Source organism: Oceanobacillus massiliensis str. N'diop, assembly GCF_000285495.1.
Classification (GTDB): domain Bacteria; phylum Bacillota; class Bacilli; order Bacillales; family Amphibacillaceae; genus Oceanobacillus; species Oceanobacillus massiliensis.
In genome coordinates this window covers 38,087-94,183 of record NZ_HE610981.1, presented here as the reverse complement: position 1 = coordinate 94,183, position 56,097 = coordinate 38,087, and the positions used below count along the sequence as shown (strand labels likewise).

Annotated in this window: 73 protein-coding genes and 3 pseudogenes; 72 read left to right on the top strand and 4 right to left on the bottom strand. The window is 38.7% G+C overall.

Going from position 1 to position 56,097, the window contains the following annotated elements:
* The first annotated feature begins 24 nt into the window (after positions 1–24).
* From fusA to OMHG_RS17585, 54 genes and pseudogenes are all read left to right on the top strand, one after another.
* On the top strand, positions 25–2,103 hold the full coding sequence (gene fusA / locus OMHG_RS16985) for an elongation factor G (protein WP_010652098.1): 2,079 nt from the start codon (positions 25–27) through the stop codon (positions 2,101–2,103).
* Positions 2,104–2,226: 123 nt separating this feature from the next.
* Positions 2,227–3,417, top strand: coding sequence for an elongation factor Tu (tuf, locus tag OMHG_RS16980; RefSeq protein WP_010652097.1), 1,191 nt, complete (start codon positions 2,227–2,229; stop codon positions 3,415–3,417).
* 643 nt (positions 3,418–4,060) lie between these two features.
* Positions 4,061–4,369 carry a 30S ribosomal protein S10 gene (gene rpsJ, locus OMHG_RS16975; RefSeq protein ID WP_010652096.1) on the top strand — a complete coding sequence of 103 codons (309 nt, stop codon included), beginning with the start codon at positions 4,061–4,063 and terminating at the stop codon, positions 4,367–4,369.
* 30 nt (positions 4,370–4,399) lie between these two features.
* The gene (gene rplC / locus OMHG_RS16970) at positions 4,400–5,029 is read left to right on the top strand and encodes a 50S ribosomal protein L3 (RefSeq protein WP_010652095.1); all 630 of its coding nucleotides are present in this window, start codon (positions 4,400–4,402) and stop codon (positions 5,027–5,029) included.
* Between the two features lie 26 nt (positions 5,030–5,055).
* Positions 5,056–5,679 (top strand): 50S ribosomal protein L4, encoded by a 624-nt coding sequence (rplD, locus tag OMHG_RS16965; RefSeq protein WP_010652094.1) that lies wholly within the window; start codon positions 5,056–5,058, stop codon positions 5,677–5,679.
* Positions 5,679–5,966: a 50S ribosomal protein L23 gene (gene rplW / locus OMHG_RS16960; RefSeq protein WP_010652093.1), complete on the top strand. Its 288-nt coding sequence runs from the start codon at positions 5,679–5,681 to the stop codon at positions 5,964–5,966. The genes rplD and rplW overlap by 1 nt, the downstream gene beginning before the upstream one ends.
* 29 nt (positions 5,967–5,995) lie before the next feature.
* Positions 5,996–6,826, top strand: a complete 831-nt coding sequence (gene rplB, locus OMHG_RS16955) for a 50S ribosomal protein L2 (protein ID WP_010652092.1) — start codon at positions 5,996–5,998, stop codon at positions 6,824–6,826.
* A 57-nt stretch (positions 6,827–6,883) separates the two neighbouring features.
* Positions 6,884–7,162 (top strand): 30S ribosomal protein S19, encoded by a 279-nt coding sequence (rpsS, locus tag OMHG_RS16950; protein ID WP_010652091.1) that lies wholly within the window; start codon positions 6,884–6,886, stop codon positions 7,160–7,162.
* An 18-nt stretch (positions 7,163–7,180) separates the two neighbouring features.
* On the top strand, positions 7,181–7,522 hold the full coding sequence (gene rplV, locus OMHG_RS16945; protein WP_010652090.1) for a 50S ribosomal protein L22: 342 nt from the start codon (positions 7,181–7,183) through the stop codon (positions 7,520–7,522).
* Between the two features lie 3 nt (positions 7,523–7,525).
* Positions 7,526–8,167, top strand: a complete 642-nt coding sequence (gene rpsC / locus OMHG_RS16940) for a 30S ribosomal protein S3 (protein WP_010652089.1) — start codon at positions 7,526–7,528, stop codon at positions 8,165–8,167.
* A gap of 18 nt (positions 8,168–8,185) precedes the next feature.
* A complete protein-coding gene (gene rplP, locus OMHG_RS16935; RefSeq protein ID WP_010652088.1) occupies positions 8,186–8,620 on the top strand; it encodes a 50S ribosomal protein L16 in 435 nt (144 codons plus the stop codon).
* The gene (rpmC, locus tag OMHG_RS16930; protein WP_010652087.1) at positions 8,610–8,810 is read left to right on the top strand and encodes a 50S ribosomal protein L29; all 201 of its coding nucleotides are present in this window, start codon (positions 8,610–8,612) and stop codon (positions 8,808–8,810) included. Before rplP ends, rpmC begins: the two co-directional genes overlap by 11 nt.
* Positions 8,811–8,833: 23 nt before the next feature.
* Positions 8,834–9,097 carry a 30S ribosomal protein S17 gene (gene rpsQ, locus OMHG_RS16925; protein WP_010652086.1) on the top strand — a complete coding sequence of 88 codons (264 nt, stop codon included), beginning with the start codon at positions 8,834–8,836 and terminating at the stop codon, positions 9,095–9,097.
* 43 nt (positions 9,098–9,140) lie between these two features.
* Positions 9,141–9,509 (top strand): 50S ribosomal protein L14, encoded by a 369-nt coding sequence (rplN, locus tag OMHG_RS16920; RefSeq protein WP_010652085.1) that lies wholly within the window; start codon positions 9,141–9,143, stop codon positions 9,507–9,509.
* A gap of 34 nt (positions 9,510–9,543) precedes the next feature.
* On the top strand, positions 9,544–9,855 hold the full coding sequence (gene rplX / locus OMHG_RS16915; protein ID WP_010652084.1) for a 50S ribosomal protein L24: 312 nt from the start codon (positions 9,544–9,546) through the stop codon (positions 9,853–9,855).
* A 26-nt stretch (positions 9,856–9,881) separates the two neighbouring features.
* Entirely contained in the window at positions 9,882–10,421 is a 540-nt protein-coding gene (rplE, locus tag OMHG_RS16910; RefSeq protein WP_010652083.1) for a 50S ribosomal protein L5, read from the top strand.
* 29 nt (positions 10,422–10,450) lie between these two features.
* Positions 10,451–10,636 (top strand): type Z 30S ribosomal protein S14, encoded by a 186-nt coding sequence (locus tag OMHG_RS16905; protein ID WP_010652082.1) that lies wholly within the window; start codon positions 10,451–10,453, stop codon positions 10,634–10,636.
* A 29-nt stretch (positions 10,637–10,665) separates the two neighbouring features.
* The gene (gene rpsH, locus OMHG_RS16900) at positions 10,666–11,064 is read left to right on the top strand and encodes a 30S ribosomal protein S8 (RefSeq protein WP_010652081.1); all 399 of its coding nucleotides are present in this window, start codon (positions 10,666–10,668) and stop codon (positions 11,062–11,064) included.
* Positions 11,065–11,094: 30 nt separating this feature from the next.
* The gene (rplF, locus tag OMHG_RS16895) at positions 11,095–11,631 is read left to right on the top strand and encodes a 50S ribosomal protein L6 (RefSeq protein ID WP_010652080.1); all 537 of its coding nucleotides are present in this window, start codon (positions 11,095–11,097) and stop codon (positions 11,629–11,631) included.
* Between the two features lie 32 nt (positions 11,632–11,663).
* A complete protein-coding gene (rplR, locus tag OMHG_RS16890) occupies positions 11,664–12,026 on the top strand; it encodes a 50S ribosomal protein L18 (RefSeq protein WP_010652079.1) in 363 nt (120 codons plus the stop codon).
* A gap of 22 nt (positions 12,027–12,048) precedes the next feature.
* The gene (gene rpsE, locus OMHG_RS16885; RefSeq protein WP_010652078.1) at positions 12,049–12,552 is read left to right on the top strand and encodes a 30S ribosomal protein S5; all 504 of its coding nucleotides are present in this window, start codon (positions 12,049–12,051) and stop codon (positions 12,550–12,552) included.
* 13 nt (positions 12,553–12,565) lie between these two features.
* Entirely contained in the window at positions 12,566–12,748 is a 183-nt protein-coding gene (rpmD, locus tag OMHG_RS16880) for a 50S ribosomal protein L30 (protein WP_010652077.1), read from the top strand.
* A 31-nt stretch (positions 12,749–12,779) separates the two neighbouring features.
* Positions 12,780–13,220 carry a 50S ribosomal protein L15 gene (rplO, locus tag OMHG_RS16875; RefSeq protein ID WP_010652076.1) on the top strand — a complete coding sequence of 147 codons (441 nt, stop codon included), beginning with the start codon at positions 12,780–12,782 and terminating at the stop codon, positions 13,218–13,220.
* Positions 13,220–14,512 (top strand): preprotein translocase subunit SecY, encoded by a 1,293-nt coding sequence (gene secY / locus OMHG_RS16870; RefSeq protein ID WP_010652075.1) that lies wholly within the window; start codon positions 13,220–13,222, stop codon positions 14,510–14,512. The genes rplO and secY overlap by 1 nt, the downstream gene beginning before the upstream one ends.
* A 33-nt stretch (positions 14,513–14,545) precedes the next feature.
* Positions 14,546–15,190 (top strand): adenylate kinase, encoded by a 645-nt coding sequence (locus tag OMHG_RS16865; RefSeq protein WP_010652074.1) that lies wholly within the window; start codon positions 14,546–14,548, stop codon positions 15,188–15,190.
* Between the two features lie 174 nt (positions 15,191–15,364).
* Positions 15,365–15,691, top strand: coding sequence for a KOW domain-containing RNA-binding protein (locus tag OMHG_RS16860; protein WP_010652073.1), 327 nt, complete (start codon positions 15,365–15,367; stop codon positions 15,689–15,691).
* Positions 15,678–15,896 carry a translation initiation factor IF-1 gene (infA, locus tag OMHG_RS16855; protein WP_010652072.1) on the top strand — a complete coding sequence of 73 codons (219 nt, stop codon included), beginning with the start codon at positions 15,678–15,680 and terminating at the stop codon, positions 15,894–15,896. Before OMHG_RS16860 ends, infA begins: the two co-directional genes overlap by 14 nt.
* A 31-nt stretch (positions 15,897–15,927) precedes the next feature.
* Complete coding sequence (gene rpmJ, locus OMHG_RS16850) at positions 15,928–16,041, top strand: 50S ribosomal protein L36 (RefSeq protein ID WP_010095733.1); 114 nt, start codon at positions 15,928–15,930, stop codon at positions 16,039–16,041.
* 23 nt (positions 16,042–16,064) lie between these two features.
* Positions 16,065–16,430 (top strand): 30S ribosomal protein S13, encoded by a 366-nt coding sequence (rpsM, locus tag OMHG_RS16845; protein ID WP_010652071.1) that lies wholly within the window; start codon positions 16,065–16,067, stop codon positions 16,428–16,430.
* Positions 16,431–16,451: 21 nt separating this feature from the next.
* Positions 16,452–16,841, top strand: a complete 390-nt coding sequence (rpsK, locus tag OMHG_RS16840; RefSeq protein ID WP_010652070.1) for a 30S ribosomal protein S11 — start codon at positions 16,452–16,454, stop codon at positions 16,839–16,841.
* Positions 16,842–17,041: 200 nt separating this feature from the next.
* A complete protein-coding gene (locus tag OMHG_RS16835) occupies positions 17,042–17,986 on the top strand; it encodes a DNA-directed RNA polymerase subunit alpha (protein WP_010652069.1) in 945 nt (314 codons plus the stop codon).
* Positions 17,987–18,031: 45 nt separating this feature from the next.
* Positions 18,032–18,385 carry a 50S ribosomal protein L17 gene (rplQ, locus tag OMHG_RS16830; protein WP_010652068.1) on the top strand — a complete coding sequence of 118 codons (354 nt, stop codon included), beginning with the start codon at positions 18,032–18,034 and terminating at the stop codon, positions 18,383–18,385.
* A gap of 1,119 nt (positions 18,386–19,504) precedes the next feature.
* Entirely contained in the window at positions 19,505–20,344 is an 840-nt protein-coding gene (locus tag OMHG_RS16825; RefSeq protein ID WP_010652067.1) for an energy-coupling factor ABC transporter ATP-binding protein, read from the top strand.
* Positions 20,320–21,189 (top strand): energy-coupling factor ABC transporter ATP-binding protein, encoded by an 870-nt coding sequence (locus tag OMHG_RS16820; protein WP_010652066.1) that lies wholly within the window; start codon positions 20,320–20,322, stop codon positions 21,187–21,189. Before OMHG_RS16825 ends, OMHG_RS16820 begins: the two co-directional genes overlap by 25 nt.
* Positions 21,186–21,989, top strand: a complete 804-nt coding sequence (locus OMHG_RS16815; RefSeq protein ID WP_010652065.1) for an energy-coupling factor transporter transmembrane component T family protein — start codon at positions 21,186–21,188, stop codon at positions 21,987–21,989. Before OMHG_RS16820 ends, OMHG_RS16815 begins: the two co-directional genes overlap by 4 nt.
* 17 nt (positions 21,990–22,006) lie before the next feature.
* Entirely contained in the window at positions 22,007–22,756 is a 750-nt protein-coding gene (gene truA / locus OMHG_RS16810; RefSeq protein ID WP_010652064.1) for a tRNA pseudouridine(38-40) synthase TruA, read from the top strand.
* Positions 22,757–22,940: 184 nt separating this feature from the next.
* Positions 22,941–23,378 carry a 50S ribosomal protein L13 gene (gene rplM, locus OMHG_RS16805; protein ID WP_010652063.1) on the top strand — a complete coding sequence of 146 codons (438 nt, stop codon included), beginning with the start codon at positions 22,941–22,943 and terminating at the stop codon, positions 23,376–23,378.
* Positions 23,379–23,397: 19 nt separating this feature from the next.
* Positions 23,398–23,790 carry a 30S ribosomal protein S9 gene (gene rpsI, locus OMHG_RS16800; protein WP_010652062.1) on the top strand — a complete coding sequence of 131 codons (393 nt, stop codon included), beginning with the start codon at positions 23,398–23,400 and terminating at the stop codon, positions 23,788–23,790.
* A gap of 653 nt (positions 23,791–24,443) precedes the next feature.
* Positions 24,444–26,132, top strand: a pseudogene (locus tag OMHG_RS19365) (MMPL family transporter); the annotation flags it as partial.
* A 189-nt stretch (positions 26,133–26,321) separates the two neighbouring features.
* Positions 26,322–27,344, top strand: coding sequence for an efflux RND transporter permease subunit (locus OMHG_RS19165; RefSeq protein ID WP_315969527.1), 1,023 nt, complete (start codon positions 26,322–26,324; stop codon positions 27,342–27,344).
* Positions 27,345–27,351: 7 nt separating this feature from the next.
* Entirely contained in the window at positions 27,352–27,927 is a 576-nt protein-coding gene (locus tag OMHG_RS16785; RefSeq protein ID WP_010652061.1) for a TetR/AcrR family transcriptional regulator, read from the top strand.
* Between the two features lie 129 nt (positions 27,928–28,056).
* Complete coding sequence (locus OMHG_RS16780; RefSeq protein ID WP_044477091.1) at positions 28,057–28,605, top strand: cupin domain-containing protein; 549 nt, start codon at positions 28,057–28,059, stop codon at positions 28,603–28,605.
* 371 nt (positions 28,606–28,976) lie between these two features.
* Positions 28,977–29,195 (top strand): annotated as a pseudogene (locus tag OMHG_RS19160) (TlpA disulfide reductase family protein); the annotation flags it as partial.
* 106 nt (positions 29,196–29,301) lie between these two features.
* Positions 29,302–29,780 (top strand): annotated as a pseudogene (locus OMHG_RS16775) (DsrE/DsrF/DrsH-like family protein).
* An 85-nt stretch (positions 29,781–29,865) separates the two neighbouring features.
* Positions 29,866–30,165, top strand: coding sequence for a rhodanese-like domain-containing protein (locus OMHG_RS16770; protein WP_010652058.1), 300 nt, complete (start codon positions 29,866–29,868; stop codon positions 30,163–30,165).
* Between the two features lie 20 nt (positions 30,166–30,185).
* Positions 30,186–30,761 carry a sulfurtransferase TusA family protein gene (locus OMHG_RS16765; RefSeq protein WP_010652057.1) on the top strand — a complete coding sequence of 192 codons (576 nt, stop codon included), beginning with the start codon at positions 30,186–30,188 and terminating at the stop codon, positions 30,759–30,761.
* An 18-nt stretch (positions 30,762–30,779) separates the two neighbouring features.
* On the top strand, positions 30,780–31,184 hold the full coding sequence (locus tag OMHG_RS16760) for a DsrE/DsrF/DrsH-like family protein (RefSeq protein WP_010652056.1): 405 nt from the start codon (positions 30,780–30,782) through the stop codon (positions 31,182–31,184).
* 19 nt (positions 31,185–31,203) lie between these two features.
* Entirely contained in the window at positions 31,204–32,334 is a 1,131-nt protein-coding gene (locus OMHG_RS16755; RefSeq protein WP_010652055.1) for an MBL fold metallo-hydrolase, read from the top strand.
* Between the two features lie 68 nt (positions 32,335–32,402).
* A complete protein-coding gene (locus tag OMHG_RS16750; protein WP_010652054.1) occupies positions 32,403–32,630 on the top strand; it encodes a sulfurtransferase TusA family protein in 228 nt (75 codons plus the stop codon).
* 51 nt (positions 32,631–32,681) lie between these two features.
* Positions 32,682–33,464 (top strand): sulfite exporter TauE/SafE family protein, encoded by a 783-nt coding sequence (locus tag OMHG_RS16745; RefSeq protein WP_010652053.1) that lies wholly within the window; start codon positions 32,682–32,684, stop codon positions 33,462–33,464.
* Positions 33,465–33,500: 36 nt separating this feature from the next.
* A complete protein-coding gene (locus OMHG_RS16740) occupies positions 33,501–33,860 on the top strand; it encodes a rhodanese-like domain-containing protein (RefSeq protein WP_010652052.1) in 360 nt (119 codons plus the stop codon).
* 129 nt (positions 33,861–33,989) lie between these two features.
* Complete coding sequence (locus OMHG_RS16735) at positions 33,990–34,379, top strand: DUF302 domain-containing protein (RefSeq protein WP_010652051.1); 390 nt, start codon at positions 33,990–33,992, stop codon at positions 34,377–34,379.
* 142 nt (positions 34,380–34,521) lie between these two features.
* Entirely contained in the window at positions 34,522–34,782 is a 261-nt protein-coding gene (locus OMHG_RS16730; protein WP_010652050.1) for a metal-sensitive transcriptional regulator, read from the top strand.
* Between the two features lie 146 nt (positions 34,783–34,928).
* Positions 34,929–35,285, top strand: coding sequence for a class I SAM-dependent methyltransferase (locus OMHG_RS17585; RefSeq protein ID WP_010652049.1), 357 nt, complete (start codon positions 34,929–34,931; stop codon positions 35,283–35,285).
* A 247-nt stretch (positions 35,286–35,532) separates the two neighbouring features.
* Here OMHG_RS17585 and OMHG_RS19155 read toward each other — a convergent pair whose 3' ends face one another.
* From OMHG_RS19155 to OMHG_RS16710, 4 genes are all read right to left on the bottom strand, one after another.
* Complete coding sequence (locus OMHG_RS19155) at positions 35,533–36,177, bottom strand: tyrosine-type recombinase/integrase (protein WP_237566220.1); 645 nt, start codon at positions 36,175–36,177, stop codon at positions 35,533–35,535.
* Entirely contained in the window at positions 36,156–36,554 is a 399-nt protein-coding gene (locus OMHG_RS19150) for a hypothetical protein (protein ID WP_237566219.1), read from the bottom strand. The genes OMHG_RS19155 and OMHG_RS19150 overlap by 22 nt, the downstream gene beginning before the upstream one ends.
* A 91-nt stretch (positions 36,555–36,645) precedes the next feature.
* Positions 36,646–37,095: an ImmA/IrrE family metallo-endopeptidase gene (locus tag OMHG_RS16715; RefSeq protein ID WP_010652048.1), complete on the bottom strand. Its 450-nt coding sequence runs from the start codon at positions 37,093–37,095 to the stop codon at positions 36,646–36,648.
* Between the two features lie 8 nt (positions 37,096–37,103).
* On the bottom strand, positions 37,104–37,544 hold the full coding sequence (locus OMHG_RS16710; RefSeq protein WP_081498554.1) for a helix-turn-helix domain-containing protein: 441 nt from the start codon (positions 37,542–37,544) through the stop codon (positions 37,104–37,106).
* 1 nt (position 37,545) lies between these two features.
* Here OMHG_RS16710 and OMHG_RS16705 point away from each other — a divergent pair, with 1 nt between their 5' ends.
* The 18 genes from OMHG_RS16705 (at position 37,546) to ltrA (ending at position 55,999) form a co-directional block, all read left to right on the top strand.
* Positions 37,546–38,136 (top strand): hypothetical protein, encoded by a 591-nt coding sequence (locus tag OMHG_RS16705; RefSeq protein WP_044477077.1) that lies wholly within the window; start codon positions 37,546–37,548, stop codon positions 38,134–38,136.
* Positions 38,137–38,152: 16 nt separating this feature from the next.
* Positions 38,153–40,114, top strand: coding sequence for a VirB4 family type IV secretion system protein (locus OMHG_RS16700; RefSeq protein WP_010652045.1), 1,962 nt, complete (start codon positions 38,153–38,155; stop codon positions 40,112–40,114).
* Between the two features lie 3 nt (positions 40,115–40,117).
* Positions 40,118–40,828, top strand: coding sequence for a hypothetical protein (locus tag OMHG_RS16695; protein WP_010652044.1), 711 nt, complete (start codon positions 40,118–40,120; stop codon positions 40,826–40,828).
* Positions 40,828–41,967, top strand: a complete 1,140-nt coding sequence (locus OMHG_RS16690) for a peptidoglycan DD-metalloendopeptidase family protein (RefSeq protein ID WP_010652043.1) — start codon at positions 40,828–40,830, stop codon at positions 41,965–41,967. The genes OMHG_RS16695 and OMHG_RS16690 overlap by 1 nt, the downstream gene beginning before the upstream one ends.
* Positions 41,968–41,990: 23 nt before the next feature.
* The gene (locus OMHG_RS19145) at positions 41,991–42,149 is read left to right on the top strand and encodes a hypothetical protein (RefSeq protein WP_237566217.1); all 159 of its coding nucleotides are present in this window, start codon (positions 41,991–41,993) and stop codon (positions 42,147–42,149) included.
* A gap of 53 nt (positions 42,150–42,202) precedes the next feature.
* Complete coding sequence (locus tag OMHG_RS16685; RefSeq protein WP_237566216.1) at positions 42,203–43,087, top strand: hypothetical protein; 885 nt, start codon at positions 42,203–42,205, stop codon at positions 43,085–43,087.
* Between the two features lie 219 nt (positions 43,088–43,306).
* On the top strand, positions 43,307–43,639 hold the full coding sequence (locus OMHG_RS16680; RefSeq protein WP_010652041.1) for a hypothetical protein: 333 nt from the start codon (positions 43,307–43,309) through the stop codon (positions 43,637–43,639).
* A 1-nt stretch (position 43,640) separates the two neighbouring features.
* Positions 43,641–44,111: a hypothetical protein gene (locus OMHG_RS16675; RefSeq protein WP_010652040.1), complete on the top strand. Its 471-nt coding sequence runs from the start codon at positions 43,641–43,643 to the stop codon at positions 44,109–44,111.
* Positions 44,112–44,114: 3 nt separating this feature from the next.
* Positions 44,115–45,368: a MobP2 family relaxase gene (gene mobP2 / locus OMHG_RS16670; RefSeq protein ID WP_010652039.1), complete on the top strand. Its 1,254-nt coding sequence runs from the start codon at positions 44,115–44,117 to the stop codon at positions 45,366–45,368.
* A gap of 192 nt (positions 45,369–45,560) precedes the next feature.
* Positions 45,561–46,358, top strand: coding sequence for a hypothetical protein (locus OMHG_RS16665; RefSeq protein ID WP_010652038.1), 798 nt, complete (start codon positions 45,561–45,563; stop codon positions 46,356–46,358).
* Between the two features lie 185 nt (positions 46,359–46,543).
* The gene (locus OMHG_RS18515; RefSeq protein WP_154648252.1) at positions 46,544–46,699 is read left to right on the top strand and encodes a hypothetical protein; all 156 of its coding nucleotides are present in this window, start codon (positions 46,544–46,546) and stop codon (positions 46,697–46,699) included.
* Positions 46,692–47,783 carry a JAB domain-containing protein gene (locus tag OMHG_RS16660; RefSeq protein WP_010652037.1) on the top strand — a complete coding sequence of 364 codons (1,092 nt, stop codon included), beginning with the start codon at positions 46,692–46,694 and terminating at the stop codon, positions 47,781–47,783. The genes OMHG_RS18515 and OMHG_RS16660 overlap by 8 nt, the downstream gene beginning before the upstream one ends.
* Before the next feature lie 26 nt (positions 47,784–47,809).
* Positions 47,810–48,430: a toprim domain-containing protein gene (locus OMHG_RS16655; protein WP_010652036.1), complete on the top strand. Its 621-nt coding sequence runs from the start codon at positions 47,810–47,812 to the stop codon at positions 48,428–48,430.
* 141 nt (positions 48,431–48,571) lie between these two features.
* Entirely contained in the window at positions 48,572–50,728 is a 2,157-nt protein-coding gene (locus tag OMHG_RS16650) for a type IA DNA topoisomerase (RefSeq protein ID WP_010652035.1), read from the top strand.
* Positions 50,729–51,457: 729 nt separating this feature from the next.
* The gene (locus OMHG_RS16645) at positions 51,458–52,003 is read left to right on the top strand and encodes a hypothetical protein (RefSeq protein ID WP_044477087.1); all 546 of its coding nucleotides are present in this window, start codon (positions 51,458–51,460) and stop codon (positions 52,001–52,003) included.
* Positions 52,004–52,273: 270 nt separating this feature from the next.
* Complete coding sequence (locus tag OMHG_RS19360) at positions 52,274–52,561, top strand: CBO0543 family protein (RefSeq protein WP_315969526.1); 288 nt, start codon at positions 52,274–52,276, stop codon at positions 52,559–52,561.
* 947 nt (positions 52,562–53,508) lie between these two features.
* Positions 53,509–54,066 carry a CBO0543 family protein gene (locus OMHG_RS16635; protein WP_010652032.1) on the top strand — a complete coding sequence of 186 codons (558 nt, stop codon included), beginning with the start codon at positions 53,509–53,511 and terminating at the stop codon, positions 54,064–54,066.
* Between the two features lie 607 nt (positions 54,067–54,673).
* Complete coding sequence (ltrA, locus tag OMHG_RS16630; RefSeq protein ID WP_010652031.1) at positions 54,674–55,999, top strand: group II intron reverse transcriptase/maturase; 1,326 nt, start codon at positions 54,674–54,676, stop codon at positions 55,997–55,999.
* Positions 56,000–56,097 lie beyond the last annotated feature (98 nt).

Below are 56,097 nucleotides of genomic sequence, written 5' to 3'. Positions count from 1 at the left end.
TTTTAAAAGGAAGGAGAGGAATACATGGCTAGAGAGTTCTCCTTGGAAAATACGCGTAATATTGGTATTATGGCGCACATTGATGCGGGTAAAACAACTACTACAGAGCGTATACTTTTCTATACAGGCCGTATTCATAAGATTGGTGAAACACATGAAGGTGCTTCACAAATGGACTGGATGGAGCAGGAACAAGAGCGTGGAATTACAATTACTTCCGCTGCAACAACTGCTGCATGGAAAGACCATCGTATTAACATTATCGATACACCTGGACACGTAGACTTCACTGTTGAGGTTGAACGTTCATTGCGTGTACTTGATGGTGCTGTAACAGTTTTGGATGCACAATCAGGTGTTGAACCACAAACCGAAACAGTATGGCGTCAAGCTACAACATATGGTGTGCCGCGTATTGTGTTCATTAATAAAATGGATAAAACCGGTGCAGACTTCCTTTATTCTACTGGTACATTGAAAGATCGTTTAGGTGCAAACGCGCATCCGATCCAAATGCCTATCGGTGCAGAGGACGATTTCAACGGAATCATTGACTTGATCACTATGGAAGCTTACTTCTATGAAGATGATCTTGGAACTCGTGCAGAAGCTCGTGAGATTCCTGCTGAACTGCAAGACCAGGCTGAAGAGCTTCGCGGCAACTTGATTGAAGCTGTTGCAGAAACTGACGAAGATTTGATGATGAAGTATCTTGAAGGAGAGGAAATCTCTAACGAGGAACTTAAAGAAGCAATCCGTCAAGCTACATTAAATGTTGATTTCTATCCTGTACTTTGCGGATCAGCATTTAAAAACAAAGGTGTTCAATTAATGCTGGATGCGGTTATCGATTATCTTCCTGCTCCAACTGATGTACCTCCAATCGAAGGTATCATTCCAGGGACAGAAGAAAAAGTAAACCGTCCATCATCTGATGAAGCGCCGTTCTCAGCGCTAGCGTTTAAAGTAATGACAGATCCATACGTAGGAAAATTAACATTCTTCCGCGTATATTCTGGAACTTTAGAATCTGGATCCTATGTAAGAAACTCTGTAAAGGATAAGCGTGAACGTGTAGGTCGTATCCTGCAAATGCATGCAAACTCCCGTCAAGAGATTTCAACTGCATTCTCTGGAGAAATCGCTGCAGCTGTTGGTCTGAAAGATACTTCTACTGGTGATACACTATGCGATGAAAAAGATCAGGTTATCTTAGAATCCATGGAATTCCCAGAACCGGTTATCTCGGTTGCTATTGAACCTAAAACAAAAGCCGACCAAGATAAAATGGGTGCTGCTTTAGCTAAATTGGCTGAAGAAGATCCTACTTTCAGAACAGAAACAAACGTCGAAACAGGCCAAACGATCATCTCTGGTATGGGTGAGCTTCACCTGGATATCATTGTTGACCGTATGAAACGTGAATTTAAAGTTGAAGCTAATGTTGGTGCACCTCAGGTTTCTTATCGTGAAACTTTCCGTGCTACAGCTGAAGTGGAAGGTAAATTCGTACGTCAGTCTGGTGGACGCGGACAGTTCGGACACGTTTGGATCAAATTTGAGCCTAATGAAGAAGGCGCTGGATTTGAATTCGAAAATAAAATCGTCGGTGGGGTTGTTCCTCGTGAATATATTCCTGCTGTTGAGCAAGGTGTTCGTGAATCAATGGAAAATGGTGTATTAGCCGGATTCCCATTGATCGATATCAAAGCTTCTCTATATGATGGAAGCTATCATGATGTCGACTCGAACGAAATGGCATTTAAAGTAGCTGCCTCAATGGCATTGAAAGCAGCGAAAAACAAATGTAATCCTGTACTTCTTGAACCAATGATGAGAGTTGAAATCGTTATTCCTGAAGAATACATGGGAGATATCATGGGTGATATTACTTCTCGTCGTGGTCGCATTGAAGGTATGGAAGCGCGCGGTAATGCACAGCTTGTAAAAGGGTTTGTGCCACTTGCTGAGATGTTTGGTTATGCAACTGCATTACGTTCAAACACACAAGGTCGCGGAACATACACAATGACGTTTGACCATTATGAAGAAACACCTAAGAGTATCACAGAAGAAATTATCAAGAAAAATTCTGGTGATTAATTGATTTTTTCTTTAAACTAACGTATAACATTTAGTAAAGGCCAGGAAATAACCTGCATGCATTATTTCTTGGCGGTAAATAAAATAATAAAAATTGTTATTTATCTAAAGGAGGAACTATAAATGGGTAAAGAAAAGTTTGATCGCTCAAAAAGTCACGTGAATATCGGTACAATCGGACACGTTGACCATGGTAAAACTACATTAACTGCTGCTATTACAACTGTTATGGCTAAAAGAAACGGTAACGGTACAGCAATGGCTTATGACCAAATCGATGGTGCACCTGAAGAAAAAGAACGTGGTATCACAATCGCTACTTCTCACGTAGAGTACGAAACTGAAACTCGTCACTATGCACACGTTGACTGCCCAGGTCACGCTGACTATGTTAAAAACATGATCACTGGTGCTGCACAAATGGACGGAGCTATCCTAGTAGTATCTGCTGCTGATGGCCCAATGCCACAAACTCGTGAGCACATCCTTCTTTCTAGAAACGTTGGGGTACCTACAATCGTAGTATTCCTTAACAAGACAGATATGGTTGATGATGAAGAGTTACTAGAATTAGTTGAAATGGAAGTTCGTGATCTGTTATCAGAATACGATTTCCCTGGTGATGATGTGCCAGTAATCAAAGGTTCTGCTCTTAAAGCACTTGAAGGCGATGCAGATTACGAAGAAAAAATCGTTGAATTAATGGCTGCAGTTGATGAGTATGTTCCAACTCCAGAACGTGATACTGACAAACCATTCATGATGCCAGTTGAGGATGTATTCTCTATCACTGGTCGTGGTACAGTAGCAACTGGACGTGTTGAGCGCGGTGAAGTTAAGGTTGGGGACGAAGTAGAATTAATCGGTCTTAACGAAGAGCCAAGCAAAACAACTGTAACTGGTGTTGAAATGTTCCGTAAGCTTCTTGACTATGCAGAAGCTGGTGACAACATTGGTGCATTGCTTCGTGGTGTTGCCCGTGAAGATATCAATCGCGGTCAAGTACTTGCTAAACCAGGTACAATCACTCCACATACTAACTTCAAAGCTGAAGTTTATGTATTATCAAAAGAAGAAGGCGGACGTCATACTCCTTTCTTCTCAAACTATCGTCCGCAGTTCTACTTCCGTACAACTGACGTGACTGGAGTTATCCAACTTCCAGAAGGCGTTGAAATGGTAATGCCTGGCGATAACATCGAAATGACAGTTGAACTTATTTCACCAATCGCTATTGAAGACGGTACTCGTTTTTCAATCCGTGAAGGTGGACGTACAGTAGGTTCTGGTGTTGTATCAAGCATCCAAAAATAATTGGATTGAATTCAAAGCAGACAGCGTGACGACGCTGTCTGTTTTTTTGTGTTGTTTTTGATACCTGACGGACCATCAAGCGTAATTATCATAGGCTATGCTAGTTTTATATCAACTGAAATGCTCAAATTGGAATTTTGCTTGGCTTAAATCTATCACTTTTGCTATCTAAGGAAAATATAAGATCACTATCGGTATGTTTTCACACCGATTGCTTTTTAAATTCGCAGTTAAGAAAAACCATGACGTCACTAAAAGCGGTAACTGGTGCTTTATTCACGGCTCCGGACATCTATTTCACCCTCTGCACCGAGGATCAAATGCATCATCCATTAAACCAAAATTTATATAGAACCTTGTAAAAATGAACCATTAGAAACTGCCTTTTAAATAGATACAGAATTAATTTCATATATGCTTGCATTCCCTGCTAAAACTATGTATAATACAGGAATGCGTAAACACCTGTTTAATAAATAGGGGTTGCATTGGCCATGCATTTTTAGTATACTATTAATGTTGGTCGTTTGAAGGCGATGATGTGGAAGGTTGTTGGCACACCCGGCCCCTTTGCCATGGCGGGGTGCTAAGAAATTTTCACGGAGAATGTCTATATGAATATGGGCGAAAAGGAGGGAAAATAATGGCAAAAGAAAAAATCAGAATCCGTTTAAAAGCATATGATCACCGTATTTTAGATCAGTCTGCTGAAAAAATCGTGGATACTGCGAAACGTTCCGGTGCTAAGGTATCTGGTCCGATTCCATTACCGACAGAGAAATCTATTTATACAATCTTGCGCGCGGTGCATAAGTATAAAGATTCTCGCGAGCAATTCGAAATGCGCACACATAAGCGTCTAATCGATATTGTTGATCCAACACCAAAGACTGTTGATTCGTTAATGCGTCTTGACTTACCATCTGGTGTGGACATTGAAATTAAATTATAAAATTCGTTTTAAATATAGGAGGTGTAACGGATGACGAAAGGAATCTTAGGTCGTAAAATCGGCATGACTCAGCTTTTTTCTGAAAACGGAGAGTTGGTCCCTGTAACAGTTATACAGGCTGAGCCCAATGTTGTATTGCAAAAGAAAACATTAGAAAATGATGGTTATGAAGCATTGCAAATCGGTTTTGCAGATAAAAAGGAATCACGTACAAACAAAGCGGAAAAAGGTCATGCTGAGAAAGCAAACACAGCCCCTAAGCGCTACGTTCGTGAAATCCGTGACGCAGAGCTTGACGGCTATGAAGCAGGTCAAGAAATCAGCGTTGAAGTTTTTCAGGCCGGAGACAAGGTTGATGTAACAGGAACTTCTAAAGGTAAAGGTTTCCAGGGTGTAATTAAGCGCCACGGACAACAACGCGGGCCAATGTCCCACGGTTCTCATTACCATAGAGCTCCAGGTTCAATGGGTGCAGTTGACCCAATGCGTGTTTTCAAAGGTAAAAACCTACCAGGACATATGGGTGCTGAACAAGTGACTATACAGAACCTTGAAATCGTAAGTGTAGATGCTGAAAAGAATCTATTGCTTGTAAAAGGTAATGTACCAGGCGCCAAAAAATCTTATGTTCAAGTATCAAGTGCAGTAAAAGGTAACTAATCACACATACGAAGGGAGGATATGTCATGCCTAAAGTAGCACTTTTAAAACAAGATGGAAGTAATGCAGGAGATATCGAGTTAAACGATTCCGTTTTCGGTATTGAACCAAATACACATGTGTTGCATGAAGCAGTAGTAATGCAGCGTGCATCTATGCGTCAAGGTACACATGCTGTTAAAAATCGTTCTGATGTACGCGGTGGTGGTCGTAAGCCGTGGCGTCAAAAAGGAACAGGCCGTGCGCGTCAAGGATCAATCCGTTCACCACAATGGGTTGGCGGTGGAGTTGTTTTCGGACCTACACCACGCAGCTACAGCTATAAATTACCGAAGAAAGTACGTCGTTTAGCGCTTAAATCTGCATTGTCTTCAAAAGTAAAAGAAGATAGCTTACTTGTTTTAGACAGCATCGCAATGGATGCTCCAAAAACAAAAGAAGTAATAAAAATGCTGGATGCTCTTAACGTTGATACAAAAGTATTGATCGTACTTGCTGATAAAGATGAAACTGTTATCCGTTCAGCAAACAACCTTCAATCTGTTAAAGTATTAACTGTTGAAGAAATGAATGTACTAGACTTGCTTACGCATGACAAGCTGATCATTTCTAAAGATGCAGCTGACAAAGCAGGGGAGGTGCTCGCATAATGCAAGACGTACGCGATGTAATCAAGCGCCCTGTCATCACGGAGAATTCCGCTGATTTAATGGCAGAGAAAAAATATACGTTCGAAGTATCTCCAAAAGCTAATAAAACAGAGATCAAAGATGCAGTAGAAACAATCTTTGGCGTTAAAGTTGAAAAAGTCAACACAATGAATGTCAAAGGTAAATTCAAGCGAATGGGCCGTTACGGTGGATATCGCTCGAATCGTAAAAAAGCTATCGTACAGCTTTCAGAAGACAGTAAAGAACTGGATTTCTTTGAAGCTTAATCTAATAATTTCGTGAAGGAGGGAAAAAGATGGCGATTAAAAAATTCAAACCAACCTCAAACGGTAGACGTAATATGTCTGTATCAGACTTTGCAGAGATAACTGCATCTACTCCAGAGAAATCCCTATTAAGCCCGTTGCACAAACGCGGTGGACGTAATAACCAAGGGAAATTAACGGTTCGTCATCAAGGTGGCGGTCATAAGCGTCAATACCGTATTATCGACTTTAAACGTGATAAAGATGGTATACCAGGACACGTTGCTACAATCGAATATGATCCAAACCGTACAGCAAACATTGCATTAATTCATTATGCTGATGGAGAAAAGCGTTACATTTTAGCTCCAAAGGGACTAAAAGTAGGGCAGGTAATCGAATCAGGTGAGAATGCTGATATCAAAGTTGGTAACGCACTTCCGCTTGCTAACATTCCTGTAGGTACTATCATTCACAATATCGAATTAAAACCAGGACGCGGTGGACAAATCGCTCGTTCAGCTGGTGCAGAAGCTCAAATTCTAGGTCGTGAGGAAAAATACACACTAGTACGTTTAGCTTCAGGCGAAGTTCGTTTAATCCTTACTACTTGCCGTGCTTCTATCGGTCAGGTTGGTAACATTGAACATGAACTAGTACGCATCGGTAAAGCTGGTCGTTCACGCTGGAAGGGTATCCGCCCAACTGTTCGTGGTTCTGTAATGAACCCTAACGATCACCCGCACGGTGGTGGTGAAGGACGCGCTCCAATCGGACGTAAATCACCAATGTCACCATGGGGTAAACCAACTCTTGGTTACAAAACGCGCAAACGCAACAAGCCGTCTGATAAATATATCGTTCGTAAACGTAAAAAATAAACGGAATAAAGGACGGGAACTAAGACCCGTCTCTCAATTGCGGAAGGAGGTTTATCCATGGGTCGTAGCTTGAAAAAAGGACCTTTTGCAGATGACCATCTAATGAAGAAAATTGATAGCTTAAATGAAGGTGACAAGAAGCAGGTTGTTAAAACTTGGTCCCGTCGCTCAACAATTTTCCCGACATTTATTGGTCATACAGTAGCTGTATATGATGGCCGCAAACATGTGCCAGTTTATATAACAGAAGATATGGTCGGACATAAATTAGGTGAATTCGCACCAACTCGTACTTACAGAGGACACGCTGGTGACGATAAGAAAACAAAACGATAATGAGAGGAGGTACCAGGCATGCAAGCTAAAGCCGTTGCGAAATCAGTTCGTATTGCTCCTCGTAAGGTTCGTTTAGTAGTTGATCTAATTCGAGGAAAAAATGTTGGCGAAGCAATTGCTATTTTACGCCACACACAACGCGGTGCTTCTCCAGTCGTAGAGAAAGTTTTGAAATCTGCTATCGCAAATGCAGAACATAACTACGAAATGGATACAGATAATCTAATGATTTCCGAAGCATTCGTAAATGAAGGTGCAACATTGAAACGTTTCCGTCCACGTGCACAAGGACGTGCAAGTAAAATCAACAAACGCACAAGCCACATTACAGTAGTGGTAACAGAAAAGAAGGAGGGATAGTCAGTGGGTCAAAAAGTGAATCCAACAGGTCTTCGCGTAGGTATCATTAAAGACTGGGAGTCAAAATGGTATGCTGGTAAAGACTATGCAGACTTACTGCATGAAGATATTAAAATCAGAGAATATCTTGAAAACCGCTTAAGTACAGCTGCTGTTTCTTCTATCGAAATTGAACGTGCAGCAAACCGTGTAAACATTACAATTCATACTGGTAAACCAGGAATGGTTATTGGTAAAGGCGGTTCTGAAGTAGAAGCTCTACGTAAATCATTAAATAGCTTGACAGGCAAGCGAGTTCACATCAATATCGTTGAAATCAAGAAAGTTGATCTTAACGCAAAATTGGTCGCTGATAACATTGCTCGTCAATTAGAAAACCGTATCTCATTCCGTCGTGCTCAGAAGCAAGCAATTCAACGTGCAATGCGCGGAGGAGCTAAAGGAATTAAAACACAAGTGTCCGGCCGTCTAGGTGGAGCGGATATCGCCCGTGCGGAACACTATAGTGAAGGAACAGTACCACTGCACACATTACGCGCTGATATTGACTATGGTACAGCTGAAGCTGATACTACTTATGGTAAATTAGGTGTAAAAGTGTGGATCTATCGTGGAGAAGTCCTTCCAACTAAAACCAACAAATAAGGGAGGGGGCTCATTACTATGTTAATGCCTAAACGTGTTAAATATCGTCGTCAACATCGTGGTAAAATGAGAGGCCAAGCAAAAGGCGGTACAACAATCGCTTTTGGAGAATATGGCTTACAGGCTTTAGAAGCTTCATGGATTACCAGCCGACAAATTGAGGCTGCTCGTATTGCAATGACTCGTTATATGAAACGTGGTGGTAAAGTCTGGATCAAAATCTTCCCAGATAAGCCATACACTGCAAAACCTCTAGAAGTTCGAATGGGTTCCGGTAAAGGTGCTCCCGAAGGATGGGTAGCAGTAGTTAAACCAGGTAAGATTATGTTTGAAATAGCAGGAGTTCCAGAAGAAGTTGCTCGCGAAGCGCTGCGTCTTGCTTCTCACAAACTGCCGATCAAAACTAAATTCGTAAAACGTGAAGAAATTGGTGGTGAAAGCAATGAAGGCTAATGAAATCAGAGATCTAACCACTGCCGAAATTGAACAAAAAGTAAAATCTTTAAAAGAAGAACTATTTAATTTACGCTTCCAGCTTGCTACTGGTCAGTTGGAAAACACTGCACGTATTCGTGAAGTTAGAAAAAACATTGCGCGTATGAAAACTGTCGTACGTCAACGTGAAATAAGCGTAAATAACTGATTCCAGAGAGGAGGTTAGCCTCAATGACTGAGCGTAATAATCGTAAAGTATATACAGGCCGTGTTGTTTCCGACAAAATGGATAAAACAATCACTGTTTTAGTTGAAACTTATAAATTCCATAAATTATATGGTAAACGTGTTAAGTACTCTAAGAAATTCAAGGCACATGATGAAGACAATCTTGCAAAAACAGGAGATATCGTTCGCATCATGGAAACTCGCCCGCTTTCTGCTACAAAACGTTTTCGTTTACTAGAAGTTACAGAAGAAGCGGTAATTATTTAATTAAAGTTCGCTCGGAATGTATCCGAAGGGAGGTCACAACGTTATGATTCAATCAGAAACTCGTTTAAAAGTTGCAGATAACTCTGGTGCTCGTGAAGTATTGACCATCAAAGTATTAGGTGGATCAGGACGTAAGACTGCTAATATTGGTGACGTAATTGTTTGTACCGTCAAACAAGCAACACCAGGCGGCGTTGTCAAAAAAGGCGAAGTTGTTAAAGCAGTAATCGTACGTACTAAATCTGGTGCACGTCGTAAAGATGGATCGTATATCCGTTTTGATGAAAATGCTGCCGTAATTATTCGTGACGATAAAAGTCCAAGAGGTACTCGTATCTTCGGACCGGTTGCACGTGAATTACGTGATGCTAAGTTCATGAAAATCGTATCTCTAGCTCCAGAAGTTTTATAAGAATGAATTACCTTGTCAAGGAGGTGCGTTAAGCATGCATGTAAAAAAAGGTGATAAAGTTAAAGTATTATCCGGTAAAGACCGCGGTAAGACAGGTACAATATTAGAAGCATTTCCGAAGAAAGAGCGTGTGCTTGTTGAAGGAATCAACATGATTCAAAAGCACGCGAAACCTTCTCAAGATAATCCGCAAGGCGGAATTCTTAACATAGAAGCTCCAATTCATGTTTCTAATGTAATGCCAATTGATCCAAAATCCGGTGAACCAACTCGTGTTGGATATGAAGTACGAGACGGAAAGAAAGTCCGCATCGCTAAAAAATCCGGTGAAGCATTAGATAAATAATTTAGCGACGAAAGGAGGGCGCCACTATGAACGAATTAAAACAAAAATACCAAGGTGAAATTGCACCATCATTAATGAATAAATTCAATTACGATTCTGTAATGCAAGTACCGAAAGTAGAAAAAATCGTTATCAACATGGGTGTTGGTGATGCTGTTCAAAATTCAAAAGCATTAGATAGTGCTGTTGAAGAACTTTCTTTAATTTCTGGTCAAAAACCATTGATCACTCGTGCGAAGAAATCAATCGCTGGTTTCCGCCTACGTGAAGGAATGCCAATCGGGGCAAAAGTTACACTTCGCGGTGAGCGTATGTACGAATTCCTTCAAAAGCTGATTGCAGTATCATTACCGCGTGTACGTGACTTCCGTGGTATTTCCAAGAAAGCATTTGATGGTCGTGGAAACTACACATTAGGTGTGAAAGAACAATTAATTTTCCCAGAAATTAATTATGATAAGGTAAGCAAAGTTCGTGGTATGGATATTGTTATTGTTACAACTTCCAATACAGACGAAGAAGCTCGTGAACTTTTAGCTCAGCTAGGCATGCCTTTCCAAAAATAAGCCAAGAGCTAATACAAGGAGGGAAAATTTTGGCTAAAAAATCTATGATTGCTAAGCAAAAACGTCCGCAAAAATACAAAGTGCAAGAATATACACGTTGTGAACGTTGTGGTCGTCCGCATTCTGTAATCCGTAAATTTAAACTTTGCCGTATTTGTTTCCGTGAACTTGCCTATAAAGGTCAAATTCCTGGTGTCAAAAAAGCAAGCTGGTAAACCCCGATTCGGGAAGGAGGTAATTAGTAATGGTTATGACAGATCCAATCGCAGATATGCTTACTCGCATTCGTAATGCAAACATGGTTAAACATGAAAAATTAGAGCTTCCAGCTTCTAAAATGAAAAAAGAGATCGCTGATATCCTGAAACGTGAAGGTTTCGTCAAAGACTATGAATTAGTTGAAGACAACAAACAAGGTGTTCTGCGTATTTTCCTTAAATATAGCGCAAGCGAAGATAGAGTTATTACAGGTATCAAACGTATCAGTAAACCAGGATTACGTGTATACGCTAAAGCTGATGAAGTACCGCGCGTACTTAACGGTTTAGGTATAGCTATCGTTTCAACATCTAAAGGTGTGTTATCTGACAAAGAAGCACGTTCACAAGCTGTTGGTGGCGAAGTTCTTGCGTATGTTTGGTAATTAACATTTTTTAAAGAGGAGGTGCATGGAATGTCTCGTATAGGACTAAAACCTGTTGAAATTCCAGAAGGTGTAGAGATCAAACTTAACGGCACTACGGTTACTGTTAAAGGACCAAAAGGTGAGTTATCCAGAGAACTGCATCCAGATATGAAAGTTAAAATAGAAGATAATGTTCTTACAGTTGAACGTCCAACTGACCATAAAGATCATCGTGCATTACACGGAACTACTCGCAGCTTAATCGGCAACATGGTTGAAGGTGTAAGCAAAGGTTTCGAAAAATCACTTGAAATTATTGGTGTTGGTTACCGTGCTCAAAAACAAGGAAACAAACTTGTGATTAACGCTGGTTATTCACATCCTGTAGAAATCGATCCTATTGATGGCATCGAAATCGATGTTCCTAAAAACACACAATTAACTGTAAAAGGTATCGATAAAGAATTAGTTGGCGCAATTGCTGCTAACATTAGAGCAATCAGACCACCAGAGCCTTATAAAGGTAAAGGTATTCGCTACACTGATGAATATGTACGCCGCAAAGAAGGTAAAACTGCTAAGTAAGATTAGTTAGGGAGCAGAAAGGAGTGACCTAGATGATCACAAAACCTGACAAAAATATTATTCGTAAAAAGAGACACGGCCGTGTGCGTAAGAACCTATCTGGTACAGAGCAGCGTCCACGTCTGAATGTATATCGTTCAAATAAAAACATTTATGCTCAATTAATTGATGATATTAATGGAGTAACTGTAGCAAGTGCTTCAACTGCTGACAAAGAACTTAACATTGGCACTGGTGCTAACGTTGAGAACGCTAAGAAAGTCGGAGAAGCTATCGCTAAACGTGCTCAGGATAAAGGTTACAAATCGGTTGTTTTCGATCGTGGAGGATATCTTTATCATGGACGTATTAAAGCATTAGCAGAGGCAGCCCGCGAGGCAGGTCTCGAATTTTAATCGATAAGGAGGGAACCTTAGTATGAAAACTAACATCGATGCCAACAAACTTGATCTTGAAGAACGCGTTGTAACAGTCAACCGTGTAGCTAAAGTAGTTAAAGGTGGACGTCGCTTCCGTTTTGCAGCATTAGTAGTTGTTGGAGACAAAAACGGTCATGTAGGTTTCGGTACTGGTAAAGCACAGGAAGTACCTGAAGCAATTAAAAAAGCAGTTGATGATGCGAAGAAAAACTTGATTACTGTACCAATCGTTGGAACTACAATTCCTCACCAGATCAATGGACGATTCGGTTCAGGTAATGTATTGATGAAGCCAGCTTCAGAAGGTACTGGAGTTATCTCCGGCGGCCCGGTTCGTGCTATTTTAGAACTTGCTGGTGTTGGTGATATCTTAACGAAATCACTTGGATCAAATACACCAATCAATATGATTCGCGCAACTTTAAATGGCTTAACAAACTTGAAAACAGTTGAAGACGTAGCAAAACTACGTGGAAAGTCTGTTGAAGAACTGTTAGGATAAGGAGGGAAACACTATGTCTAAAAAATTAGAAATAACCCTCACACGCAGTGTCATTGGTGGAACAGCAGTACAAAAAAATACTGTTGAAGCATTAGGGTTAAAGAAAATTCGTCAATCCGTTGTACGTGAAGATACTCCTGCCGTTCGTGGTATGGTAAATAGAGTGTCCCACTTATTGACAGTTAAAGAAGTTTAAATATAAATTAGCGTAAAGAGGAGGTGCTCGCATGAAACTTCATGAATTGAAGGCAGCAGAAGGAACTCGTAAAGAGAGAAATCGTGTTGGTCGTGGAACGTCTTCAGGTAACGGAAAAACTTCCGGCCGTGGACATAAGGGACAAAAAGCACGTTCAGGCGGTGGTGTTCGTCCGGGCTTTGAAGGTGGACAAATGCCTTTATTCCAACGTTTACCTAAACGCGGATTTACAAACATCAATCGCAAAGAATATTCAATCGTAAACTTAGATACGTTGAATCGCTTTGAAGAAGGCACTGAAATTACACCAGAGCTATTACTTGAAAAAGGTGTCGTAAGCAAACTTAATGCCGGTATTAAAATACTTGGCAAAGGTGCTATCGAGAAAAAAGTAACAGTAAAAGCTCACAAGTTCTCAAGCTCTGCTAAAGAAGCTATTGAGGCAGCGGGCGGTCAAACCGAGGTGATCTAATGTTTCGTACAATCTCCAATTTTATGCGCGTGGCTGATATTAGACGGAAAATCATTTTCACATTATTAATGCTGATTGTGTTCCGTCTTGGCACATTTATTCCTGTGCCATTTACTGACAAAGCAGCAATCGATTTTATGAACCAGCAGAATGTATTTGGGTTTCTTAACACCTTTGGTGGCGGAGCCCTTCAAAACTTTTCCATTTTTGCTATGGGGATTATGCCATACATTACAGCGTCCATAATCATGCAGTTATTGCAGATGGATGTTGTACCGAAATTCACCGAGTGGAAGAAGCAAGGTGAGATGGGTCGTAAAAAAATCGCGCAGGTTACTCGCTATGGAACGATTGTTCTTGCGTTTATTCAAGCAACAGCAATGTCAGTTGGTTTCAATGCGATGGCAGGTGGAATGTTAATTACGGATCCTGGTGTGATGAAATTTCTTATCATTGCCATTGTATTAACAGCTGGTACAGCTTTCTTGATGTGGGTTGGTGAACAGATTACTGCACATGGTGTCGGAAACGGGATTTCAATATTGATCTTTGCCGGTATCGTTGCGGCAGTACCGAATGGTGTTGGTCAGCTTTACAGCCAGTATTTTGTCAATCCTGGTGATGAGCTATTCATTAACATTATCATTGTTCTACTGATAGCATTGGTTGCTATAGCTGTAATCGTTGGAGTTATATTTGTAAACCAGGCATTACGGAAAATTCCAATCCAATATGCAAAAAAACTTGTTAATCGTTCTCCGGTAGGTGGTCAATCAACGCATTTACCTATTAAAGTGAATGCTTCAGGAGTTATTCCGGTAATCTTCGCGATTGCTTTTATGATTGCACCAACCACGATTGCTGGTTTCTTTGAAGGTAGTCAGATTGCGTCGACAATCTCGTATGCATTTGACTATACACAACCAGTTGGTATGGTAATTTATGTAGCTTTGATCATTGCATTCACGTATTTCTATACATTTGTTCAAGTTAATCCTGAGCAGATGGCTGAAAACTTACAAAAACAAGGTGGATATATCCCAGGTATTCGTCCTGGTCATAATACAGAGCAGTATCTGACTCGTGTTTTATATCGTCTGACATTTGTAGGTGCAATCTTTTTAGCTGCAGTTGCTGTCTTGCCTATGATCTTAGGTAGTCTTGCTAATCTGCCAACAGCAGTACAAATCGGTGGCACAAGTTTACTAATCGTTGTAGGGGTAGCATTACAAACAATGAAGCAACTCGAGAGTCAGTTAGTGAAGCGTCACTACAAAGGATTTATTAAGTAATTTCCTGCTGCCAGTGAGAGCGAGGGGAAAATATTGAATTTAATTTTAATGGGATTACCTGGTGCTGGAAAAGGTACTCAGGCAGAGAAAATAAATAACAAATATAATATCCCTCATATTTCAACTGGGGATATGTTCCGTTTAGCTATCAAAGAGGGTACTGACCTTGGTAAGAAAGCTAAGGAATATATGGATCAAGGAAATCTTGTTCCGGATGAAGTAACCATTGGAATTGTAAAAGAACGTTTAAGTAAACCTGATTGCAATAATGGTTTCCTATTGGATGGCTTTCCTAGGACTATTGCACAGGCGGAAGCATTACAACAGCTTCTGACCGATTTAGACCGTTCTATTGATTATGTGTTGCATGTAGATGTACCAGAAGAAAAATTGGTAGAGCGTTTAACAGGACGGAGAATTTGCCCAACTTGCGGAACTACTTACCATGTGGTGTATAATCCTCCAAAAGAGGAAGGCATCTGTGATAAGGATGGTTCCAAGTTAATTCAACGGGATGACGATCAACCAGAAACGGTTAAGAAACGTTTATCCGTTAATATAGAGCAAACACAGCCGTTACTTGATTTTTATCAGGATAAAGGATATCTTGTGAAAGTAAACGGAGATCGCGATATCGATGAGGTCTTTCAGGAGATTCAATCCATACTGGTAAAATAAGTCGTTTATTGTTTTAATCAGATTAGATGCAATTCCTGCTCTAGATGGTATAATAAATGACGTAAGTTAACAGGAAAATACATGTATTACTTTATATAAAGTGACGCAGGGGAAAAATAGTTACTCTATTTTCTGTGATAATATAAACTATAGCCTAAGTGATGGTGAGCGCTGTTGTACGAAGATGATTCGATTCCAATGAAGGGTCAGATTGTTCGTATTAAGCGAGGACGAGAAGCAGGTCAATATGCAATTGTCATTGCGATTGTAGATGATCGATTTGTCCTGCTGGCCGACGGGGAAAAGCGCAAATACGATCGACCAAAGAAGAAGAATCTGCATCATATTGAGATAATGGATTATGTTTCCCCGGAAGTCCAAAACAGCCTTCTAGAAACTGGTCGTGTCACAAATGGGAAATTACGATTTGCCATAACTAAATTTATGGGTGAGGTTGACACTGATTTGAAGAAGGGAGATCAACACGATGGCGAAAGATGATGTAATTGAAGTAGAAGGTACCGTAACGGATACACTGCCAAATGCGATGTTTAAAGTCGAGCTTGAAAATGGCCATACGGTCTTAGCGCATGTATCTGGTAAAATCCGTATGCACTTTATCCGTATCTTACCTGGTGATAAGGTGACGGTTGAACTTTCTCCGTATGATTTAACCAGAGGGCGAATTACGTACCGTTATAAATAAACGAGCTCCGATATAAAAGGAGGTAAAGATGATGAAAGTAAGAGCATCTGTTAAACCAATTTGCGAAAAATGCAAAGTCATCAAACGCAAAGGCAAAGTAATGGTGATTTGCGAAAACCCGAAACACAAACAAAAACAAGGCTAAAAAACAGGAGGTGCTAACGTTCTATGGCACGTATTGCAGGTATTGATATTCCACGTGATAAACGTGTAGTTATTTCATTGACATATATTTATGGAATTGGAAAAGTTACCGCACAGAAAGTCCTCAAAGAAGCAGGCGTTTCTGAAGACACTCGTGTACGAGATTTAACGGAAGAAGAATTAGGTAAAATCCGTCAAGCGCTTGATGTGTATACTACTGAAGGTGACCTTCGCCGTGAAGTATCACTTAACATCAAACGTCTGATTGAAATCGGATCTTACAGAGGTCTTCGTCACCGTCGAGGTTTGCCGGTTCGCGGACAGAAAACCAAAAACAATTCACGTACTCGTAAAGGCCCACGTAAGACAATGGCTAATAAGAAAAAGTAATGTAAGGAGGTAAGCTAATCAATGGCACGTAAACAAAATACACGTAAACGTCGTGTGAAAAAGAATATTGACTCAGGTATAGCACATATCCGTTCTACATTTAACAATACAATTGTTACAATTACAGATACAAGCGGTAATTCTGTTGGATGGAGTTCAGCAGGAGCGTTAGGCTTCAAAGGTTCTCGTAAATCTACTCCGTTTGCTGCACAGATGGCAGCTGAATCTGCAGCTAAAACAGCAATCGAAAACGGCATGAAAACATTGGAAGTAACAGTTAAAGGCCCTGGCGCTGGTCGTGAAGCAGCTATTCGTTCACTACAAGCAGCAGGTTTGGAAGTTACAGCAATTGTTGATGTAACACCAGTTCCTCACAATGGTTGTCGCCCACCAAAACGTCGTCGAGTTTAATTATACCGTATAGAATTTGTCACCCTGTCTATAATGGGTTATGATAGCTAAAAATATAGCAACAGTATAACAGCATCCAAGACAGAATCGTACGAAAGAAATACAGGTAGCGCAGAAACGCCAACTGCCTTAATTGAGGAATTTCGGTTAGACATGGTGTCTAGCCGGGGTTTCGACGTTTTAAAGGAGGGTTTTATTGAATGATCGAAATAGAAAAGCCAAAGATTGAAACGCTTGAAATCAGCGATGATGCTACATTTGGAAAATTCGTGGTTGAACCGCTTGAACGTGGATATGGTGCCACTCTTGGAAACTCCTTGCGTCGTATCTTATTATCCTCACTTCCAGGTGCTGCTGTTACAACAGTTCAAATTGACGGGGCACTGCATGAATTCTCAACGATTGATGGTGTTGTTGAAGATGTAACCACCATAATTTTGAACTTGAAAAAACTCGCTCTTAAAATCTATTCCGATGAGCCAAAAACATTGGAAATAGATGTACAAGGTGATGGAAAAGTTACGGCTGCAGATCTGACTTATGACAGTGACGTAGAAGTAATGAACCCGGATCTGCACATTGCGACGTTGAACAGTAAAGGCAACTTGCATATGAAATTGACAGCTGAGCGTGGCCGCGGCTATCGTCAGGCTGAAGAGAACAAAAGTGAAGAACAACCAATCGGTGTCATTCCGATTGATTCCATTTTCACACCAGTTTCACGGGTTACTTATCAAGTGGAAAATACACGCGTAGGTCAAGTGGCAAACTATGACAAGTTAACTTTGGATGTAACAACGGATGGTAGTATTCGTCCTGAAGAAGCTGTTTCTTTAGGCGCTAAGATTATTACCGAACATTTTAATATATTTGTAGGTTTAACAGATGAAGCACAAAATGCTGAAATCATGGTCGAAAAAGAAGAAGATCAAAAAGAGAAAGTCATGGAAATGACAATCGAAGAACTTGATTTATCTGTTAGATCATACAACTGCTTAAAACGCGCTGGAATCAATACTGTTCAGGAGCTTGCTAACAAGTCTGAAGAAGATATGATGAAAGTACGTAATTTAGGCCGTAAATCTTTAGAAGAAGTAAAAGTGAAATTAGTAGACCTAGGATTAGGTTTACGCGATGATGACTGATTTACACAGTCACCTTTAAAGTTTCCGAAAAGGGAGGGATAGTCCGTGGCTAGAAAGTTAGGACGTACAACAGACAATCGTATGGCACTACTTCGCAACCTTGCATCTGATTTAATTATTCATGAACGGATTGAAACAACAGAAGCAAAAGCGAAAGAGCTTAAATCTATAGTGGAAAAAATGATTACACTTGGAAAACGTGGTGATCTTCACGCCCGTCGTCAAGCTGCATCATTCTTATACAACAAAGAAGCAGATGAAGAAAACAATGTTCTTCAAAAACTTTTTGATGATGTTGCTAAGCGCTACGAAGAACGACAAGGTGGATATACACGTGTTCTTAAACTAGGTGAACGCCAAGGTGATGGAGCAAAAATGGCAATCATTGAATTGGTTTAATCAACCACATGCGGCAAGGGCAGGACTCAATCTCTCTCACGAGGTTAATCCAAGCCCTTTTTTTGTAGAAAGAAAAGTGGTAATGTGCGTTTAGCGTTGTATGGGCTGGACTGAGCCGAAGTAAGATAAAGGAAACACGAAGAGCGTAGCGATTCGATGTTGACTTATCGACCGGAGGAGAAGGAAGCACAATAGACGCTGCACATTGGAGCTAGACAAAAAGAAAAGTGGTAATGTGCGTTTAGCGTCGTATGGGCTGGACTGAGCCGAAGTAAGATAAAGGAAACACGAAGAGCGTAGCGATTCGATGTTGACTTATCGACCTGAGGAGAAGGAAGCACAATAGACGCTGCACATTGGAAATAGACAGAAAGAAAAGCGGAGATGTGCGTTTAGCGTCGTATGGGCTGGACTGAGCCGAAGTAAGATAAAGGAAACACAAAGAGCGTAGCGATTCGATGTTGACTTATCGACCGGAGGAGAAGGAAGCACAATAGACGCTGCACATTGGAAATAGACAGAAAGAAAAGCGGAGATGTGCAGGTAGGGGCGGATGGAGCGCGGAATAAACAGCGGAGCCGCGGAAAAAGTGCTGGATTCGCGGGAAAACCAGCGGAGCCGCGGAATAACCGCTAGAACCGCGGAAAAATCAGGGGAATCGCGGAATAACCGCCAGAATCGCGGAATAACCAGCGAAAACGCGGAATAACCGCTGGAACCGCGGAAAAACCAGGGGAATCGCGGAATAATCGTCAGAACCGCGGAAAAAACCGGAGAATCGCGGAATAATCCGGGAAAGCGCGGAATAATCGCCAGAACCGCGGAATAAATAGTGAAAGCGCGGAATAACCGCTGGAACCGCGGAAAAATCGCGAGAACCGCGGAATAACCGGGGAAGAAGGAAGCCACAATAGACGCTGCACATCATAGCTAGCCAAAGCAAAGCGAAGATGTGCGTTTAGCTTCGTTTGGGCTGTGCTTCACAGGGCGTGAGGTGGTTTGATTGCTTCATCAGGTGAAGTGCCTTTAGTTGAACTTACTTGCTAATCCAGTCGAGTCAGTTGATGTTTGAAATACATATATAATTCCCGGGTATAGTTGAGTAGAGGAGGGTTCTGTATGAGGAAGAAAATAATCGAGTTTAGAAATGTATCGTTTCGGTACGGAGAAGAGGCCCCCTGGGTATTAAAGAATTGTTCATTTGACATATATGAGGATGAGTGGGTAGCTATTATTGGCCATAACGGTTCCGGAAAGTCTACGATAGCAAAATTGGTAAACGGGCTGCTGTTTCCCCAAGAAGGTGAGATTCTCATAGATGGTCAGCTTGTAAACGAAGAATCTATTTGGAATATCCGTAAAGAAGTCGGCATGGTTTTTCAGAATCCGGATAATCAGTTTGTAGGTGCAACTGTACAGGATGATGTTGCGTTTGGAATGGAAAACCGCGGTGTGCCAAGAGAAGATATGAAAAAGAGGATAACAGAGACCTTAACGGCTGTTCGCATGCAGGATTACTTGCTAACAGAACCCCATCGCTTATCTGGAGGTCAGAAGCAGCGCGTGGCAATTGCCAGTGTACTGGCTATTTCCCCTAAGGTTCTGATTTTGGATGAAGCAACTGCGATGCTGGATCCGAGCGGACGAAAAGAGATTATGGATACGGTTGCCTCTATCCAGGACGACCATGGAGTTTCTCTTATCACGATAACCCATGATCTGCAGGAAGTAGTTCAGGCTGACAGGGTTATCGTCATGAACAGGGGTGAGATCTGGAAGGAAGCCACACCAAGGGGGATTTTTACTCAAAAGGATGAATTGCGTAAAATCGGCCTTGATGTTCCTTTCGTAGCTATTCTGGCTGATGAATTGAAACAGGCTGGAGTTGCAATCGAGATGGAACCATTAGATCATGAAGAGTTGCTGGAGGGCTTATGGACATTACATTCAAGAACGTAACCTATATTTATCAACAGAATACGCCATTTGCACATAAGGCAATCGATAATCTTTCCTTTGATATTGCCTCAGGATCCTTTGTGGCAATTGTCGGTCATACAGGATCTGGGAAATCGACACTTATCCAGCATTTGAATGGGCTATCCGTCCCTACTGAAGGGGAGGTTTCGATTGGTGACTATCGATTGTCCAAAGCGGATAAACCAAAGGATATGAAGAAGCTGCGAAGCCGTGTCGGTGTCGTTTTTCAATACCCAGAGCACCAGCTGTTTGAAGAAACGGTTGAAAAGGATATTGCATTTGGTCCACAAAATTTTGGTGTAATGGAAGCGGAAATCCAAAAGCGAATCAAGGAAATTATCCCTGCGGTCGGACTTCAGGAAGACATTTTACAACGATCACCATTTGATTTGAGCGGAGGTCAGATGCGTCGGGTTGCTATTGCAGGTGTCTTGGCTGTAAAGCCTGATGTACTTGTACTTGATGAACCGACAGCCGGCCTTGATCCAAGAGGACAGAAGGAAATCATGGAAATGTTTTATAAGCTGCACCAAGAGCAGGATCTAACAACGGTCCTGGTTACCCATAGCATGGAAGACGCACTGAAATATGCAGATCATGTCCTAATTTTAAATAAAGGGACAAAGTACATGGAAGGCAGACCAGAAGAAGTATTTACCCAGAAGGAAGCGCTCCAGAAAGTGCAGCTTGATGTTCCGGAAATCGTGCAGTTTCTAAATGAGTTCGATGAGAAGTTTGGACAGGCAATTCCATTCCAAGGGCAATCCGTCGAGGAAGTTGCAAAGGCGATTCAGCGAATGATTGAAGGAGCTGAATCAAGATGAACAATTCTCTTATTATAGGCCAATACGTTCCCGGCAATTCATTAGTGCACCGTTTGGATCCGAGGACCAAGATTACGATTATCTTTTTCTTCGTTTTCATAGTATTCTTGGCAAATAATGTTGCGAGCTACGGCATATTAACCGTATTTGCCCTCATAAGCGTGTTAACCTCCAGGGTGCCTATTCGCTTTATCGCAAAAGGGCTGATGCCGGTCTGGTTTCTAATCGTATTTACGTTTATACTGCACTTATTTGTAACAAAAGAAGGCACGGTCATCTTTGAATATGGAATTTTTGAAGTTTATTCTGGCGGAGTTATCCAGGGACTAGCAATCTCTGTCCGTTTTTTCCTGTTGATTCTGATTACCTCCCTGTTGACGCTGACAACAACGCCAATTGAGATTACAGATGCAATAGAAGATATGCTTCGAGGTTTGAAAAGATTGAAGTTCCCCGTGCACGAACTGGCCTTAATGATGTCAATTTCTTTGCGGTTTATTCCGACACTGATGCAGGAAACAGATAAGATATCCAGAGCGCAGGCTTCCAGGGGTGTTGATTTTAAGACCGGACCAATCAAGGAGAGAATCAAAGCGGTAGTACCTCTGCTTGTGCCCTTATTCGTGAGCGCTTTTAAACGCGCTGAGGAACTGGCGATGGCAATGGAAGCGAGAGGCTATCAGGGCGGTGAAGGTCGCACGAAACTTCGTGAATTAAAGATAGAGATGCGTGATATCCTTATTTTTATATTCTTTGCTGTCGTGATTGCAGGATTGCTCATTTTAAGGTCGTATGGCTAAAGAAAGGCTTGAAGACAATGGCTAGGATTAAGTGTAAGATTAAATATGACGGCTCTGAATTCTCCGGCTTCCAGGTGCAACCCCAAAATAGGACCGTACAGGGTGTTCTGGAGAGTGTTTTGAAGGAGATGCATAAAGGGGCAGAAATACGTCTGCAAGCTTCGGGACGCACGGATACAGGCGTACATGCTATCGGACAAGTTATTCACTTCGATTCCCCCTTCGATATTCCCGAAAAGAACTGGAAAAGGGCATTGAATACACTTTTGCCCGATGACATATATATTCAGGAAGTTACCAAGGTATCGGATGAATTCCATGCAAGATACAGTGTAAAGGAAAAAGAATATCACTACTATGTATGGAATGCTGAGGAACCGGATATCTTCAAAAGAAATTATTCCTTTTATTTTCCCTACCAATTGGATATCGATAAAATGCTAGAAGCATGCCGGTATTTGGAAGGTACGCATGATTTCACGACGTTTTCCTCGGCAAAATCGACCATTAAAGGTGAAAAAATACGCACGCTTTTTCATGCATCCTGTAAAAAGCAGGGGAATGAGGTCGAATTTATTTTCCGTGGGAGCGGCTTTTTATACAATATGGTCCGTATTATGGTAAGCGTGCTGCTGGATGTTGGCCAGGGACGCAGAAAGCCAACCGATATTATCGACCTGCTGGCAAAAAAGGACCGTCAGCTGGCAGGAAAAACCATCTCTCCGCAAGGTTTGTACCTATGGAATGTAAAATATGAAGCCGACTAGAAAATATAAGGTTATTTTCTTAAATAAATGGCCCGAACCCTTGACATTTAGCTGCTCAGGGTATAACATGATATATGGCATTTTATTTCTAAACCATGATTAGCCCCGGAATCTAATTATGTTAAGAATATAAAAAACGAATGAAAATAAAAATGAAATATCGATATATGGAGGGAAATCTATCATGCGCACAACTTTCATGGCGAATGAATCAAATATTGAACGCAAATGGCTTGTTGTGGATGCTGAAGGCCAACGTCTTGGTCGTCTTGCAAGTGAAGTTGCTGCAATCCTTCGCGGAAAGCACAAACCAACTTACACACCACATGCTGATACTGGAGATAATGTAATCATTATCAACGCAGAGAAAATCGAATTAACTGGTAACAAAATCAATGACAAAATGTACTACCGTCACTCAAACCACCCAGGTGGATTGAAAGAACGCAATGCTGACGAAATGCGTACAAAATACCCTGAGCAAATGCTGGAAATCGCAGTCAAAGGCATGCTTCCAAAAGGTCCTTTAGGACGTAAAATGGGTAAAAAACTGCACGTGTTCAGAGGCGCTGAGCATACGCATCAAGCACAAAAACCAGAAGCTTACGAACTTCGCGGATAATTAAAAGGAGGTAAATCAATTGGCACAAGTACAATATTACGGCACAGGCCGTAGAAAAAGCTCAACTGCCCGCGTACGTTTAGTACCAGGCACAGGTAATGTAACAATTAATGGTCGTGATGCAAAAGACTATTTCCCATATGAAACTCAATTATTGATTTTGAACCAACCTTTAGTTACAACTGAAACTCAAGGAACTTATGATGTTTTAGTTAATGTTGGTGGTGGTGGATTCACTGGTCAAGCTGGTGCTATCCGTCACGGAATCGCACGTGCACTTCTTCAAGCTGATCCGGAATACCGTGGAAGCCTGAAAACTGCTGGATTCCTTACTCGTGACGCTCGTATGAAAGAACGTAAGAAATACGGTCTTAAAGGCGCACGTAGAGCTCCTCAGTTCTCAAAACGTTAATAAATCAACACTTGAAAATCCCCCAACCACGTGTGGTTGGGGGATTTTACTGTATATGCGGTGTTCTAAAAACAGGGGAAAATTCACACGTAGCATACACATATCATACAAGTAGCAGACAAATAATTTAGAGAAAAAGAAGCTGTGATTTTGAAATAAAGTTTGATACAATTCATTGATAAGATGGATTGGGATAGTGCAACAAACGGGCCAGTTAATTGAATAATTAGTTCTGGATCCTTATGAAATTTGCGATACTTGTTATCTGGTTAATGAAGCGCAGGTTGACCAAAGAGAAGCTCATATTATAGAGGGTTAATAAAACCCCATTTGAAAGTGGCCCCGATTTTGAGGCGCTTTTTAATTGTTGCCCAAAATTGAAACTGAAAAAGCAATAGTAAAATACAAAAATAGTTGTGCTAACCCAGTCTGAATTGTTTTACATATTAGTTTCACATGGAGTCCTTTGCATTCCTCATAGTTAACAGCTTTCTTAACCATCCCATACAACCTCTCCCGAAAATATTAATGAGTAAACTTTTCTTTTGTTTAAGCGTAAATAATTTATTTGACAAACAATAAATAAAACGATAATGTAAGTAAGTGATAACTTACATTGTGATCTGTGTTTTTACTTACAGGGGGGATGACAAATGAGGATACTAAAATTTATTGCGAACGGAATCGTGAAGTATCCAATCAGAGTGTTGACAATTACGATAGTCGTTATTTTATTGTTCGCCGTCGGAGCACAGCAGGTGGAATTGGCAACGGGCAACAACACACTTATTGAGGAGGATACCGAGGTTTATCAGAATAACCAAACATTGGAACAAGAGTTTGGTGGTGAATCGATAATTGTGCTGTATGAAGCTGATAATAAGTCCAGCCTATTGACACCTGAAACATTGCACCAAATGGAAAATCTTGAAAGCCAGCTGAGCAGTCAAGATGGTATTTATACAATTGTCGGTCCTCATACGGCAGTCGAAAACATATCGAAAAAAAAGGCGGAAAAATATAAAGAAGGCCTGACAGAAATGGCTGATGGGATGAACGGCATGGGTGAAAAACTTCAAGAAATCAGTGTAAACATCAAAGAAAATGCCACCGGACAGTCATTGCCGGATTTCGAATCAAAAATTTCCGAAATGGAAAAGCTCATCGGCAGGATGGTCGAAGGTCAGAAAAAACTTGAGCGGGGTTCAGGTGAATTGCTGGATGGCTATTCCAACATGGGAAGCCAGCTAAAAGATGTTGCAATGAAACTGCAGCAATCCGCAATACAAATGGAGAACAATGCTGAGGGCCCTGCCGGACATAAACAGGCTGCAAAGTTCAAACATTTTGGTGTGAAGCTTAATGCGATGGGAGATAAAATGATTGATGCATCCGTGAAAAGCGCTGGGCTTCCGAATGTATCGGGAAACACCATTAATGGTCTGCAAGGTCTGGACAAAGGTTTGAAGAATCAGCAGAGTCAGTTGCACGAAATAAGCGAGCGACAGGGTCAACAGCAAAAAGATCTGCAAGAACTTGCGGGCGGACTGGCAAAAATGGGAGAAAACCTTGTTTCCATGAGTGAAAATCTTAGGGAAATGATTGCTTTTTCTGACAGCATGTCCCCTGTCATCCCGAAAAAACTGAAGACACTTGAAAAAATGATTTATGAAGATGACGGATCACTTCGCAGCATATTTGATGACATGCTTATTGATGGACAATATATGACTTTCATGGTCAAGTTTACGGGTGATGCTACAGACACCAATAAAAGTAAAGCAGTTGCTTTTGTAAAGGATTATATGGAAGAGAACCCGATTGAAGGAATAGACACAATGGTGTCGGGAAAGCCGGTTTTGGATGATTCCATCCGGACAGAGATGAAAAATAGTATGCAAAAAATGATGGGTCTTTCGATTTTATTCATGATTATCGTGCTTGGACTTGTGTTTCGGGTGAAATGGCGCATTCTGCCACTTGTGATAATCTTGATTGCTGTAATTGGAACAGTGGGATTAATGGGATGGATCAGTGTGCCGATCACAATGGTTTCAATGGCGGTTTTCCCGATTTTGATTGGCCTCGGCATTGACTATGCTATTCAATTTCAGGCCAGGTATACAGAAGAAATGAAAGGGGGGAAACACTAAATGATGAAAAACAGAAGCACTGAAGGCGTCAAAAAAACTGTAACAAAGATGGCGCCTGCTGTTCTTACCGCTCTTTTGGCAACAGCAGTAGGTTTTTTATCCTTGTATACTTCACCGGTACCAATGATACAAGACTTTGGAAAAATGCTTACCATTGGTATGCTAATCAGTTTTATCGTTGGTTTGTTTATCCTGATTCCAATACTATTTACACGTGATTATTTTTTCACAAAATCGACGACAGAGAATGTAAAGATAAATACCGGGGAGTCAAAGGTGAACACCGGTTTTAGAAAAATCACTAATTCAATCATTAAACTCAGATGGCTAATCCTTTTTTTAGCAATTGTTACAGCAGCTTCCGGGATCTGGGGAGATATGTATACAGGTGTTGAAACAGATGTGGAAACTTTTATGCCTCAGGATACGCAGGAACTGGAGGATATCCACAAACTGCGTGATATTCTGGGTACAACCGATCAAGTTTCCATCATGTACGGCACAGACAATGTGCTTGATGAAAAAACATTGAAATGGTCGGAAGAAATGACTAATTCCCTTGAACAGGAATTCCCATCCGTTATAGTTGACACCAATTCCTTGTCAGCACTTTTAAAGAAAATGAATGAAGGTGAAATGCCGAATCAGAAAAAAACAGCTGACATTATTGAAGACATGCCGGAAGAACAGTTAAAACTATTTATAAACGAAGAAAGAAACAAATCTGTTATAAATGTTGGTATCAAGCACCTGGAAGCAGAGCAACTGCAGTCTTTTATCACGGAAACAAAAGAATATGTTGCAGGTAATAAGCTAGATGATATCAGTGCGACAATAACTGGTAAAGCGGTTGTAGATGTGGAAATGGTAACAGCACTAACGACAGGCAGATATAAAATGACCCTGTTGGGCATGGGTCTTGTTTTTCTTGTCTTATTACTGATTTACCGGCACCCGATAAAGGCTTTCATTCCCCTGCTGCCAATTGTGTTTATAGTTGGCTGGTCAGGCGGGGTTATGTACTTGTTTAATATTGATTACACTCCTTTAACAGCAACACTTGGCGCACTGATTATCGGTATTGGAACAGAGTTTACGATCCTTATAATGGAGCGGTTTTACGAGGAACGCAAAAAAGGTTTCAAAAGCCGGGAAGCAATCTTAACAGCCAATGAAAAAATAGGTAAAGCTATATTTGCTTCAGCCTTCACAACAATTGGCGGATTCAGTGCTTTGCTTATATCTGATTTCGTGATTTTAAGCAATTTTGGTATGATGATATTAGTGAATATTTCCTTTGCCCTTTTGAGTACGATCATTGTACTGCCCACAATATTGGTAATCCTTGACCGATTTGTGCGTACAAAAAGTGATAAGGGAACAGAATTTGTAACGGGGTGAAATAGGTATGCGAGATAAAACGGATCAAATTTTGAATGCAGCAATCAAGGTATTCATTTCAAAAGGGTTCCTACAGTCCACCACTCAGGAAATCGCTAAGGAAGCCGAGGTGGCCGAAGTAACACTTTACCGCAAATTTTCTACGAAGCAGAAGCTCTTTGAGACTGTGGTGAAAAAAGCACTGGAGAATGAATTTCATGCCAAAGTCATGAAGTTCGCGGAAGAACCGGGAACAAAGGAATTTTTTAAACGCATTCTGGATGATCGATTTACAGCTTTGTCAAAAAACCATATGCTTGCAAAGACACTGCTTGCTGAAAGTTTTATGGGACATTTAGCTGACGAAATTAATTTTCCCGTTATTATTTTTAATGGATTAAAAAAAGGATTGGATATACACTTTGCCGGATTTGAAAATAAACCTGATACAAACCTTCTTGCAAGGCAAATAGGGGGTATTCTTCTCGGCAGTCTGACATTCCCGCCGGAAGTGCCTTATCATAAGCAGTCCATACAGCAAAAGGCAGAGCTGTTAAACGTGCAGGTGCATGCTTTGGAAACTTTTATCCCCCGTGGTAATTGAATGGTTGCAGGAACACACGAGAGACTGAGACATTATTGTTTTTTCGAGAGAGATACAAAAGTAACTGAAAACAAACTTGGGACATATTATGATATTGTAATATATAATCACAAGAAAGGATTGAAGAATATGTCTCAGTATGAATATCCTTATTCCTACCCTTCAATTTGTAATTGTGGCAGGGTACCATATAGCTGGGGGGCAGCAAATGAATTTTATGCAAACCAACATTGGCCATACGCAGACCCCCGCAGCTATACGGGGCCCATGCTGCAGGATCATGGAAAAGAGCCATTTGTTCTGAATATAGATCAGGCTGCCAAGCAAAACAGTACTTTTCGTACAGCCATATGGACCGGGGATAACTTACAGGTTACATTGATGAGTATTGGAGTCGGGGAAGATATAGGTTTAGAAGTACATCCTGATGTGGATCAATTTTTACGTGTTGAAGCAGGCCAAGGAGTCGTTCAAATGGGAGATAGGAAAGAAAGTTTATATTTTCAGGATAGAGTTTTTGATGATTATGCAATTATGGTACCTGCAGGCGTATGGCACAATCTGATTAATACGGGTCGTACACCGCTTAAACTTTACACAATCTATGCCCCGCCTGAACATCCGTTTGGCACTGTTCATCGTACAAAGGCAGAGGCAATGGCTGCTGAGGAAAATTAAATCAGTTTTATTAGACGTGCAAACTTGAGAATGCTGATCAAAAAAATTGATTGCATGTCATTAAAAGTCAGGTTTCGACCGGGGGTGGATCTGGTCGTTGCCTGATCTTTTGTCTAAAACTTAACTTTTTCAAATAGGTTAGAGCACCGTTTTATTATTTTCATCAAGTTTTCATATTCATACTTTACTATGAATCATAAGAAAAAACCGGTTCAAGTGGAGGCGAAATCACCTCACCACCGCCTGCCGGTGAAAAGGATGATGTCAAAGAGATAGATAAGGTGGGGGTTTCAGTAGGACAAATTGCTCCGGACTTTAAATTAAAGACGCTCGAAGGAAAAATAGTGCGCTTGTGAAATTACCGGGGTGAACGTGTTATCGTCAATTTTTGGGTTACATGGTGTCCCTCTTGCAGAGCAGAAATACCTGATTTTCAAAAGCTCTATAAAAATAAGGATGTGGAAATATTAGCGGTTAATCTGACATCAACGGAAGAAAGGAAAGAAGGTGCAAAAAATCAAGTAGCATTGGTTATCACAAAAAAATGGGATATGCGCTTGACAAAATACCTGGCAGGGTATATAGTGTAACATGTAATGTTTTTAAAGGGGTTCAGCAAAAATGCGAACCCTATTATTAAACGGTATATAATACCCATACGGGTATTCGTAAATAAAAGGAGTTGAAAATTAATCAATGCAGGACAAAAAGAAAACAACAATTGTTTTGTTCAGTGGTGATTATGATAAAGCAATGGCTGCATATATTATCGCAAACGGCGCGGCAGCCTATGACCATGAGGTGACTATATTTCACACATTCTGGGGATTAAATGCGCTCCGGAAAGATAGTCAGGTTCCGGTAAAAAAGAATTTTCTCGAAAAAATGTTTGGAAAACTCATGCCGCGTGGTACAGATAAAATGGGCATATCCAAAATGAATTATTTGGGAATGGGACCAAAAATGATTAAACGTGTTATGAAAAAGCACAATGCTATGCCTCTTCCCCAATTGGTGGATATGGCTCAGGAACAGGATGTTAAACTGATTGCGTGTACCATGACAATGGATTTGCTCGGCCTTCAAAAAAAGAACTTCTGGATGAAATTGAATACGGCGGTGTGGCTGCTTATGTTGGAGAAGCAGAAGAAGGCAATATCAGTCTATTTATTTAGAATAATTTAATACCCCTACCCATATTGGTAAAAGGGGGTTGATTTAAGGATCTGTTAAATAACACTATCAAGGAGGTAAATTCAATTGAAATCAGTAAAGACGAACAAACTGGAAGAAAGAATCAAAAACAAAAGTGATGTAAATGTTATTGATGTACGCGAGGATGATGAGGTGGCACAAGGGAAAATAACGGGTGCGAAACACATTCCGCTTGGTGAGATTTCGGATCGAATCAATGAAATAGATAAAAACAAACACTATTATATGGTTTGCCGTTCGGGCGGCCGTAGTAGTAAAGCATGTGAAATTCTTATGAACCAGGGATTTGATGTAACAAATGTTGATGGCGGTATGCTCGCCTGGACAGAGAAAGTGGAGAAATAAATTAAAGGAGGCATTGATTCATGGGAATTACAGCAAATGAAACAGTGGATGCAAAGGGACTTGCTTGTCCAATGCCAATTGTCAAAACAAAAAAGGCTATTTCTGATTTGGCTCCTGGGCAGGTTATGGAAGTACAGGCAACCGATAAAGGATCCACAGCCGATATTAAGGCCTGGGCGGAAAGTACAGGTCACCAGTACTTGGGCACTGTTGAAGAAGATGACGTGCTGAAGCATTATTTGCGCAAAGCAAGTGATGATGAAGTGAAAAATGAAGCAAACTATGATGATGTGATTGATTTACAGGTGTTGCGGAATAAAGTCGATGGACTTGAAGATGTAACGATTCTTGATGTTCGTGAACAAGCAGAATATGCATTTAATCATATTCCGGGCGCAATCAATGTTCCGCTTGGGGAATTGGAAAACCGAATGGATGAAATAAATACTGACAAAGAGATTCATGTTATTTGCCGTACGGGGAGCCGAAGCGACCTTGCAGCCCAAAAGCTGTCACAAAAAGGTTTCAAAATCGTAAAAAATGTGGTGCCGGGCATGGCTGAATGGGATGGCTCAACGGAGAAATCCACAAAATAATTGAAGGAGGAATAAACAATGGAAAACAATAACACACGCGTAGCAATAATAGCAGCAAATGGTGGTATGTTCGATGCCTATAAAGTATTTAACATTGCAACAGCAGCCGCCGCATCGGATAAAGAGGTAGGGATATTCTTCACATTTGAAGGACTCAACCTGATTCATAAGGAGGCTCACAAAAACCTGGCGATGCCGGAAGGGAAAGAGCACTTCAAAGAAGGCTTTGAAAAAACGAACGTTCCATCCATCAGTGAGTTGTTGGAAATGGCTCAGGAAATGGGTGTCAAAATGATTGGATGTCAAATGACAATGGATGTTATGAATCTGGAAAAAGACGATTTTGTGGAAGGAATTGAAGTCGGCGGGGCAGCTTCATTCATTGAATTTGCCAAAGATGCTGATATTTCACTGACATTTTAAACAGTAGGAGGCTAATTGTATGACAAAAAGTATTACGACTGATGAACTCGCAAAACGGGTTGTCAACCGTGAGGAGACTCTCATCCTGGATGTTCGGAATACGGATGAGTTTGATGATTGGAAGATCGAAGGGGACAGCGTTGAAATAATCAATGAACCTTATTTCAATCTGCTCGATGGCGTTGACGCTATAGCGGATAACGTTAATAAAGATCAGGAAATAATTGTGGTTTGTGCCAAGGGGGGCTCATCAAAAATGGTGAGAGACCTTTTAGAAGAAGAAGGTTTTACACATGCTTATGACTTGGAAGGTGGCATGAAAGCCTGGAGTGAACATTTGGAGCCTGTCAAAATAGCAGACTTGAATGACGGTGGAAGTCTATACCAGTTTGTACGTCTTGGAAAAGGCTGCTTGTCATATATGGTCGTTTCCGACAAAAAAGCAGCGGTTGTTGATGCTAATCGTATGACAGGTATTTATGAACGTTTTGCTGAAGAAAAAGGTGTATCGATTGAGCATACGATTGATACGCATCTTCACGCTGACCATATTTCGGGTGGACGTCAACTCGCTGAAAATACCGGAGGCACGTATCATTTACCGGATAAAGATGCGGAAGAAGTAACATTTGATTATGCATCATTGGAAGAAGGAACAGATATTACTGTCGGCAACACAACTATTCAGGTACAGCCAATCTATTCACCGGGACACACAATTGGAAGCACATCGTTGATGATTGATAACAAATACCTGCTGACCGGAGATATTCTATTTGTGAAATCGATTGGCCGCCCTGATTTGGCTGGAAAGGCTGAAGATTGGGTCGGAGATTTGCGGGAAACGTTATACAGCCGTTATAAAGAACTGTCTGACGATCTGATTGTATTGCCCGCTCACTATTCATTTGTGGATGAACTTGGAAATGACGGAAGTGTCAAGGCACGGCTTGGTGATTTGTATCAGCGTAATTCAGGTCTGCAGGTGGAAGATGCACAGGATTTCCGGAAAATGGTAACGGAGAACCTGCCGCCGCAGCCAAACGAGCACGATAATATTCGTCAGACCAATATGGGTAAAATGAACCCGGAAGCTGAAAAACAGCGCGAAATGGAGATTGGCCCGAATCGCTGTGCAGTACACGGTTAATACATTTAACTGAATGGATGGGTCCAGAAACAGCACGGTGATTAAAAAATTACAAGGAGGAACTTATGATGGAAGCAGTAAAAGTATTAGATGCAAAAGGAATGGCATGTCCTATGCCGGTAGTAAAAACGAAAAAGGCAATCGAAGAAATTGAATCGGGTGAAATTCTGGAAGTTCATGCGACAGACAAAGGTGCAAAAAGTGATTTAACAGCTTGGACTAATTCAGGTGGTCACGAGCTGGTGGATCAAACTGAAGAAAATGACGTACTGAAGTTCTGGATTAAGAAATCCTAACGAGGGGCCCCTTATTCAGGGGTCTTTTCTTTTTATGAAAGGAGTATGGCTATGGAATACAGTTTAATGTTCATATTAGTCCTGTTTTTAATTGGATTTGGTGGTTCATTCCTATCCGGGATGGTTGGTATCGGTGGTTCCATTGTTAAATATCCGATGCTGCTATACATTCCGCCTTTATTAGGACTATCAGCGTTTACAGCGCATGAAGTTTCCGGCATTAGTGCCGTTCAGGTTTTGTTTGCTACAATTGGCGGGGTATGGGCATACCGGAAAGGTGGATACCTAAATAAAACACTGATTATTTATATGGGGATAAGTATCCTGCTTGGAAGCTTTATTGGTGGTTATGGTTCCCAGTTCATGACGGATGGCGGCATCAATTTTGTGTATGGTGTAATGGCTACCATCGCAGCCGTTATGATGTTTGTTCCTAAAAAAGGGATCGACGATACCCCGCTTGACCAGGTTACATTCAACAAGTGGCTGGCTGCATTTTTTGCATTTGTAACCGGTATTGGGGCCGGAATTGTAGGTGCGGCAGGCGCATTTTTATTGGTTCCAATTATGCTGCTTGTGCTGAAGATACCGACACGTGTGACGATTGCATCTTCACTTGCCATTACATTTCTTTCAGCCGTTGGTTCAACGGCAGGTAAAATAATGACGGGCCAGGTGTTACTTATTCCGGCTGTGATCATGATTATTGCTAGTCTGATTGCATCTCCGCTTGGTGCAAATGCCGGTAAGCGAGTAAATACGAGAGTATTACAAGGCATTCTTGCCGTTCTGATTCTGGCAACAGCTGTTAAAATATGGTCGGATTTTTTCTAGGATAACCAGTTACCTAATGGATTAGGAGGGAGTTGGATGGAAATTTTACAATGGATTTTTTTCATTATTATAATTGCATTTGTGGTGAACTTTTTTCTTCCGACAAAAGGAGTTTCGAATATAACCGCAAAAGAAGCAAAAGATAAGTTTGCGGAAAAAGATGTACAGTTCGTTGATGTAAGAACACCGGGTGAGTATAAAGCCAATCATCAGAAGAAATTTGCAAATGTGCCATTAGCCCATTTATCAAAACGTACCGGAGAATTGGATAAAAATAAAGAAGTAGTCGTTATTTGTCAAAGCGGTATGCGAAGCGCAAAGGCAGCCAAAATGCTTAAGAAACAAGGTTTTGAAAAAATATCTAATGTTAAAGGCGGAATGAATGCCTGGGTATGATAATTGATAATGAAGAAGTTTAACATTCCGTCGTATGGGTTAATATTAAACGTTGGATAAAAATTACCAAATATAATTTTATCTGTTTATGGCAGGTAACTTTTTATAAAAAGGGAGTTGTTTAAGGTTATGTTTCATTATACAGTTGAAACGGAAAAATCAATGGAGAAAGCGATTCATGCACTGGAGGAAAACCTAAAGGAAGAAAAATTCGGTGTGCTTTGGCAATTTGATGTTAAAGAAACGTTAAACAATAAAGGGTTTGATTTTGAACAAGCCTATCAGGTTTTGGAAGTTTGTAATCCAAAAGAGGCGAATAATGTATTATCTCAAAATCAGCTTATAGGTTATTTTCTCCCATGCAAAATGGTTGTGTACCAGGATATTGAAACAAACAAGGTTAAAATCGGCATGCCAAAGCCAACAGCATTAATTGAAATGGTTCATGATGCTTCATTACAAAAGTTTGCAGCTGATATAGAGGAACGACTGATTGTTTGTATAGATAAGACAAAATAATATCTAATTACGAAAAAATTTCATCTTTTTTTGTGAATTTTAATACCCCATCATGTATAATAGAGTAAAGGAAATGAATGTATAAAACTGGTTTATGTACAATACAAATACCAGATTCAATAGAGAAAAGGGGTGCCGTCCAATGGATTATGATGATCAGATGAAAAATCGAATGAAACGTATTGAAGGTCAAGTCAGGGGATTATTGAAAGCAATGGATGAAGGGAAAGAATGTCGTGATGTAGTGAACCAGATGACTGCTGCCAGAAATGCGCTTGACCGTACAGCAGCATTGGTTGTTAGCAGAAATCTGGAAGCGTGCATTCGTGAGGCGAAGGACTCCGGTGAAAGTTCGGAAGATCTTATTAAGGAAGCAGTAAACCTGCTTGTGAAAAGTCGGTAATTCTCCTGCAGATGTGTTGAGGGGAAGGAGATAACAATGACTGATAAACGCTTTAACCTAGAAAGAAAGAGCAGATAAGCTTATGAGTGTCGATCGCAGAAAAAACCACCGGAGGAAAATAATCCGGTATTTGGAATTAGATAAAAATGACACGGTTGGCGACCTTGGTAGCAGACACTGGGTTTTTCACGATTCCCATGGCTAAACAGGTACAGGAAGTTTTTGCGGTGGATATTGAACCGAAAATGCTAAGGATGTTGAAGGAAAATGCGGCGAAAGTGCAACTTGAAAACATTCACTATGTTGAAAGTGATCTGGGCCATATCCGGCTGGATTGTTGTTCATCATTGAGTGGGAAGCCGTTAAAACGGGTTCTGATCCGCCGCTTGATCACCGAATTCCTTCCAATGACATGGAGAATTCATTGTAAAATAACTGTTTCAAACCTGAACTTGATTCATTTGAATCCGGAAAATTACGCATTCAAGGCTGTATTGAAATAATAATCTGATAGGCAACAAGTGTTTTATTTTAGATATATGCTTGTTCCGTTAACGGGCGCGATTGTTTAACAACAAAAGGAGGAAAATGGTCAAACCTTTTTATAAAAATTGTATATCATTTCACAAAGAGAGAATCCATTTTGATCAATCCTTTTTTCAAAATGGATTCGTCTTGATTAGGGTATTATCCGGGCTTGTCATGCCTTTCTGTTCAAACTTTGTTTTAAAGCTACAAAAAGCAGCTTTCTTATAGCCTGTCAATTGCCATAAGAAGCTGCTTGATATCTTTATGCGTATAAACTTTATCAGTGATATCTTTAGCTGCGTGACCCATGATCCGTTTGATTGATAGTTTATTTGCATCAGCATTATCCATAAGGGTTGCGAAGGTATGTCTGCAATCGTGTGGTCTATGATTCAATTCTAGTTGTTGCATAATCTTCTTGAATTTCTCATGATAATAAACATAATAACTCAACTTACTACCCTCAAAGTTTGTAATCAGATATTCATTATTAGGATCCATACGATTTTCAATTAATTTATGGATTTTTTTATGAATTGGTATGACCCTATTCGTCCCAGCTTCCGTTTTGAAGCCACCCCGAAAATACCTTTCATCTAATTGAATACTTTTATTTTTTACTTCCACAAGTTCCCCAGGGCGCAAACCAGTGTAAATCATAATTAAAACAGAATCAATGTCATCGAAGCGGTCGATGTTTTCCCAAAGAATATTAATCTCATCCAAAGTAAATGGTTTTCTGGAATTCTTTGTATCATTTTTTGGAAGCTCGACAAATCTAGCATAATCTTTATGTGTTAAATCGTTTTCTAAAGCATGTTTATACATTTGATTAAATAATACTTTTATTTTTTCTTTGTACCCCATGATTTATCACAGTTATCAATTACAGATTGTAGATGAGCCTTCCTTACTTCATTAAATTTCATATCGTGTAAAGGTTCTGATCTTCTAAAAGCCATTTCATAGCCAAGTTGATTTGATTTTGAAATTTTAGGGAAACGTTCTTTTATTAAGCGTTCATATACTTCTTTAAATGTGAGCTTGCCAGCTGATAAATCATACGGGTTATTATTATAATCAGCTAATGCTACCATGGCCTCTCTTCTGCTTTTATAATATCCTAGATACTCCCGTCTTTGTTTTCCTTCGTCATTCCATCCAGTAGTGACTATGACCGCGAATGGTTTTCTTCGTTTACCAGACAATTTGCATACGGAGCCGTATCCATTTGGATTTTTCAATTTCCTTACCACCTTTCATATCAGCAGGATAGACATATGGGAATATATGTTCTATATATGTGTTAAAAAAAAGAATGCAATATTTGCATACCTACTTTATATGATCAATTTTTTTCAGATTGCACATTTCTTCTGGAACGCCATACGTTTGAGCTACTTCATTTATGGTAACGCTTGTATCTTTAAATTCATAAATACATTTATCTGGAATAAGCAATTCAACTGCAAATGTATTAGCCTCTACCTCATTTTTGTTTGTAGTAAAGAAGGTATTCTTCTTTAAAAAAGGTGCATTTTCACTTTTATGCAATAACGAATGGCCTAATTCATGAGCACAGACAAATCTTTGCAATGTCTCATCTATATTATCATTAATATGGATAGATTGAATCCTTTTGTAGCAAGTGTAGTATCCCAAAGATCCCCCCAGAGATTCAAAAATAATCATGATACCTTTACGCTCTGCTATTTCAAAAGGGCAATTTGTTCCATATTTATCAATAAGTTTTATTGCTGTATTCCTAGGCATTAAATGCGCCATAGAATACCTTATTTTTTATATTTGTTGGGGGTAAACTTTTGTTTTGCCATTCGTTTAGCCATGCGAAGTGAATTTTCCAATGAAGCAATTAGTAGTTCTCTATCTTCCTTATCCATTTCATCTATCGCCCTTCCATCGAATTGTGAGTATGCATCATCATTAGATAAGTTATTTATCATCTTTTCTAGATCCTTAGCTATATCACGCTCTTCCTTATCTGACAGCTCAGGAAGATCTTCCTCTTGCTTGGTGTTGTTTGGTTTGTAATAACCAGCCACCCTCATTATTTCATCATAAGGAATGGATAATGCTTCCGCAAGTTTTTGGATATTCTCGGCTTTTGGAATGCCTCTTTTTCCATTTTCGATTCTGGACAATTGCGCAGCGCTAATACCTGAATACAAAGAAGTGAAGGAAAAGTTTCCAGATACAAATAAAAAACCTAACAAAATGGCTCAGCTACTGCAAAAACTTAAACATCAGAGGATAGTGAAAAAGGAATTTCAAAAAGGTATGAAAGAACAAGGCAAAAAGCCCAAGTTATTAAAACAGACATCTGCTATTCTTCCTTTTGTGCAATTACATGATGAGTACATTTTGTTGAAAGAAGGAGTCATGGACATTTTTCAGGTACAGACGAAAAATATTCATGCCTTAAATGATGCGGACTTAAATTACTTACTATTAAATCGAGCGCAATTCCTCAGAAGTTATTTTCGTTCTTTCAAGGAAGTCATTTTAAACTTCCCAACCAATACGGAAGTACAGCGGGCATATTGGTTGAAAAAACAGCAACAGGCGAAGAATCCGTCACGTTTAAAGTATATTGATCAAAAGTTATTCGAATTCGAGTATTTAGAAAGAGAACGTTATAATCGGGAGTTTTTCATGTTTATCTATGCAGATGATAAAGAAGAACTGGAAGACCGAAAAAGTGACTGTATGCAGGGGATGCAAAATTCATTTCCATTACAGAGATTATCCAAGAACAAAAAGGAACAGATATTATTTCTATTAAACAATCAAAATACGCAGCTTTAAAGAAAGGATGGTAGGTGTGAAACAACATACAAATACTTTTATTGAGGAAGAAAAGAATTCTAAGAAACCAAAACTGGATAAAGCATTTTTAACGAAAATACAACCCCAAGGTGGCATGACTTTTAAAGATAAGTACATTCAAAAAGGAGACGGTTATGAAGCGTGCGTCCATGTGTGGGATTATCCTTCCAACGTCAATTTGCTTTGGTTGGATAAAGTGATGGCCATGTATGATGTTACTGTGGTAGCTGATGTGACCACGATGGATCAGGATGAAACGATTAGTTCGATTAATAAGAGTATGGTGGAACATGATGTCCGTTTTCGTAGCGCGAAACAAGAATCTGACCGGATGGACGCTCAACGAAGTTATAAAGAAATGGAAGATTTATATCAGCAAATTTCCGAAATGGGAGAAGTTATTAAGCTTCTTCATATTCGCTTATTTGTTGCTACACCAACAATTTGGGAATTAGAAAGGAAGGTGGAGCAAACCATATCTAAACTCAATTCCATTGGATTTAAGGGGCAAATATTTTTGAACGAAACCTACTACGAATGGCAATCATTATTCCTGCCCTATGAGCAGCAAATTAGATTTCCGAATAAAAGAGAGGGAAAAGGGATGCCAGCCATTACGCTTGCATCTGGATTACCGTATCACTTTTCAGAGTTAAATGATCGAACAGGCAGTTTTCTAGGTACATCGTTTACTGGTGGAAATGTTCTATTTGATTTGTTCCATAAAGATAAATTAAGACGCTTTTACAATGCAGTCGTTGTTGGGAAAATGGGTGCTGGTAAATCGACTACGTTAAAAAAATTACTTATGGATAATGAAGCTAGAGGAAATTTCATTCGAGGGTTTGATGTGACAGGGGAATTTAAAACCTTAGTTGGTGCACTAGGAGGTCAATCCATTAGCTTGGATGGAAGTGATGGGATTATTAATCCACTCCAAATTTATCGGGCAGATGATAAAAGCAATTACAATGAAGAACAGGTAAGCTTTGAACAATATGAAAAGCAGTGCTTTATGCAACATATATCAAAGGTTGCTATTTTTTATGAATTTCTTGCTGGCAGTCCTTCTACAGAGGAAATTGAAGAATTTAAAAAGATCTTACGCATGTTTTATGAATCGCTAGGCTTTATGAAAAAAACTAAAACAACAGGTGTGACGACATTGGGAAACAAAGAATATCCAATCTTTAGCGACTTGCTAGAATATATTCGAGAGCAGCTATATGACAACTCAGAGAAACGAACGATACGTAATGAATTATCCATTTCGCGGGTAGATCGGTTGGAGAAAATTGAATTAGTCGTTGATAACTTAGTGAACAGCTATGCTTCATTGTTTAACGGTCATACAACGATTCAGGATATCACTGATGAACAAGTGATTTTCTTTTCTATCCGTAACCTGACGAAATTAGAAAAGAATGTGTTTCAGGCACAAATGTATAATACGTTAAATTTAATCTGGGATAACTTGATTCAAGTGGGAGCAAGACAAATGAAACAGATGTATCAAAGTGAAACATTTGACCCTGATGATGCCGTCCGATTTTTAATTATGATTGACGAAGCACATCGTTTGGTGAATGCCGAAAATATGTTAGCTGTCTCTTTTTTAACAGATTTTGCAAGAGAAGCCCGTAAGTATTTTGGTGGGATGATTTTAGCAAGTCAATCCATCAGAGACTTTGTTCCAGATAATAAAGACACTGCAACCGTCACAAAAATACGTACGTTATTTGAACTAACTCAATATAAGTTTGTGATGCAGCAAGATTCAAACACATTGGACTCTTTACGAACAATTTTTGAAGGGCAGCTAACGGAAAGCGAATTGGAACACGTCCCTCAACTCCAGCAGGGAGATTGTTTATTAAGTATTTCAGGTGTCGGAAACATTATGTTATCCATTGAAGCGAGTGAAGAAGAATTAAAGCTGTTCACTGGAGGGTTGTAAACGATGCGAGAAGATAATCATGAAAAGCGAATGTTTTATAAGTTTATCTTTCTATTAGTAGTGACAGGTTTAATTGTGATTGTTTGTATATGGAAATGGACTGCCGATGATCCAAAGGAACAAGATCCGGAAGAAATGTTTGGAACGTCCAGCCAAAAAGAAAACATGCAAGAGCCGGTTAATCTGGATGAGGAAAAAATAAATGCTGTATTAAAAGATGAAGGGAAATCCAAGAAACCGGACGCAGCAGATGAAAATAAGCAAAGTGAACAAACAAAAAATAATCAGGAAGAGGCCGATTTAGAACAAAAATATATCATCCAATATAGTGAACAAGAAGTAGAACAGGCGAAAGAGCAGGCAGAAAAGGTGATTGCTCTTTATTTATTACAGCTGACGGATTGGGACAAGTGGGAGGATGCAGTTACAGCAAATTATCTTGAAAATGTGCAAAAGGAAATGACCAACTTTAAAGATGAAAAAACAAAAAGAGAGTTGGATGCAATTGATCTATTTGCTTCTCAACCTTTGAAAGATGGAGAAATAACGTATGGTGCATATGCCACATGGCATGTCACCGTGAAAGGAAAATCAACATCTAAACCAATGCAGTTATACTATATTACGTTACAAAAGGAAGGTGATAAGTGGATTGTCAGTAACATGGTGACACCGAATAATCAAAACATGGAAGGAGAGGGGAAGGAGAAGTAGTGAAGCACTTAAAACAATTTGCAAAACATATGATAAGGAAGAAGCTACTAGTAGGAACGGGTAGTTTTTTAATTGCGAACATTATTCCTGTCCTAATCTTTCTTGTTCTTTGTACATTGTTGATGGCGATAATTGGTGCATTAAGTGGTAGTGTTGATCATCAACATAATGATCAAGATGATAATGGTGGAGGTGGTTATATTTGTTCGCCAACAGGCGATATGAATCAAAAAGAATGGGATAGTTACTTTAAGCATGAAGATCGTTCTGGCGTTTTTACGGGATATGGTGATGATATTATCGAACTATCTGAAGAAAAAGGTATTGATCCGATTCTTTTTGGTGCCATTGCTTTACATGAAACAGGTTATGGAACTTCCAGTGGAGTAGTCGATAAAAATAATCCTGGAGGGTTAATGGATCCTGCAACAGATTGGCAAACACTACAACGTTTTCCAACATTAAAAGATGGTTTAGAAGCCATGGCAGATACTTTATATAATCGTATTATTGTAGATGGATTAGTAACGATTGAACAACTGGGGAAAGTATATGCTCCACTTGACGCAAAAAATGATCCAAACAATTTAAATAAACATTGGATACCAACGATGAAAAAACTAACCACAAATTTGGGCGGCTTAACCATGAATTGTGAAGCAGAAGATCATGTTGATATGGAAATAATCGGTGGGAAGTCTTGGTTTTCACCATATACCAAAACCATCACTTCAGGTTTTGGTTATCGCTCAGGATGTGGGAATTGCACCACATTTCATGCAGGGTTAGACATTGCAAGTGCCGGGATAAGGAATACACCGATTGTATCTTTTGCAGATGGGAAAGTGACCATAAGTGAATCGAACGGAACGACATTTGACTCCACTTTAGAAAATATGGGAAAAGGTTATGGCTGGTATATAGAAGTTGATCATGGCAATGGCATTAAAACCCGCTATGCTCATATGGGCAAGAAAGGAATACCTGTCGGAAGTGAAGTGAAGGCAGGTGATGTGATTGGTCATGTTGGTTCAACTGGAGCGTCAACCGCACCTCATCTTCATTTTGAAATTTTAATGGAAGGGGAGAAGGTTGACCCTATGCCGCATGTCAAATCATTTTTAACAGGTGATAATTGATAAAGGAAGGAGGATTTAGCAGTATGAAAAGTAAATTCAATCGTGGAAGAGAAAATAAAGTTTATATTGGTATTATCATCACACTAGGCGTTTTGTTTGGTGTTTTTTTACGTCTAAATCATGGATGTATGATGACAGTGCCATCGCACAAACGCCATATAATAAATCCATCAATGGATTAAATCAAACAACATTAATTTTAAGGAGTTGGGAATATAATCCGAAAAATCAACTCATGGAAGTAACAATCGAGACCGTTCATACGGGAACAGATGCAGCAGAACCGACATTTACGTTTGAGGCAAAAGGAAAGGAATCAAAAGAATTATATCCAGCAAAAAAGGTGTATGAATCCGACAACGTGATGGTTGTTCATATTGAAAATGTTCCGACTGAATACCATGTTATCGGTTTATTTGTAACGGAACATCGAGACGATAAAATATTAAAACAAGAGTATAAACGACAACTGAAGAATGATAGTGATGTTGCTACAACTGAATTAGATAAGATTAAAAAGTCTGATTTACCAAAGCCGGAAGATGTCATTGTCGTGGGTGATTATCGTGAAATTAAAGTCAATAAAAATCTTGTTGTAAAGTCGGATAAAGCATATCAGAAGGAAGCGATCGTGGAAGATATGAAACGAATTAAACAAGAAATCACTGTTATCATTGATGAAAGTATTCCTTTTCAAAAAGAATTAGTTTCAACTTTAGCAAAAGAAAAAGCATCATTAAAAAGTGAAATGGAATATGAAACGAAAGAGGAACAAACTGAAACAGAAAAGGAAATTGACAAAAAGGAGAATGCCATTTCCAGCGCAGAAGAAGAAATTGAAGCATACAAATCAAAGGTAAAAGAGCTCAAGGAAAAGTACGATAATCGGGAAGAAAAACTCGATAAATTGTTTCATCCTGAACGTCAATCAGTAGAAGAAAATCAAGAGTCGAAAGAGCAGAAACAGCAGCAAGAAGCGAAAAAGAAACATGAAAAACACCAAAAGCAGGATGCGAAAAAGCAGGACAAAAATAAAAAGGATGAATCTAAAAAGGAGCAGAAAAGGCAACAGCAAAAGAAGAAAAACAAAGATAAGCCTTCAGAAAAAGAGGGGAAATAAACATTAAAAGGTCTATATAAAACCTATATATTCAGCAAGAAACACCTATATGAAAGGTATATATTTGACTGGAAAAATGGGCTTACTGGAAAACTAGGCGCTGCCTAGTAACCCACGCAATGTGGGTACACTTTCCCCTTATCCTGTTCAACAATCCCTGTTCTTGTGAACGGGGATTTTCCTATTTTCTAATATACTGTGTGAGAGGAGCCGATTTGAATGGAAATAAAGATTCGGGATGTGGATGTTCGAGCAGTAAAAGTATTAGATGAAGAAGCTAAAAAACAAAAGGTATCAAGGAATGTTTTGCTGAAACGAATGGTAGAGGATGCAGTGAAATTTGATGGAATTAAATTAGCAGAAAAAGAGTTAGATGTGACCGTGAGTCGAGTTGCTGACGGATTGGAAATGACGTTCAAACGATTAAATCATATAGAAAAACGGACGCTCCATCTGTACTTGATTTTATGTGACGCACTTGGACTAAATCCAAAAGAAGCCAATCACATTTTAGACAAAACATTTGGTATGGATGATAAGGAGGGAAATTAAAATGAGCATGACAGAAGAGAAAAAACAGGGTTCATATTTTTTGTTAAGCACTGAAACGAAAGAAAAAATCAAAGTGACAGCAAATGAAAATCACACATCTCAAGCGAATGCCATTGCCTTAATGGTGGATGCTTATTTTGAAAATAGAGAAGAAGAATATGTTCTATTCAAACAAACGATTTCTGACTTACTGGATGAAAAATTAGATTTCGTAAAAGAGAAAATGAATCGCATTCAAGTAGCAAGTAACGTTATTGATCGGGACACGAAAATCATTCTGGAGTTCATGAACCATTACTACCTGGTGAATAAATTCAAAAACTTAATTACAACGGAAGAATTTAAAACAAAAGGAATGGAACAAGCAGAAGAATTAGTGCAAAAAAGGATTCATAAACAGCGGCAAAAGAAATTAGATCATGAACGACAAAAGGGATTAAAGCAACAAGCACAACCGGAAAGTCAGGAATAGATCATGAGTCCAGCAGTTGTATTGCGAAGTAAATTTGTTACACCTAGGTCGAGTACGTTTAATGATTACATTAATTATATGGATCGTGAGGATGCGAAACAACATGTGAAAATGGATACCTCATCTGATAAAGAAAATGATTTTGATGTGTTCTATCACTTCATGGATTATATGGATGATGACGAAAAACAAGGTGAGTTATTTACCTCCAGTAAAGACAGATTGAATGACAAAGAAAAGCAAACAGTCAAAGAACAATTTCAACTAGCACAGCAAAATGAATCACCAATGTGGCAAGATGTCATCTCTTTTGATAATGAATGGTTGGCCAAGCAAGGATTATATAACTCAACAACTCATACAGTCGATGAAACAAAAATGAGGGGTGTTGTACGCGAAACGATGCAAGCTATGTTACAAGCAGAAGGGATGCAGCAATCGGCAATTTGGACGGCATCCCTACATTACAATACAGATAACATTCATGTACATGTTGCAACCGTAGAACCTCATCCAACAAGAGAACGAATGAATGTATTTGATAAAGAATCGAATACATGGCAAGAGGAATATCGAGCCAAGCGAAAACCAAAAACGTTGGACAAGATGAAATCTAAAGTAGCCAATGTTATTTTAGATCGAACTCATGAACGAAATAAGGTAGATGAATTGTTGCGTGGAACCATACGCTACAAAAAGGAAAATAATATTTCGTTATCATCTTTCCAGAAAACAGAAACATTATTTAAAGAAGCGATGAATCATTTGCCGGATGATCGAAAACAATGGCGTTATGGTTATCAATCTATCAATGAGGCCAGGCCATATATAGATGAAATAACCAAAGTTTATTTAGAACAGTTTCATCCAGAAGAGATTCAAGCATTAAAAACCAAATTGGATGAAGAAGTAGATGTGATGAAAGAAATGTACGGTGAAGAAAGTGATTATCAACAATATAAAGATACAAAATTAGATGATCTTAAAAAGCGTATGGGAAACGCCATTCTGACCGAAATGCGTGCAGTTGATAAGGAAGAAAGGGTGTCGGACTTTAAACAAAAAATAGCTATAAGACAGTTTCATGCATTAGAAAAGGAAAACCAACAATCATTCTTCCAACGCTACAATGGGAAGGAAAATCCTAGTTTGCATGTTTCTGTTATCCGTTTGAAGCAAGCGATGAGAAAAACATTTCATGATTATAAGCGAGAAAGAGATATAGATGAATTTGATCAGATGATGGATAAGGAGTGATTTAATGTAAGCCTAACATTTTCGCCTCCTGTTTGATATACTTTTGTCATGTAGAGTTGTTGAGCTAAAGGTGCCGGATAAAATCAAATAATAATAATTAGTCGTTATTTAACATTGATAAAGATGCTGATTTTCCATTTGTCTATTTTACCTCAAAATATAAAGTGTAATATTTAGAGTGGGGGATGAAACATGGATAGAAAAGATGAGCTAAAATTTATAGCTAAAAATGCAGGGGCTGATTATTTACAAGTGTCAGGAAGAACATTGGATGATAGGCTTGAAAAAATCACTTTGAGCGAACAAGATGAAAATCAAATTATAAGAGAGCAAGGTCTAAAAGTTACTAGAGATAAAGGATTATCATTACTCGGATTTGTAGGAGATGTTATTTCTACAGTCCTTAATTGGAATGATGATGTAAATCAAAATTTAACAGAAGCCAAGAAAATGATATTATTAGAACAATATTTTATTAAAGTGGACGAACAATCTAAAGCTGTTGATATGCTTAGCAACTTTTTAAAAAATCCGCAAGGGAATACACTGTTTAATAAAATACTACGAATAATAGACGATTCTCCACCTGATCCTGAATTGACTGGACATTTATCAACGGTCTTAAAGAAAATGATTGAGGAAGGTAATTTCGAGGAACTATTTGAGCAACACAGATATGCTTTAGGACAAATAGAACGATTGACTCCTCAAGCAATAACAATTATAGCTGACTATCGAAACTGGCCACCAATTCACTTAGGTGCATCTGTTTCTTTTGGACCCAAGGTCACATCAGATTTTTACTCGGAATTTACAAATGCATACAGTCAATTAAAAGGAATTGGAGATGTTAATAAGATAAAAAGAATACAACATTCTGTTATAGAAATACAAAAGCTAGGCTTAATGGAAGCTTATAATGCAAAAGATCAACAAACTTTTTGCCAGCTAACTGATGTTGGTAAAGATTTATTACTATATATTGAATAATTATGATAAGTATTAGCTGGACATTTACAGTATAGTGGGGTTCAAAATTAATCTATATGGTTGGAATAAAAAGGCACTTTTAAAAGCACAGAAATTAATTGATAATAATTAATTCTGTGCTTTTTGTATGCAGTTTTTGATGGGTTTATCGATAGTTTTTACAAAAGTAGAAAGGAATGGTTTACATGAGAAACAATCAGCAAAGCATTTTAGATTATTTTGGAGTGAACAGTCAAAAGGAATTATTGGAGTTCATGCAGGCGAATCCGAAAGATAAGGATGTTCTTTTATTGAAGGAATTGCTCAATCGTGCAGAGATTGGCCGTGATACGGATGAATAATTTGTATGAACATTTTGGCTGTACGTCCAAAGAGGAGCTTTATCAAAAAGTAACCAAGGATGATGATTCCGTAAGAAGTTTAGTGGATTTTATAGACTTCTCAAAAGGACAAATGAACAGCAAAGAAGTAGGAATATCTTCTCCACAAAACTTTATTGAATTTGTAACGAAGAATAAAATGCCCTCCAAGGATGAGATGGTATCTGTGTTTTGTTCCACCAAAAACGAGCCACTGCATTTAAGCCGATATAAACTTCATGATCAAGATGATCTAAAAAGGGTTCTGAAAGAAGGTTTACATGCAGGCGGTGTATCCATGTTTAATTTATCAAACAGTTCTACGTCTACTGGTAAGGAAGCAGAAATGACCAAATACTTTAAAACATTTGGGATAGATGTGATTGATGGATTTAGCTATAACGAATTCAGCGACACAATCACATCCAATCAGGAAATGATTCCGTATAGTCGCGATAAATATGCACCATCTGTAGATAGTGTTGCCGAAAGTGAAGGTCATACCATGACAGCTTATAATCTGCAAAATGGCATAAACACATACCAAGGATTTGACGAATTTACTTCTTTTTTCGCTAATCAAGAGATTGTTGGATCTCATATGTTGAAAGATAATGCAAAGGTGAAGAAAAGCTTGAAAGTTGGTTATCAGTATGATTGGCAAGAATCGTTTGGAGTAATTGCTTGTGATGCTGATGGGAAAGTTCTAGCTGTTAAAGAACTTTTCAAAGGGTCACCTAATGCAAGTATAGTGGATAAGAAGGTATTTACAAAGGAATTATTGTCGCGTGAAGATGTATCAAAGGTTGCCGTTTTTCATAACCATCCTTCAGGCATACCGGAACCAAGTGCTGAAGATAGAAATGTGACCAAAGGTTTGAAAGAAATATCCGAAAAATTGGATGTACAGTTATTGGATCATTTTATTGTCGGAAAAAAGAATGTCTATTCCTTTGCAAAAGATATTCCCGGACATGTTAGCAGCAATGAAGATTATAGAAAACTCATTGAAAAGCAGTCAAAGACAAAAGGCGGTAAACAGCATGCATTTGAAATGGAAATGTGAGCAAAAGAAAGGGGAAGAACGTTTTAATGGGACATACATTAATTTTAGCTGAAAAGCCGAGTCAAGCAAAAGCGTATGCAGATGCTCTTCAACATACAAAGAAACAAGATGGTTATATAGAGGTAAATGATGGTCGCTTTTTTAAGGAGAAAGCATATATCACTTGGGGATACGGGCATTTGGTTGAACTTCTTTCTCCTGAACAATATAACGAAACATGGAAAATATGGAGATTAGATCAATTGCCCATGTTTCCAGAGCAGTTTCGTTTTCAGGTAAGTAAAGATAAGAAAAAGCAATTCAATATAGTGAAAAGACTTTTAAATGATTCAGCGGAAATTATTGTTGCAACCGATTGTGACCGAGAAGGCGAAAACATTGCAAGAAGTATCATATCACTTGCTGGTGCATCACATAAACCAACCAAACGATTGTGGATTAACTCCTTAGAAGTGGATGAGATACAAAAAGGATTCCGTCATTTAAACAACGGAATTAATTATCTTTCATTATATAAAGAAGCTCAAACAAGGCAATATAGCGATTGGCTAGTAGGAATGAACGCTTCCAGACTATATACATTGCTATTACAAAAGAAAGGGATGAAAGGCGTATTCAGCGTTGGCAGGGTTCAATTGTATCCGTGAAATATTTGGGTGTTTTTAAAAATATATTGATATATATAGCTTGTACGAATTTCACCCAAACTTTGATGGGTGTATTTAATTTGAGGGTTAGGAAATTTGGATTTTCTATCACAAAAAGAGGGTAGAATTGGAGGTAACAACATGCTTAGTGTAATAATTACTGAAAAGCCATCAGTTGCGAAAAATATCGCTGATGCATTAAATATCAAAAAGAGAAAAGATGGATATTTTGAAGGTGATGGGTACATTATCACTTGGGCGTTTGGCCATTTGCTGCAACTCTACGATGCAAAAGATTACGATGAAAAAATGGCAAAATGGAATTTGGAGAATTTCCCCTTTATTCCATCGAATTTTCGATATAAAGTAAAAAGTGATTCACGAAATAGAGATAAAGAGGACTTTGGTGCAAAAAAACAACTAAAAATAATTTATAACTTAATAAAAAGGGATGATATTAGTCAGATTATTTCAGCTTGTGATTTTGATCGGGAAGGCCAGATTATTGGAGATACAATTATATATAATCTAAGAACGCAAAAGAAAGTATATCGTTTATTGCTAAACGAATGGACACCAGATGAAGTGCTAAAAGGGCTCCGAAACATAAAGCTAAATTCAGAAATGAAGCCACTTCAGGATGCGGGTATTAGTCGTCAGTGGGCTGATTGGGTAATTGGCATTAATTTAACATCTGTGGCAACGTTAAAGTATCAGAAAGGTGCAGGGAAGGCCTTAAATATAGGAAGGGTATTATTACCTACATTAAAAATCATTTATGACCGAGATAAGGCAATAGAGAACTTTGTTCCAGAAGATTACTTTAAATTATCAGCCACATTTAAGACAAAAGATGAAAAAGAGTATGAAGGAACGTATGTTGAAGACAATGAGGATAAATTTAAAAACAAAGAAACGCTAGAATTAATTCAACAAGCCCTAGCCAATCAAACAGCAACCATTTCCGATAAACAAGTTGAACGGAAAAGAGAGTATCCTCCCTATTTATTTAATCTTTCAAATTTACAAGGCTATATCACAAATAAATACAAGGGATGGACTTCAGATAAAGTATTAAAGGTCGCCCAATCACTGTACGAGAAAAAATACATTACTTACCCTCGTACAGCTAGTGTTGTGTTGGAAGAAAGTCTTGTAGATAAGACATCAAAGGTACTCGATCATGTAAAAAAAGGATTACCATATGAGAATGAAATTCAGTTTACCAAAGCGAAGCGTGTTTTCGATAATTCAAAAGTGGAAAGCCACAGTGCCATCATGCCGACATATTTAATACCAAAGTCCTTAACCCGAGACGAAGAGATAGTTTATTTGGCTATTAAAAATCGTTTTATTATGCAGTTCATGCCTGTCGCTGAGCATGAAGAGACAAAGATTATGACTAAAATTAATAACAGTGAAATAAAAGGAGTATTTATTTCTAAGGGTAAAGTACAACTTGTTGAAGGATGGAAAAAGGTGGAGAAAGTTGAATCAAAGGATACAATTTTACCCCTTGTAAATGTAAATGAGATGGTTAGCATTATAGATCATAAATTGACTTCTCACATTACGAAGCCACCTAAACATCACTCTGAAAAAACATTACTAAGAGTGATGGAAACGGCCGGTAAGGGTCATGAGGATGCAGAAAGTGAAGAAATGATGGCTGCTATTCTAAGTGGTTTTAGTATCGGGACTCCGGCAACGAGAGCTGAAACAATCAAAAAATTAAAAGACGTCGGCTATATAACAGTTCAAAACAAAAATTTACTTTGCACTGAGCTGGGTAATAAAATAGTCGAAACCTTCCCGATAAAGGAATTATTTGATTTGGAATTTACAGGTCGATTAGAAAAAACACTTTCTGATATTGAAAAACAAAAATTTACTAAGCAAGATTTTCTAAATACAATTTTTGAATTTACGACGAATGCTGTTGAAAGAATTAAAGATGAGCAACAAGTAATCATCAATGAAGTGACAAGGGAAAAGAAACAAATCGAAGTATTGGGTAAATGCCCTCTTTGTGGCCATGGAGTGATCGAAGGACAAAAAGGGTTTGGTTGTAGTAATTGGAAAAATGGGTGTAAATTTGTTATTTGGAAGAATGATAAATTCCTAGCTACAATGAAGAAAAAACCTTCTAAAACGATGGTGAAAACTCTCTTGAAAAATGGAGTAGTAACAGTAAAAGGATTAACAAGTAAAAAAGGTAATAAGTTTAATGCTAACATGATATATGAAAAAAATGCCGATAATGAATTCTTTAATTGGAAGATGGAGTTTGTTAAATAATCTAAGTGTTATAATAAATAAATATTATTTAATGAGCTCCTATCGATTCTGATGTGGGCTTTACCGGGGTCTCACAAACAAAATGCGGTTATCTATACTTGGGAGTAAAAAGTCCTTTATTTCATAAGCCTTTTACATTGAAGACATGTAAACAGCGTATTCGTCTAGATAACGATCCTCGTAGCATCAAATCATCAAATTCTACAATCGTTAGTTGCCTTGAAGGCAGCTAAAACGCCTTAAGGCGTATCAAGCCTTTGTTATTTAAGATAAGGTATTCGATGCCTTCCCAGTGTTAAGACATCATTACATTGTTTACTGAGTTAAGATACTGGGGTTCAGCCGAGATACGTGTAAAAATGGGTCACATGCTGTATTTTATTTCCATGTGCTTATTTTTTCCCTTTTGGTAATAGTATTGGGAATCATTTTGACAAATACTTTTGGGAATCAATAAACTTGTAACAAGGGATATCCTGGAAGATTACAAATCAACGCATGGTTTTCAACTACGGTCAATTCTAAAGAAGAATAATTGTAAAAAGGTAAAGGGAAGTCAATTGGGCTCCCTTTTTTTCAATTTTTTTGAGGGCTTACAAGGCTTCTAGGGAGCCAGACCTTTATCACTGCAATCGGTAAGTACAGGGTTAAAAATCTTTGTTCTTTTCTACACTAGATGAACATACAAATATTTCCTTTTAAGGTGGATTGGAAGTTTTAGTTTTGAAAATGGAGCAGCATAATGAGTTTAAGTCACCGGTAGCAGCGTTATTATGGTCTCTGACGATGGCGGGTTTTGGTCAATTTTATAATGGTCAATACATTTTTGGATTTATTCTTTTGATGGGTGAATTTACTGCAAATGTATTATCAAATTTGAACTTGACTATTCATCATACCTTTCACGGAGATTATCTAGAAGCACATCGAGTAGCTAATTATCAATGGGGATTGTTTTATCCCTCTATTTACGGGTTTTCTATTTGGCAGGCATATAACGAAGCGATAATTTTTAATTATCGACAGGAAGGCAAGAAACCTCCCAGAGAAACTTATTTGACTGGTTTTTGTATAGGATTGGTTGTGGGTATGAACTTCGGTATCTATTGGCATCATCATTTTTGGGATGAATTTTATTTAATAAGGTTTTTGACGAGTCCTGTTTACAATGGTTTAGTTTTAGGAATGACAGGAGGGCTGATAGGCCACTTAATTGAAAAATGGATAAAGTCTAGGGAAATCAAAAGGGAGATGAAAAACAATAAAAATAAATGAATCGATTATTATTGTTTTTTTGGTGGAGGGCATAGTCCCGGAGCGGGCAGCGGTTCCGGAGAGTGTTTTGTCTAAACTTTGAAAATTGTAGATATCATTACTTTGATAATAATAAATAGGAGTAAATAATCAAATAAGGCGGTTTTCACCGTGGAAAGAATAATTTTGTGGGCATTATTTCTAATCGGAATTACCCTATTAATTTTCAGTTTAAGAAAACCTTTAATCAAAGACTCGATTTTAATTTTTTTATTGAATGCTTATTTTTCAATGTTTATTGGTGTTCTTGTTGTAGAGGAAAAAATGCTTGAATATCCAATAAGGTTATTTAGTAATTATTTCGCTTCCAGTCTTCTATATGAATATCTTTTATTTCCTGTTGTTTGTATTTACTTTTATCAAACAACCTATCATTCGAAGTATATGAGCATTGTTCTACAATGTTTATTGTATACCTCTGCTTTAACGGTTATTGAGGTTCTGTTTGAAAGATATACCGATTTAATTGAATACCATACATGGACATGGATACACACGTTTATTAGTATTTTTTTCTAATGATTTTTATCCGTATGTTAATGCAATTAATAAACAAGAAGGAAAGTTAAATCAAATTTTGGAACGGAAACACCGAACTGTAAAATCAAAAAGAAGTATTGATGAATGATTCTCGAAGGGTTCTAAAACCTTTCTGCCATTCCTCACACTTCTTTTTTTATTTTCCCCAAGGGTTTTACGCCTTTAGGTATTCGAATTGAAATTTGGAGCATGTTTGTGGCTCATAATGGATGCTGATTCGAAACAAATCTAGCTTTTTTAACGAAATCACGATTTCTAGATTATTAGGGGTTCAGCCGAGATACGTGTAAAAATGGGTCAAATGCTGTATTTTATTTCCATGTGCTTATTTTTCCCTTTTGGTAATAGTATTGGGAATCATTTTGACAAATACTTTTGGGAATCAATAAACTTGTAACAAGGGATATCCTGATACGATATTTCATTACAAAAAGCAAGGTTTTTGGTAACGGAGAAGCCTGCTTTCCAAGTTATGTAAGGATGTGACCTACTTTTACTAGTATCTCGGTCATACCCCATATTAAGTATTCAAAGTAGTTTTTCACTCAATTTTTCTACTTCGAATACTTTAAATACTCCTGATTTTCATAGTATAGACAACCGCATTTTCCTGACTGTACCCCTTAATGAATTGGGCAATATAATGGAGTGAAAGGTTACATAAAACTCCATTTTTAATGCAATCAACACGTGCGCTCGAGTACGCGAAAACAATAAATTTTAACAAGCGTTAGTTATGAATTATGTTGACTCGATTTGTATGGAATATGGATTAATGTTTCCATGGTAAAAAATTTTATGAATACTTATTAATACATATTTTTTTACAATGGTTGGAGACTATTGAATAATTACCAAGATTTTAGAAAAAAAATCTTTGATATGGTAGTAATTATTTGAGGATTTCTTATAAAAGGAACGAGATAATGATTATTCCAAAAGAAGCTGCGAATAAAATGGATAATATCTATAAGGCTTTAGTTAAGACTAATCAAAAAGATCATGATATTTGGTTTGAATATGTGTTTTTATCCTGGCAATGGTGGCTTTGTATCTTACTTTCCATTATTCCATGGGTTTTATGGTGGAAATATAGAAAAAAGGAGTCCACGAATCGTTTATTATACGGGGCATTTTTTATCATGTTTATTTCGATGTTGCTAGATTCTTTTGGAACTGAATTAGGCTATTGGGATTACAGATACGAACCTGTTCCGTTCCTACCATCTTTCGTACCTTGGGATTTAAGTCTACTTCCTATTACATTTCTTGTTCTTGTACAAATAAAACCAAATATTTCTCCTATTTTAAAAGCCATTTTCTACTCATTTTTTAGCACATTTATAGGTGAGCCTTTTTTTGAATGGCTAGGATTTTATCAAGTATTAAAATGGAACCACCTTTATTCATTTCCAATTCATTTCTTAATATTTCTAATTGGATATTTCCTCGTTACAGGCAAGAATTTTGAGGAGTTAAAATAAAAGTAAGGCAATGAATATTTTGTGGATACTTTTCGATTTAATATAAAGATTGATCATTCATATATAAATACGTTTTTCTTATTCAATAATCGGGCGCAAGTGCGGCCAAGCTTAGGTCGTATCATATAACGGGTGGGATTCCCGTCGAGTAAGAACTAGCCATTCGCTCGTAGCGAGTCTTGGAGGACTAAAGGTAACTTTAGTCTTTAAGCGTAGACAGCGAGGTGGCGGGCCGAAAGCCAACTGGTTGAAGGGATTGAGCTCCATAATGATTGTAAATCGAGAGGGCCGATGCTTTTTGCGCTGCAGAAGGCTACATTTTATCTTTCGTTAAAGGCAAGAAGGGTAAAACCTCTCTGGAGTCATAGACCTTGGCACGTTACACATTGATATGATATGGCAACTTGGGAGACCCTACCGGTCTTTTCTTTTTTAGAAGAGTATGGTGTACAAGCGATAAAAAGCAAGGAAACCAAATGCCGATGTAGGGAGTCGGATAGCAGCGTAGTACCAATGAAGTTGGGTAATGCCGATGGAGGAAAGGCTGCTACCTAGTTATCACCCTTACTAGAGACACATTTACTACACACAGAGGTAGGTACTTTAAATGGAAACAAAACTACTAAGGATAGCAGAATTAGCAAAGTCTGATCCTAAAATGAAATTTACTTCTCTTGCGCATCTATTAAATAAGCAAGCACTAGCTCAATGTCATCATGAACTACCTAATAGGAAAGCAACAGGGATTAACGGTACAACTAAAGAGCAGTACGGTGAAAATTTAGAAGAAAATATAGAGGAGTTAGTATGTAGGCTTAAAAGCAAAAGTTATCGTCCTGTTCCAGTAAGAAGAATGTATATTCCGAAGCTCAATTCAAACAAGAAAAGGCCATTAGGAATAACGGAACACGAAGACAAGATTGTTCAAAAAGGCATTACGAAGATACTTAACACCATCTATGAAAATGATTTTCTAGACTGTTCCTTTGGGTTCGCTCCAAATCGTAGTTGCCATGATGCTTTGAAAATACTGAACTTTTATATTGAAAAGAGATCAGTAAACTACGTAGTAGATGTCGATATCCAAGGCTTTGACAACGTTGATCACAAATGGATGATGGAGTTCTTAAAACTGCGTATTGCAGACCTTAGCTTACTAAGAATAATTGGCAGGTTTCTTAAAGGTGGATATATGGAGGAAGGAAAGAAATACAAAACAGACAATGGCACACCGCAAGGTGGTGTCATATCTCCGGTATTAGCCAATGTGTATCTCCATTATGTCCTCGACTTATGGTTTGAGAAAAAGGTCAAGAAACAGTGCAACGGACAGGCATATATAGTAAGGTATGCAGATGATTTTGTGTGCTGTTTTCAATATCAGAGCGAAGCTCAGGAGTTCTTCCAATCATTAAAACTTAGATTAAAGAAATTTAATTTGGAAATTGCTGAGGATAAAACCAAAATTATTCCCTTTGGGCAGTTTGCGGAGAAATATGCAAAACAAAAGGGGAATAGTAAATCAGCAACCTTTAATTTCCTAGGCTTTACACACTATTGTGGGAAAAGTAACCAAGGGAAATTTCGGGTGAAACGGAAATCGAGTAGAAAGAAAGTCCAAAGTAAATTAAAAGAATCTAAAGAATGGCTGAAGAAGAATAGAAATAAGAATATCCATATAATCATGGACAGATTTCGACGCTCACTTATTGGTTATTACAACTATTATTGCATCACTGATAATAGTCTAAATGTCAGCAACTTCAAGTGCAGAATTGAGGAACTACTGTTTAAATGGCTCAACAGAAGAAGTCAAAGGAAATCCTTTACATGGGACAAATTCAGACTATTTCTTGATAAATATCCACTACCTTCACCAAGGATTAAAGTGAATATATACAATTTAAGAAAAGAGATTAGCTACATTCTGTGAATGATGACTAGGAGGAGCCGTGTGCATTAATAGTGCAAGCACGGTTCTGTGAGGGGATGGAGTACAATTTACCGTAAGGTAGAAAGGCTCCCTTCTAC

Coding starts and splice junctions, on each gene's coding strand:
- OMHG_RS16715 (WP_010652048.1), bottom strand. CDS start 37,095: ATGGCGCATTTAATGCCTAGGAATACAGCAATAAAACTTATTGATAAA.
- OMHG_RS18515 (WP_154648252.1), top strand. CDS start 46,544: ATGAGAAACAATCAGCAAAGCATTTTAGATTATTTTGGAGTGAACAGT.
- rplN (WP_010652085.1), top strand. CDS start 9,141: ATGATTCAATCAGAAACTCGTTTAAAAGTTGCAGATAACTCTGGTGCT.
- rplM (WP_010652063.1), top strand. CDS start 22,941: ATGCGCACAACTTTCATGGCGAATGAATCAAATATTGAACGCAAATGG.
- rplV (WP_010652090.1), top strand. CDS start 7,181: ATGCAAGCTAAAGCCGTTGCGAAATCAGTTCGTATTGCTCCTCGTAAG.
- rplO (WP_010652076.1), top strand. CDS start 12,780: ATGAAACTTCATGAATTGAAGGCAGCAGAAGGAACTCGTAAAGAGAGA.
- rpmC (WP_010652087.1), top strand. CDS start 8,610: ATGAAGGCTAATGAAATCAGAGATCTAACCACTGCCGAAATTGAACAA.
- OMHG_RS16665 (WP_010652038.1), top strand. CDS start 45,561: ATGGATAGAAAAGATGAGCTAAAATTTATAGCTAAAAATGCAGGGGCT.
- rpmD (WP_010652077.1), top strand. CDS start 12,566: ATGTCTAAAAAATTAGAAATAACCCTCACACGCAGTGTCATTGGTGGA.
- rplB (WP_010652092.1), top strand. CDS start 5,996: ATGGCGATTAAAAAATTCAAACCAACCTCAAACGGTAGACGTAATATG.
- OMHG_RS16635 (WP_010652032.1), top strand. CDS start 53,509: ATGATTATTCCAAAAGAAGCTGCGAATAAAATGGATAATATCTATAAG.
- OMHG_RS16655 (WP_010652036.1), top strand. CDS start 47,810: ATGGGACATACATTAATTTTAGCTGAAAAGCCGAGTCAAGCAAAAGCG.
- OMHG_RS16685 (WP_237566216.1), top strand. CDS start 42,203: ATGGAAGTAACAATCGAGACCGTTCATACGGGAACAGATGCAGCAGAA.
- OMHG_RS16730 (WP_010652050.1), top strand. CDS start 34,522: ATGGATTATGATGATCAGATGAAAAATCGAATGAAACGTATTGAAGGT.
- rplD (WP_010652094.1), top strand. CDS start 5,056: ATGCCTAAAGTAGCACTTTTAAAACAAGATGGAAGTAATGCAGGAGAT.
- mobP2 (WP_010652039.1), top strand. CDS start 44,115: ATGAGTCCAGCAGTTGTATTGCGAAGTAAATTTGTTACACCTAGGTCG.
- rpsH (WP_010652081.1), top strand. CDS start 10,666: ATGGTTATGACAGATCCAATCGCAGATATGCTTACTCGCATTCGTAAT.
- OMHG_RS16820 (WP_010652066.1), top strand. CDS start 20,320: ATGGACATTACATTCAAGAACGTAACCTATATTTATCAACAGAATACG.
- rpsK (WP_010652070.1), top strand. CDS start 16,452: ATGGCACGTAAACAAAATACACGTAAACGTCGTGTGAAAAAGAATATT.
- rpmJ (WP_010095733.1), top strand. CDS start 15,928: ATGAAAGTAAGAGCATCTGTTAAACCAATTTGCGAAAAATGCAAAGTC.
- tuf (WP_010652097.1), top strand. CDS start 2,227: ATGGGTAAAGAAAAGTTTGATCGCTCAAAAAGTCACGTGAATATCGGT.
- rplX (WP_010652084.1), top strand. CDS start 9,544: ATGCATGTAAAAAAAGGTGATAAAGTTAAAGTATTATCCGGTAAAGAC.
- rpsS (WP_010652091.1), top strand. CDS start 6,884: ATGGGTCGTAGCTTGAAAAAAGGACCTTTTGCAGATGACCATCTAATG.
- secY (WP_010652075.1), top strand. CDS start 13,220: ATGTTTCGTACAATCTCCAATTTTATGCGCGTGGCTGATATTAGACGG.
- OMHG_RS17585 (WP_010652049.1), top strand. CDS start 34,929: ATGACACGGTTGGCGACCTTGGTAGCAGACACTGGGTTTTTCACGATT.
- rpsJ (WP_010652096.1), top strand. CDS start 4,061: ATGGCAAAAGAAAAAATCAGAATCCGTTTAAAAGCATATGATCACCGT.
- OMHG_RS19165 (WP_315969527.1), top strand. CDS start 26,322: ATGTATACAGGTGTTGAAACAGATGTGGAAACTTTTATGCCTCAGGAT.
- rplW (WP_010652093.1), top strand. CDS start 5,679: ATGCAAGACGTACGCGATGTAATCAAGCGCCCTGTCATCACGGAGAAT.
- rpsE (WP_010652078.1), top strand. CDS start 12,049: ATGAAAACTAACATCGATGCCAACAAACTTGATCTTGAAGAACGCGTT.
- OMHG_RS16780 (WP_044477091.1), top strand. CDS start 28,057: ATGTCTCAGTATGAATATCCTTATTCCTACCCTTCAATTTGTAATTGT.
- OMHG_RS16760 (WP_010652056.1), top strand. CDS start 30,780: ATGGAAAACAATAACACACGCGTAGCAATAATAGCAGCAAATGGTGGT.
- OMHG_RS16735 (WP_010652051.1), top strand. CDS start 33,990: ATGTTTCATTATACAGTTGAAACGGAAAAATCAATGGAGAAAGCGATT.
- OMHG_RS16815 (WP_010652065.1), top strand. CDS start 21,186: ATGAACAATTCTCTTATTATAGGCCAATACGTTCCCGGCAATTCATTA.
- OMHG_RS16765 (WP_010652057.1), top strand. CDS start 30,186: ATGGGAATTACAGCAAATGAAACAGTGGATGCAAAGGGACTTGCTTGT.
- OMHG_RS19360 (WP_315969526.1), top strand. CDS start 52,274: ATGTTTATTGGTGTTCTTGTTGTAGAGGAAAAAATGCTTGAATATCCA.
- OMHG_RS16835 (WP_010652069.1), top strand. CDS start 17,042: ATGATCGAAATAGAAAAGCCAAAGATTGAAACGCTTGAAATCAGCGAT.
- OMHG_RS16740 (WP_010652052.1), top strand. CDS start 33,501: ATGGAAATTTTACAATGGATTTTTTTCATTATTATAATTGCATTTGTG.
- OMHG_RS16785 (WP_010652061.1), top strand. CDS start 27,352: ATGCGAGATAAAACGGATCAAATTTTGAATGCAGCAATCAAGGTATTC.
- truA (WP_010652064.1), top strand. CDS start 22,007: ATGGCTAGGATTAAGTGTAAGATTAAATATGACGGCTCTGAATTCTCC.
- rpsQ (WP_010652086.1), top strand. CDS start 8,834: ATGACTGAGCGTAATAATCGTAAAGTATATACAGGCCGTGTTGTTTCC.
- rplE (WP_010652083.1), top strand. CDS start 9,882: ATGAACGAATTAAAACAAAAATACCAAGGTGAAATTGCACCATCATTA.
- rplF (WP_010652080.1), top strand. CDS start 11,095: ATGTCTCGTATAGGACTAAAACCTGTTGAAATTCCAGAAGGTGTAGAG.
- OMHG_RS19145 (WP_237566217.1), top strand. CDS start 41,991: ATGAAAAGTAAATTCAATCGTGGAAGAGAAAATAAAGTTTATATTGGT.
- OMHG_RS19155 (WP_237566220.1), bottom strand. CDS start 36,177: ATGGGGTACAAAGAAAAAATAAAAGTATTATTTAATCAAATGTATAAA.
- rplR (WP_010652079.1), top strand. CDS start 11,664: ATGATCACAAAACCTGACAAAAATATTATTCGTAAAAAGAGACACGGC.
- rpsM (WP_010652071.1), top strand. CDS start 16,065: ATGGCACGTATTGCAGGTATTGATATTCCACGTGATAAACGTGTAGTT.
- OMHG_RS16650 (WP_010652035.1), top strand. CDS start 48,572: ATGCTTAGTGTAATAATTACTGAAAAGCCATCAGTTGCGAAAAATATC.
- OMHG_RS16755 (WP_010652055.1), top strand. CDS start 31,204: ATGACAAAAAGTATTACGACTGATGAACTCGCAAAACGGGTTGTCAAC.
- infA (WP_010652072.1), top strand. CDS start 15,678: ATGGCGAAAGATGATGTAATTGAAGTAGAAGGTACCGTAACGGATACA.
- OMHG_RS16695 (WP_010652044.1), top strand. CDS start 40,118: ATGCGAGAAGATAATCATGAAAAGCGAATGTTTTATAAGTTTATCTTT.
- rplC (WP_010652095.1), top strand. CDS start 4,400: ATGACGAAAGGAATCTTAGGTCGTAAAATCGGCATGACTCAGCTTTTT.
- OMHG_RS16750 (WP_010652054.1), top strand. CDS start 32,403: ATGGAAGCAGTAAAAGTATTAGATGCAAAAGGAATGGCATGTCCTATG.
- OMHG_RS16660 (WP_010652037.1), top strand. CDS start 46,692: ATGAATAATTTGTATGAACATTTTGGCTGTACGTCCAAAGAGGAGCTT.
- OMHG_RS16680 (WP_010652041.1), top strand. CDS start 43,307: ATGGAAATAAAGATTCGGGATGTGGATGTTCGAGCAGTAAAAGTATTA.
- ltrA (WP_010652031.1), top strand. CDS start 54,674: ATGGAAACAAAACTACTAAGGATAGCAGAATTAGCAAAGTCTGATCCT.
- fusA (WP_010652098.1), top strand. CDS start 25: ATGGCTAGAGAGTTCTCCTTGGAAAATACGCGTAATATTGGTATTATG.
- OMHG_RS16825 (WP_010652067.1), top strand. CDS start 19,505: ATGAGGAAGAAAATAATCGAGTTTAGAAATGTATCGTTTCGGTACGGA.
- rplP (WP_010652088.1), top strand. CDS start 8,186: ATGTTAATGCCTAAACGTGTTAAATATCGTCGTCAACATCGTGGTAAA.
- OMHG_RS16645 (WP_044477087.1), top strand. CDS start 51,458: ATGGAGCAGCATAATGAGTTTAAGTCACCGGTAGCAGCGTTATTATGG.
- OMHG_RS16745 (WP_010652053.1), top strand. CDS start 32,682: ATGGAATACAGTTTAATGTTCATATTAGTCCTGTTTTTAATTGGATTT.
- OMHG_RS16705 (WP_044477077.1), top strand. CDS start 37,546: ATGGCTCAGCTACTGCAAAAACTTAAACATCAGAGGATAGTGAAAAAG.
- OMHG_RS16675 (WP_010652040.1), top strand. CDS start 43,641: ATGAGCATGACAGAAGAGAAAAAACAGGGTTCATATTTTTTGTTAAGC.